44 protein-coding genes and 2 pseudogenes are annotated in these 57,442 nt (G+C 73.1%); 23 read left to right on the forward strand and 23 right to left on the reverse strand.

The window, feature by feature from the left end:
- Positions 1-466: 466 nt before the first annotated feature.
- Positions 467-916 carry a PTS glucose transporter subunit IIA gene (locus ACFYPN_RS13625; protein WP_389298233.1) on the forward strand — a complete coding sequence of 150 codons (450 nt, stop codon included), beginning with the start codon at positions 467-469 and terminating at the stop codon, positions 914-916.
- Positions 917-1,009: 93 nt separating this feature from the next.
- Positions 1,010-2,680 carry a phosphoenolpyruvate--protein phosphotransferase gene (gene ptsP / locus ACFYPN_RS13630; protein WP_389298234.1) on the forward strand — a complete coding sequence of 557 codons (1,671 nt, stop codon included), beginning with the start codon at positions 1,010-1,012 and terminating at the stop codon, positions 2,678-2,680.
- A 139-nt stretch (positions 2,681-2,819) separates the two neighbouring features.
- Here ptsP and ACFYPN_RS13635 read toward each other — a convergent pair whose 3' ends face one another.
- Positions 2,820-3,782 carry a hypothetical protein gene (locus tag ACFYPN_RS13635; protein ID WP_389298236.1) on the reverse strand — a complete coding sequence of 321 codons (963 nt, stop codon included), beginning with the start codon at positions 3,780-3,782 and terminating at the stop codon, positions 2,820-2,822.
- Between the two features lie 124 nt (positions 3,783-3,906).
- On the reverse strand, positions 3,907-5,883 hold the full coding sequence (locus ACFYPN_RS13640) for an acetoacetate--CoA ligase (RefSeq protein WP_389298238.1): 1,977 nt from the start codon (positions 5,881-5,883) through the stop codon (positions 3,907-3,909).
- 375 nt (positions 5,884-6,258) lie between these two features.
- On the opposite strand from ACFYPN_RS13640, the gene ACFYPN_RS13645 reads away from it, so the two are divergent.
- Positions 6,259-8,343 (forward strand): TIM-barrel domain-containing protein, encoded by a 2,085-nt coding sequence (locus ACFYPN_RS13645; protein ID WP_389298240.1) that lies wholly within the window; start codon positions 6,259-6,261, stop codon positions 8,341-8,343.
- Positions 8,344-8,404: 61 nt separating this feature from the next.
- Here the strand turns inward: ACFYPN_RS13645 and ACFYPN_RS13650 are convergent, their stop codons facing one another.
- A complete protein-coding gene (locus ACFYPN_RS13650; protein ID WP_389298241.1) occupies positions 8,405-9,004 on the reverse strand; it encodes an NUDIX domain-containing protein in 600 nt (199 codons plus the stop codon).
- A gap of 7 nt (positions 9,005-9,011) precedes the next feature.
- On the opposite strand from ACFYPN_RS13650, the gene ACFYPN_RS13655 reads away from it, so the two are divergent.
- Both ACFYPN_RS13655 and ACFYPN_RS13660 read left to right on the forward strand, forming a co-directional pair.
- Entirely contained in the window at positions 9,012-9,818 is an 807-nt protein-coding gene (locus ACFYPN_RS13655) for a M15 family metallopeptidase (RefSeq protein ID WP_358765702.1), read from the forward strand.
- A gap of 82 nt (positions 9,819-9,900) precedes the next feature.
- Positions 9,901-10,275, forward strand: a complete 375-nt coding sequence (locus ACFYPN_RS13660) for a DUF962 domain-containing protein (protein ID WP_358765687.1) — start codon at positions 9,901-9,903, stop codon at positions 10,273-10,275.
- 80 nt (positions 10,276-10,355) lie between these two features.
- Here the strand turns inward: ACFYPN_RS13660 and ACFYPN_RS13665 are convergent, their stop codons facing one another.
- From ACFYPN_RS13665 to ACFYPN_RS13680, 4 genes are read right to left on the reverse strand one after another with little or no spacing between them, the layout of a single operon-like run.
- Positions 10,356-10,961, reverse strand: coding sequence for an ATP/GTP-binding protein (locus tag ACFYPN_RS13665; protein ID WP_358765685.1), 606 nt, complete (start codon positions 10,959-10,961; stop codon positions 10,356-10,358).
- Positions 10,942-11,379: a DUF742 domain-containing protein gene (locus tag ACFYPN_RS13670; protein ID WP_358765683.1), complete on the reverse strand. Its 438-nt coding sequence runs from the start codon at positions 11,377-11,379 to the stop codon at positions 10,942-10,944. The genes ACFYPN_RS13665 and ACFYPN_RS13670 overlap by 20 nt, the downstream gene beginning before the upstream one ends.
- A gap of 9 nt (positions 11,380-11,388) precedes the next feature.
- Positions 11,389-11,832: a roadblock/LC7 domain-containing protein gene (locus tag ACFYPN_RS13675; RefSeq protein WP_358765681.1), complete on the reverse strand. Its 444-nt coding sequence runs from the start codon at positions 11,830-11,832 to the stop codon at positions 11,389-11,391.
- The gene (locus ACFYPN_RS13680; RefSeq protein ID WP_358765680.1) at positions 11,829-14,657 is read right to left on the reverse strand and encodes a nitrate- and nitrite sensing domain-containing protein; all 2,829 of its coding nucleotides are present in this window, start codon (positions 14,655-14,657) and stop codon (positions 11,829-11,831) included. The genes ACFYPN_RS13675 and ACFYPN_RS13680 overlap by 4 nt, the downstream gene beginning before the upstream one ends.
- Positions 14,658-15,154: 497 nt before the next feature.
- Between ACFYPN_RS13680 and ACFYPN_RS13685 the strand changes: the two genes are divergently transcribed.
- Positions 15,155-15,580, forward strand: coding sequence for a hypothetical protein (locus ACFYPN_RS13685; RefSeq protein WP_358765700.1), 426 nt, complete (start codon positions 15,155-15,157; stop codon positions 15,578-15,580).
- 89 nt (positions 15,581-15,669) lie between these two features.
- On the opposite strand, the gene ACFYPN_RS13690 is transcribed toward ACFYPN_RS13685, so the two are convergent.
- The 6 genes and pseudogenes from ACFYPN_RS13690 to ACFYPN_RS13715 all read right to left on the reverse strand — a co-directional run bounded on the left by ACFYPN_RS13690 (position 15,670) and on the right by ACFYPN_RS13715 (position 26,171).
- Positions 15,670-20,394: a hypothetical protein gene (locus ACFYPN_RS13690; protein WP_389298244.1), complete on the reverse strand. Its 4,725-nt coding sequence runs from the start codon at positions 20,392-20,394 to the stop codon at positions 15,670-15,672.
- Between the two features lie 74 nt (positions 20,395-20,468).
- Positions 20,469-21,380, reverse strand: a complete 912-nt coding sequence (locus ACFYPN_RS13695; RefSeq protein ID WP_358760892.1) for a hypothetical protein — start codon at positions 21,378-21,380, stop codon at positions 20,469-20,471.
- Positions 21,381-21,462: 82 nt separating this feature from the next.
- Positions 21,463-22,992, reverse strand: a complete 1,530-nt coding sequence (locus ACFYPN_RS13700; RefSeq protein WP_358760893.1) for a hypothetical protein — start codon at positions 22,990-22,992, stop codon at positions 21,463-21,465.
- A 310-nt stretch (positions 22,993-23,302) separates the two neighbouring features.
- Positions 23,303-23,787, reverse strand: a pseudogene (locus ACFYPN_RS13705) (glycosyltransferase); the annotation flags it as partial.
- A 136-nt stretch (positions 23,788-23,923) separates the two neighbouring features.
- On the reverse strand, positions 23,924-25,342 hold the full coding sequence (locus ACFYPN_RS13710) for a HEAT repeat domain-containing protein (protein WP_358760894.1): 1,419 nt from the start codon (positions 25,340-25,342) through the stop codon (positions 23,924-23,926).
- Positions 25,343-25,778: 436 nt separating this feature from the next.
- A complete protein-coding gene (locus ACFYPN_RS13715) occupies positions 25,779-26,171 on the reverse strand; it encodes an ankyrin repeat domain-containing protein (protein WP_358760895.1) in 393 nt (130 codons plus the stop codon).
- A 401-nt stretch (positions 26,172-26,572) separates the two neighbouring features.
- Here ACFYPN_RS13715 and ACFYPN_RS13720 point away from each other — a divergent pair, with 401 nt between their 5' ends.
- Together ACFYPN_RS13720 and ACFYPN_RS13725 are read left to right on the forward strand one after the other, a co-directional pair.
- Positions 26,573-26,767 (forward strand): hypothetical protein, encoded by a 195-nt coding sequence (locus tag ACFYPN_RS13720; RefSeq protein WP_275495276.1) that lies wholly within the window; start codon positions 26,573-26,575, stop codon positions 26,765-26,767.
- Positions 26,768-26,809: 42 nt separating this feature from the next.
- The gene (locus tag ACFYPN_RS13725; protein ID WP_358760896.1) at positions 26,810-28,438 is read left to right on the forward strand and encodes a hypothetical protein; all 1,629 of its coding nucleotides are present in this window, start codon (positions 26,810-26,812) and stop codon (positions 28,436-28,438) included.
- 100 nt (positions 28,439-28,538) lie between these two features.
- Here the strand turns inward: ACFYPN_RS13725 and ACFYPN_RS13730 are convergent, their stop codons facing one another.
- On the reverse strand, positions 28,539-30,038 hold the full coding sequence (locus ACFYPN_RS13730) for a PLP-dependent aminotransferase family protein (RefSeq protein WP_358760897.1): 1,500 nt from the start codon (positions 30,036-30,038) through the stop codon (positions 28,539-28,541).
- A gap of 101 nt (positions 30,039-30,139) precedes the next feature.
- Between ACFYPN_RS13730 and ACFYPN_RS13735 the strand changes: the two genes are divergently transcribed.
- From ACFYPN_RS13735 to ACFYPN_RS13750, 4 genes are all read left to right on the forward strand, one after another.
- Positions 30,140-30,808, forward strand: coding sequence for a hypothetical protein (locus ACFYPN_RS13735; protein ID WP_358760898.1), 669 nt, complete (start codon positions 30,140-30,142; stop codon positions 30,806-30,808).
- Positions 30,805-31,569 (forward strand): glycerophosphodiester phosphodiesterase family protein, encoded by a 765-nt coding sequence (locus ACFYPN_RS13740; protein WP_358760899.1) that lies wholly within the window; start codon positions 30,805-30,807, stop codon positions 31,567-31,569. The genes ACFYPN_RS13735 and ACFYPN_RS13740 overlap by 4 nt, the downstream gene beginning before the upstream one ends.
- A gap of 58 nt (positions 31,570-31,627) precedes the next feature.
- Positions 31,628-33,001: an MFS transporter gene (locus ACFYPN_RS13745; protein WP_358760900.1), complete on the forward strand. Its 1,374-nt coding sequence runs from the start codon at positions 31,628-31,630 to the stop codon at positions 32,999-33,001.
- 265 nt (positions 33,002-33,266) lie between these two features.
- Entirely contained in the window at positions 33,267-33,641 is a 375-nt protein-coding gene (locus tag ACFYPN_RS13750; RefSeq protein ID WP_007262928.1) for an RNA polymerase-binding protein RbpA, read from the forward strand.
- Between the two features lie 147 nt (positions 33,642-33,788).
- Here ACFYPN_RS13750 and fxsA read toward each other — a convergent pair whose 3' ends face one another.
- From fxsA to ACFYPN_RS13770, 4 genes and pseudogenes are all read right to left on the reverse strand, one after another.
- Positions 33,789-34,388: an FxsA family membrane protein gene (fxsA, locus tag ACFYPN_RS13755; protein ID WP_358760901.1), complete on the reverse strand. Its 600-nt coding sequence runs from the start codon at positions 34,386-34,388 to the stop codon at positions 33,789-33,791.
- A gap of 291 nt (positions 34,389-34,679) precedes the next feature.
- Positions 34,680-35,450: pseudogene (locus ACFYPN_RS13760) on the reverse strand (polyprenol monophosphomannose synthase); the annotation flags it as partial.
- 604 nt (positions 35,451-36,054) lie between these two features.
- A complete protein-coding gene (locus ACFYPN_RS13765; RefSeq protein WP_358760902.1) occupies positions 36,055-37,701 on the reverse strand; it encodes an amidohydrolase in 1,647 nt (548 codons plus the stop codon).
- A gap of 94 nt (positions 37,702-37,795) precedes the next feature.
- Complete coding sequence (locus ACFYPN_RS13770; protein WP_014044761.1) at positions 37,796-38,236, reverse strand: Lrp/AsnC family transcriptional regulator; 441 nt, start codon at positions 38,234-38,236, stop codon at positions 37,796-37,798.
- 378 nt (positions 38,237-38,614) lie between these two features.
- Here ACFYPN_RS13770 and ACFYPN_RS13775 point away from each other — a divergent pair, with 378 nt between their 5' ends.
- Positions 38,615-39,010: a hypothetical protein gene (locus ACFYPN_RS13775; RefSeq protein ID WP_358760903.1), complete on the forward strand. Its 396-nt coding sequence runs from the start codon at positions 38,615-38,617 to the stop codon at positions 39,008-39,010.
- Between the two features lie 486 nt (positions 39,011-39,496).
- Here the strand turns inward: ACFYPN_RS13775 and ACFYPN_RS13780 are convergent, their stop codons facing one another.
- The 4 genes from ACFYPN_RS13780 to ACFYPN_RS13795 all read right to left on the reverse strand — a co-directional run bounded on the left by ACFYPN_RS13780 (position 39,497) and on the right by ACFYPN_RS13795 (position 44,205).
- Positions 39,497-40,669 (reverse strand): acyl-CoA dehydrogenase family protein, encoded by a 1,173-nt coding sequence (locus ACFYPN_RS13780; RefSeq protein ID WP_389298250.1) that lies wholly within the window; start codon positions 40,667-40,669, stop codon positions 39,497-39,499.
- Between the two features lie 248 nt (positions 40,670-40,917).
- Positions 40,918-41,085: an SCO1431 family membrane protein gene (locus ACFYPN_RS13785; protein WP_358760905.1), complete on the reverse strand. Its 168-nt coding sequence runs from the start codon at positions 41,083-41,085 to the stop codon at positions 40,918-40,920.
- Between the two features lie 227 nt (positions 41,086-41,312).
- A complete protein-coding gene (locus ACFYPN_RS13790; protein ID WP_389298502.1) occupies positions 41,313-41,990 on the reverse strand; it encodes a TetR/AcrR family transcriptional regulator in 678 nt (225 codons plus the stop codon).
- Between the two features lie 187 nt (positions 41,991-42,177).
- On the reverse strand, positions 42,178-44,205 hold the full coding sequence (locus ACFYPN_RS13795; protein ID WP_389298252.1) for an NAD-binding lipoprotein: 2,028 nt from the start codon (positions 44,203-44,205) through the stop codon (positions 42,178-42,180).
- A 747-nt stretch (positions 44,206-44,952) separates the two neighbouring features.
- On the opposite strand from ACFYPN_RS13795, the gene ACFYPN_RS13800 reads away from it, so the two are divergent.
- The gene (locus tag ACFYPN_RS13800) at positions 44,953-46,755 is read left to right on the forward strand and encodes a glycoside hydrolase family 35 protein (RefSeq protein WP_389298504.1); all 1,803 of its coding nucleotides are present in this window, start codon (positions 44,953-44,955) and stop codon (positions 46,753-46,755) included.
- A 176-nt stretch (positions 46,756-46,931) separates the two neighbouring features.
- On the opposite strand, the gene ACFYPN_RS13805 is transcribed toward ACFYPN_RS13800, so the two are convergent.
- Positions 46,932-48,152, reverse strand: coding sequence for a damage-control phosphatase ARMT1 family protein (locus ACFYPN_RS13805; RefSeq protein ID WP_389298253.1), 1,221 nt, complete (start codon positions 48,150-48,152; stop codon positions 46,932-46,934).
- 708 nt (positions 48,153-48,860) lie between these two features.
- Here ACFYPN_RS13805 and ACFYPN_RS13810 point away from each other — a divergent pair.
- The 9 genes from ACFYPN_RS13810 to ACFYPN_RS13850 are packed head-to-tail and all read left to right on the forward strand — an operon-like array spanning position 48,861 to position 57,441.
- A complete protein-coding gene (locus ACFYPN_RS13810; RefSeq protein ID WP_358760908.1) occupies positions 48,861-50,168 on the forward strand; it encodes a nitroreductase family protein in 1,308 nt (435 codons plus the stop codon).
- Between the two features lie 4 nt (positions 50,169-50,172).
- Positions 50,173-51,615 carry a class I adenylate-forming enzyme family protein gene (locus tag ACFYPN_RS13815; protein ID WP_358760909.1) on the forward strand — a complete coding sequence of 481 codons (1,443 nt, stop codon included), beginning with the start codon at positions 50,173-50,175 and terminating at the stop codon, positions 51,613-51,615.
- A 58-nt stretch (positions 51,616-51,673) separates the two neighbouring features.
- Positions 51,674-51,937, forward strand: a complete 264-nt coding sequence (locus ACFYPN_RS13820; protein WP_358760910.1) for a hypothetical protein — start codon at positions 51,674-51,676, stop codon at positions 51,935-51,937.
- Positions 51,927-52,637: a dihydrodipicolinate reductase C-terminal domain-containing protein gene (locus ACFYPN_RS13825; RefSeq protein ID WP_389298256.1), complete on the forward strand. Its 711-nt coding sequence runs from the start codon at positions 51,927-51,929 to the stop codon at positions 52,635-52,637. Before ACFYPN_RS13820 ends, ACFYPN_RS13825 begins: the two co-directional genes overlap by 11 nt.
- Positions 52,634-53,386, forward strand: a complete 753-nt coding sequence (locus ACFYPN_RS13830) for a class II aldolase/adducin family protein (RefSeq protein WP_358760912.1) — start codon at positions 52,634-52,636, stop codon at positions 53,384-53,386. The genes ACFYPN_RS13825 and ACFYPN_RS13830 overlap by 4 nt, the downstream gene beginning before the upstream one ends.
- Positions 53,353-54,087, forward strand: coding sequence for a 4'-phosphopantetheinyl transferase superfamily protein (locus tag ACFYPN_RS13835; RefSeq protein ID WP_358760913.1), 735 nt, complete (start codon positions 53,353-53,355; stop codon positions 54,085-54,087). Before ACFYPN_RS13830 ends, ACFYPN_RS13835 begins: the two co-directional genes overlap by 34 nt.
- The gene (locus tag ACFYPN_RS13840) at positions 54,084-55,508 is read left to right on the forward strand and encodes a condensation domain-containing protein (RefSeq protein WP_358760914.1); all 1,425 of its coding nucleotides are present in this window, start codon (positions 54,084-54,086) and stop codon (positions 55,506-55,508) included. The genes ACFYPN_RS13835 and ACFYPN_RS13840 overlap by 4 nt, the downstream gene beginning before the upstream one ends.
- Entirely contained in the window at positions 55,505-56,302 is a 798-nt protein-coding gene (locus ACFYPN_RS13845) for an HAD family hydrolase (protein WP_358760915.1), read from the forward strand. Before ACFYPN_RS13840 ends, ACFYPN_RS13845 begins: the two co-directional genes overlap by 4 nt.
- Positions 56,299-57,441 carry an acyl-CoA dehydrogenase family protein gene (locus tag ACFYPN_RS13850; protein ID WP_358760916.1) on the forward strand — a complete coding sequence of 381 codons (1,143 nt, stop codon included), beginning with the start codon at positions 56,299-56,301 and terminating at the stop codon, positions 57,439-57,441. Before ACFYPN_RS13845 ends, ACFYPN_RS13850 begins: the two co-directional genes overlap by 4 nt.
- The last annotated feature ends 1 nt before the right edge of the window (position 57,442 follow it).

The raw sequence follows: 57,442 nt of genomic DNA on the forward strand, positions 1-57,442 counted from the left end.
TCTCACCGGGGCCCTCCGGGCGCTTCCCTTCGTTCTTGCGTTTCCGACTCTATCAGACACTTTCATGTCCGATTCCCGGTCGAAGCGGGTCAAGCAGTTTTCGCTTTCCAGTTCTTCGCTTTCGCGTTTCCCTTTCCGGCGAACCCGACTCTATCAGGGAATTCCTTTCCCTCTGACCCGGCCCCCGCAGGCATGCGGAAGCCCGATCCGGGCAGGTGCTGATGGAGAGTCTCCGCCGACCCCGGGACTCGAAGTCGCGGTGGGGCCAGGCAGATCTACGACAGTACAGCCTCGCCGGGAGACGAGGCAAATCGCTCCCGCGCGCTACTACGTCAGCCAAACGGGATATCTCGGGCGGAACTATGACATGACATGACTTACTCTGCTGAGGAGCACGCCGTCCCGCGACAGTACCCCGGGGTGGCGATCGAGCCGGTACGCCCCAGCTCCACCTCCCGGAGGCACCATGACCTGCGTTTCGTCCCCCCTCAGCGGACAGGCCATCGGACTGGCCGCGGTCCCCGACCCGGTCTTCTCCGGCGAGATGGTGGGGCCCGGCACTGCCATCGACCCCGTCAGAGAGCCCGGCGAGGCGGTCTCGCCGGTCGACGGCGTCGTGGTCTCCCTGCATCCGCACGCGTTCGTGGTGGTGGACCGCGAGGGGCACGGCGTACTGACGCACCTGGGCATCGACACCGTCCAGCTCAACGGGGAGGGGTTCGAGCTCCTCATCAACAAGGGGGACACCGTCACACGGGGGCAAGCTGTCGTGCGGTGGAACCCGGTCGACGTCGAAGCGGCGGGGAAGTCCCCTATCTGCCCCGTGGTGGCCCTGGAGGCCACGGCCGATTCTCTCTCGGACGTCCGGAAGTCCGGCGGGGTGGAAGCGGGCGGCACCCTCTTCGACTGGCAGTAACCCTGCTTGTCCTCGACGGGGCTGACGAGCATGACGTGCCAGTCGGACGTACACCGCGGGGGTTCCACCGCCGCACAACCGGAGACGGGTGACATGGAGACAACGCTGAGAGGTGTCGGCGTGAGCCACGGGGTGGCCATCGGCGAAGTCCGGCACATGGGGACGGCGGTCCTGGAACCGCCGGTCAGGCAGGTCCCTCCGGAGGAGGCGGAACGGGAGAAGGGGCGCGCCCGCCAGGCCGTGGACGCCGTCGCGGCGGACCTGATCGCGCGCGGCAATCTCGCCGGCGGCGAGGCGCAGGGGGTGCTGGAAGCCCAGGCCATGATGGCGCAGGACCCGGAACTGATGGCCGACGTGGAGCGGCGCATCGCCGAGGGGAGTACGGCGGAGCGTGGCCTCTACGACGCCTTCGCCGCCTACCGCGCACTGCTGGCCAACGCCGGGGAGTACCTCGCGGGGCGGGTCGCCGACCTCGACGACGTACGCAACCGGATCGTGGCGCGGTTGCTCGGGGTGCCGATGCCCGGGGTGCCGGACAGCGACCATCCGTACGTGCTCATCGCGCGCGATCTGGCTCCGGCCGACACCGCGCTGCTCGACCCGGCACTGGTGCTCGGCTTCGTCACCGAGGAGGGCGGCCCGACCAGCCACAGCGCGATCCTGGCGCGGGCGCTCGGCGTGCCGGCCGTGGTCGCGTTGCCCGGGGCGGGCGAGCTGGCCGAGGGCGTGACGGTGGCGGTCGACGGCGGCACCGGCGAGGTCTTCGTCGAACCCGGCGCGGAGAAGCAGGCCGCCCTGGAGAGAGCGGAGGCGGAGCGCCGGGCGGCGCTGGCCGCCTCCAGCGGGCCGGGCGCCACGTCGGACGGGCACAGGGTGCCGCTGCTGGCCAACATCGGCGGTCCGGGCGACGTGCCGGCGGCCGTGGAGGCGGGCGCGGAGGGCATCGGGCTCTTCCGCACGGAGTTCCTCTTCCTGGACGACAGTGAGCGGGCGCCGTCCGAGGAGAAGCAGATCGCGGCGTACCGCGCCGTGCTGGAGGCTTTCCCGGAGGGCCGGGTCGTCGTCCGGGTGCTCGATGCCGGAGCGGACAAGCCACTGGAGTTCCTCACTCCCGCCGACGAGCCGAACCCGGCCCTCGGCGTGCGGGGGCTGCGCACCCTGCTGGACCATCCCGACGTCCTGCGCACCCAGCTGACGGCGCTGTCCAAGGCATCCGAGGGGCAGTCGGCCCAGCTGGAGGTCATGGCGCCGATGGTCGCCGACCGCATCGACGCGAAGCACTTCGCCGACGCCTGCCGCGAGGCGGGGCTGCGGGCGAAGGTCGGGGCGATGGTGGAGATCCCGTCCGCCGCGCTGCGGGCCCGCTCGGTGCTCCAGGAGGTGGAGTTCCTCTCGCTGGGCACCAACGACCTGGCGCAGTACACCTTCGCCGCCGACCGGCAGGTGGGCGCAGTGTCGCGGTTGCAGGACCCGTGGCAGCCGGCGCTCCTGGACCTGGTGGCCCTGTCGGCGGAGGGGGCGCGCGCCGAAGGAAGGAGCTGCGGGGTCTGCGGTGAGGCTGCTGCCGATCCGCTGCTCGCGTGTGTGCTGACCGGACTCGGTGTCACTTCGCTGTCGATGGGAGCGGCGTCGCTCCCTTACGTACGGGCGACGCTCGCGCGGTACACGCTGGCGCAGTGCGAGCGTGCCGCCGCCGCGGCGCGGGCCGCGGACTCCGCGGAGGACGCGCGGAGCGCGGTCCGGGCGGTGCTGGAGGGCGCGTAAGTGTGCTCGCGGGCGGGTGTGGGGCAGGGACACGCGACGGCGCGAGGGGCTTCCCGCCGCGGTGGCGGGGAGCCCCTGCGCGTGGGGCCCGTCAGTGGCGGGGCCCGTCAGTGGCGGGGCCCGTCAGTGGCGGGGCCCGTCAGTGGTGGGGTCGGGGCTCCTCCGCTCCGATGTCGAATCCCGCGCGGTAGTCCACGCCCGGTTCGGGGCCGACCGGTTCGCCGGTCCCCGCGTCGGTGCAGTAGGCGGAGAAAACCTCACCGGCCGTCAGCGGGAGGAGGCTGCCGCGGTCGAGCCGCCAGCCGTGGACGCGGTCGGGCGCTTCGGGGGTGGTGGTGCGCAGAACGACTCCCCCGGGTGCCTCCAGTGCGATCCCCACCGCGAGCACGGTCGCCAGCTCGGTCCCTTCGGCGGGTGAGAGGACGGGCGGCCGCCGGCCGTCCTGCCGGGTGTGGAGGACGGCGAGGAGCCGGTCGTCGGTGGAGCGGATGGAACAGACGAGATGGTGGGTGCCCGCTCCGGCGGCTTCCAGCAGCCGGAGCAACAGGTGCGAGGCCCGGTCGAACGCGGCCCCGCCGATGTCCTGGCCGCACTCCGCGCACGCGCCGAGCTCCGCCAGGAGCACGGTGGCGTACTCCCAGGTCGCGCGACGCACGACGCGCGAGACGAGGAGCGGGAGAAGCCGGTCGAGCGGCTGCCCCGTGTAGGGGACGGTGGCGCCGGCGGCCGCGATCTCGGCCGTGAAGCGGGTGCGGGCGTCGGCGCTGTCGGGATCGAGCCGGTGTTCCGCGCAGAACGCGCCGAACTCCGCCGGGTCGAAGAGCGCGAGGCTGGTGTGGAGCCCCTCGGCCTCGAACCCTTTGAGGAGGCCTTCCACCTCGCGGAGGTAGGAGGCGTGGTCGTCGAACGGAAAGGTGCGGTAGGTGCGCATCGCGGCGAAGTCCTGCGGGTCGACCAGGACGCCGACCGTGCCGGGTACTTCGCGGCGCAGGGCGCGGCGGCCGGCCCGGGGCCGCCGGTTCGCCGGGTCTCCGGTGCGCCGGGTGCGGCGGGTGCTGTCGGTCGGGCGGTCCTCGCGGTCGCTACGTCCGGTGCGGTTCATGAGTGCTGCTCCCCCTGGGTACGGTCGAACTCTGCTCACTCAGCGTAACCAGGGGGTCTGACAACGGGCGGTCCGGTGACGCCCCGTATCGGCGGCGGGCGTCCGCGGGGCAGGTCGGCTCGTGTCAGGGGCGGCTGCGGGCCAGGTCGGCGTAGAAGCGGAGGAGGCCGATGTCGTCCACGGAGCCGGCGTTGACCGCCTTGTCCAGGGGGGTTCCCTGGAGGAGCCGCTTGACGGGGACCTCGATGCGCTTGCCGGTGAGGGTGTGCGGGATGCCGGGCACCTCGATGACCTCGTCGGGTACGTGGCGCGGGGAGAGGTTCTCGCGGAGCGTGTGCGCGATCGCGGTGCGCAGGTCCTCGTCGAGTACGGCGCCGTCGGCGAGGTGGACGAAGAGCGGCATCCAGTAGCCGCCGTCGGGTTGCTCGATGCCCACGACGAGGGATTCGCGGATCTGAGGCAGCCGCTCGACGGCCTCGTAGATGTCGGCGGAGCCCATCCGTACGCCTTGGCGGTTGAGGGTGGAGTCGGAGCGGCCGTGGATGATCACGGAGCCGCGCCCGGTGATCGTGATCCAGTCGCCGTGGCGCCAGACGCCGGGGTACGTGTCGAAGTAGCTGTCGTGGTAGCGGCTGCCGTCCGGGTCGTTCCAGAAGCGCAGCGGCATGGAGGGCATGGGGGCGGTGACGACGAGTTCGCCGACCTCCCCCAGGTGTGGCGCGCCGTCGGCGTCCCAGGACTGGAGGTCGGTACCGAGGCAGGGCGCCTGGAGTTCGCCGGTGTGGACGGGGAGGGTGGCGACGGCGCCCGCGAAGCAGCTGCAGATGTCGGTGCCGCCGCTGACGGAGGCGATCCACAGGTCTTCGGTGATCTCGTCGTGCAGCCAGCGGAACCCGTCGGGGGGCAGGGGCGAGCCGGTGGTGGCCACGCACTGCACGCGACTGAGGTCCAGGTCGAGCCCGGGGTGGGCACCGGCTTTGCGGCAGGCCATCACGTAGGCGGCGGAGGTGCCGAAGAAGGTCGCGCCGGTCAGTTCGGCGACGCGCCACTGGGCGTTGATGTCGGGGTGCCCCGGGCTGCCGTCGTACAGGACGACGGTGGTGCCGGTGAGAAGGCCGGAGACGAGGAAGTTCCACATCATCCAGCCGGTGGAGGTGTACCAGAAGAAGCGGTCCTCGGGGCCGAGGTCGCAGTGGAGTCCGAGCTGCTTGTAGTGCTCCAGCAGGATGCCGCCCTGGGACTGCACGATCGCCTTGGGCAGTCCCGTGGTGCCGGAGGAGTAGAGGACCCAGAGCGGATGGGCGAAGGGGACCTGTTCGAAGCGGGGTTCCGTGTCACCGCCGGTGAGGTCGGCCCACGCGAGGGTGCCTTCCGGGGCGGGGGTGCCGAGCAGCGGTACGTGGACGACGGCGCGCAGGGTGGGGAGTTCGCGGCGGAGCTCGGTGACGACGGCGGTCCGGTCGTGTTCCTTGCCGCCGTAGCGGTACCCGTCGACGGTGAACAGGACGACCGGTTCGACCTGCTGGAAGCGGTCGAGGACGCTGCGGGCGCCGAAGTCCGGGGCGCAGGAGGTCCAGACCCCGCCCACCGCGGCGGTGGCGAGGAAGGCGACGACCGCCTGCGGGATGTTCGGCAGGTAGCCGCTGACGCGGTCGCCGGGGGTGACGCCGAGAGTGCGCAGTTCCGCGGCGAGGGAGCCGACCTGGCGGCGGAGTTCGGACCAGCTCATCACTGCCTGGGCCTGTGTCTCGTCGACGTGGAAGAGGGCGGGGGCGTCGGCGCGCAGGGGGTCCTCGGCGGTGCGCAGGGCGTGTTCGGCGTAGTTGAGGGTGGCGCCGGGGAACCAGTCGGCGCCGGGCATGGAGCGGTTGGCGAGGACGGTCTCGTACGGGGTGGAGAACCGGATGTCGAACCATTCGGCGACGGCCGCCCAGAAGGTGTCGAGTTCCTCGACGGACCAGCGGTGCAGTGCCGGGTAGCCCCCTTCGGCGGGGGCTCCGTGGTGTTCGGCCGCCCAGTTCTGGAAGCGTGTGACGGCCGCGGCGGCGACGCGTCCGGGATCGGGCTGCCAGAGGGGTGTCTCGTCGGCTGCTGCGGTCATCGGGCGGCTCCTGGCTGACGGGTGCGCGGGGTGGGCGTCCGACGCTCACGGGCAGGGGGTGGTGCGCGTGAGCGGCCGCCCTTGAGGACGATGCCATGTGATCGTCCCCGGCACCAGGGTGGTGTCCGGCGGATCAAGGCCGGGAGTGGCGCGGCGTCCCGCGCGGTGCGTCGCAGGGCGCCGTGCCGGGCGTCGGGACCCCGGCCATGACCCGCCGGACACCACCTGGGGCTCGCTTTGGGTCGGCTCGCGGCGTCGCGGGACGGGCACGCGCGATCCTCCGGGCCGGGGCGTGTGTGTACTCCCGCCGGGGCCCGGGTGAACGGAAGTTGAACGAGACGCTCGCCCGATTCGACTGATGGCAAGGTGAGCGCCATGGACGGTCATGACCTGGTGCGCTCGGTGAAGTTGATGGGTTCGGTCGGTGGCCTGCGGACGGCCTGGAGGTCGTGGCGCGGGGACTCCTCGGCGCCGGGGCAGCGGGGTCCGGAACTGGCCAGGGTCCCCGGACCGCTGCTGGGCGCAGACCCCGGGCCGGGGGGCGGTGTGGTGCGGTTCGCCCGTTCGGAGCTGAGCATCCGGGTGGCGGCGGGCGGAGCGGTGTTCTGGGCCTGGGACGGGGCCGGGAGGCTTCCTTCCCATGGTCTGCCGGGTACGGAGCCGGCGCCCGATCCGCGGGCGCGGCTGGAGCCCGGCACGGACGGGGGCTGGCAGGTGGTGTCGGAGCGCCTGACGGTGTCGGTGTCGCGCGACGGGGCCGTGGAGCTGCGGACGCCGGGTGGAGTGCCGCTGCGGCGGGAGCTGCCGCCGCGCTGGTGGGAGGCCGCGGACGGTGGCCCCGTGCGGTGGGTGCAGCGGGCGGAGCTCCCCGCGGACGCACGGTTCTTCGGGCTCGGTGGTCCGCCGTCGGGCCCTCGGCTGCGGAGCGGTACGTACCCGCTGGGCGGGGCGGGTACGGGCGGTGCGGAGCGGCCCGGCCGGGGGCACGGGGCGGCCGGGAACCCGTCGGCACCGGTGATGCCGGTGCAGTTCGTGGTCTCGGACGCGGGGACGCACCTGGTGTTCTACGACAGCTCGGGGGCGGGTCGGATGACCATCCGTGAGGGTGAGGAGGGCGCGGGTTCGGGGCACGACCGGCCGGGCGGGAGCGAGGTCCGGGTGGACGGCGGGCCGTTGCGGTGCTGGGCGGTGGCGGGGACACCGGCCCGGGTGCTGCGTGGCTGGACGGCTCTCACGGGTGCGCCGGCGCTGCCGCCGCCCTGGGCGTTGGGGCCGCAGCTCGCCGTGGACGAGGGGGTGGGCGAGCGGGGGGTGCGGCGGATCGTGGCCGGGCACCGCGATCGGGGGCTGCCGCTGACCGCCCTTCATCTGGTGGGCGGTGAGGGGGTCGGCTCTTCGGAGCCGGCCGGTCTCGCCCGGCTCGCGGCGGAGTTGCGGGCCGATGGGGTGCGGCTGGTCGCGGCCGGGCCCCCGCGGCAGGAGCCGGCGGAGACCGCCGCTCGCGAGGAGCGGGCGGACGTGAGCGGCGTCGGAGATGCGCGGCGGGCCGTGGTCTGGCGTGATCCGGAGGAGTCGCCCTCGGTCCCTCGCCCACGGGAGCGGCCCTTCCAGCTCTCCTCGTCGCCGGTCCGGGCGGGTGCGCAGCGGTACGGCGGCGCGGTCGCCGGTGGTGCGGCGGACGGCTGGCCGGGACTGCGTGCGGTGCTGGCCACGGTGGTCGGGCTCGGTCTGTGCGGGGTGCCGTACGCGGGCCCGGACATGGGCGCTCTCGGGGACTCCGGCTCGTCCGAGCTGTATCTGCGAGGGCTCCAGCTGGGTGCGCGGCTGCCGCTGTTCCGCGTCCGGGCCGGGTCGGGCGCGGGCGGTGGTGGCGAGGGACGAGAGCCCGGCGAGGAGGTGCTGGGGCACGTCCGGGCGGCGTTGCTGGAGCGGGAGCGGCTGGGTCCGTACTTCGTGACGCTGGCGTACGTGGCGCGGCTGACCGGCGCGCCGTACGTACGGCCGGTCTGGTGGGACGCTCCCCGCGACCGGGGGCTGCGGGAGTGCGAGGACGCCTTCCTGCTGGGTGACGGGCTGCTGGTGGCGCCCGTGCTGGAGCCGGGCACGGTCCGGCGGACGGTACGGCTGCCGCACGGCCGCTGGTACGACACGGTGACGGGCCGCACGTACGAGGGGCCCGGACGGGTGGCGGTGGAGGCGCCGCTGTCGCGGATTCCGGTGCTGGCGCGGGCGGGGGTGGTGATTCCGGTGCGGGGCGAGGACGGCGGGACGGAACTGGAGGTCTGGGCGCCGCGCCCGGGGCGCCGTGGTGGCGGTGTGCTGGTGCGGAGCGCCGGCACGGGGCGGGGAAAGCCCGTGGTGGAACGTTTCCGTGCCCGGTGGGAGGACGGCCGGGTGGTGGTGGAGCGGGAAGGCCACCCCGGAGCGGTGCCGTACCCGGTCCGGGTGCGGGGCGTGTGACCGCAGGACATGGGACCGGTCGGCCGGCCTGCTGTGATGTCGGGCGGCCGGTGTCGGCGGCTCAGCGGTACCGGCCCGCGAACCAGGCGTGGGCGACCTCGGTGTGCAGGGGGAACGCCAGCTCCCCGGGCGTGCGCAGCACGTCGTATCCGGCGGTCTCGTCGGTCGGTACGGACGGCGGGAGCCGGCGGAGCGGACGGGCGGGGAGGAGGCCGAAGAGGAGCAGATGGCCGTCCGGGGAGCTGAGCGCGTCGGCGAGGCGTACCTGGCCCGCGGCGGCTTCCACACCGGTCTCCTCGCGGAGTTCGCGGACCACGGCGTGCCGCCAGTCCTCCCCGCGGTCGATGAAGCCGCCGGGGAGGGCGAGGCGGCCGGGGTGCGGCGGGATGGTCCGGGTGATGACGACCAGGCCCCCGCCCGCCTCGTCGGTGACGGGGAGCAGGGCGACCGCGACGGGGAGCGGGTTGCGGTAGGCGGTCGTACCGCAGGCGGCGCAGGAGCGGGGCCAGGCGTCGGCGTGGAGTACGGATGCGGCGTACGGGGCTCCGCAGGCGGCGCAGTGGGAGTCGGGTACGGGCGGCACGGTGGGCTCGGACACGGGCCGGACTGTATCGGACGGCGCTTCCCCCGGGGGGCCGGAACCTGATACCGATGTGCCCATGACAACCATGACCGCGTTCGGCACCGCACTCCGCGCCCTCTCCGTCGCCGCCTGCGCGCTGCTCGCCGCGACCGTGTCCACCCCGGCGGCGCAGGCACGGCCCGAACCGAAGGCGCCGGACGGGTTCGTCGCGCTGCGCTCCGTCGACCCGACCATCATCGAGGAGATCCGCTACGCCACCCCGCACACCTTCATGGGTGTCCCGGTGGACGGGTACCGGCAGCCGGTCTGCGTCCTGACCCGCCCCGCCGCCGAAGCCCTGCACCGGGCGCAGACCGCGCTGCTGCGTGAGGGCTACTCCCTGAAGGTGTACGACTGCTACCGCCCGCAGCGGGCGGTGGACCACTTCGTGCGCTGGGCCGAGGACCTCGACGACCAGGCGATGAAGGGCGAGTTCTACCCCCGGGTGGACAAGTCGCGGCTCTTCGAGGACGGCTACATCGCGGAGAAGTCAGGGCACAGCCGGGGCAGCACGGTCGATCTGACGCTGGTGAGACTGCCCGCGGCACCCACGAGGACATACCGGCCGGGCGAGCCGCTCTCCCCCTGCTACGGCCCCCGGGACGCGCGGTTCCCCGACGACTCGGTGGACATGGGAACGGGTTACGACTGCTTCGACACGCTGTCGCACACCGACGATCCGCGCGTCCAGGGCATCCAGCGGGCCAACCGGCAATTCCTCAAGACCACGCTCACCGGTCTGGGGTTCGTCAACCTGGCCGAGGAGTGGTGGCACTACACCTTCACCCCGGAACTCTTCCCGGCCACGTATTTCGATTTTCCGGTGGACCGGCGCTCGGTGGCGGGCCACTGAAAGCCGGGTTCGCCTCTCCGCCGGTCCGGCCTTTTCCCCCGGGGCCGTTTCCCGGCGCCGCGGGAGCCGTTACCTTGCCCCTATGACGCAGCAGACGTTCGATTCGTACGAGGAGTTCTGGCCCTACTACGTCGCGATGCACTCCAGGGCCGCGACCCGCTGGGTCCATCTGACCGGGACCCTGACCGGGCTGGCGATCACCGCGTACGGGCTGGCGCGCGGCCGGAAACGGTACGCGGCGGCGCTGCCGTTGATCGGTTACGGGACGGCCTGGCCGGCGCACTTCCTGATCGAGGGGAACAACCCGGCCACCTTCGGCCACCCCGCCTGGTCGCTGCGCGGGGACGCACAGATGATCCTGACGATGCTCGCCGGGCGGGACGCCGAGCTGGCGGAGACCGCGGCGAAGTGGTCCTCGGCGGATCGAGGTCGGGAAGGGCGGAGCGTGCGGCCATGATCCGCCGGACACCCCCTGGGTGTCTGGCGGAGAACGCGGAGCGCCCCGCCGCCGGGTGAGCGGCACGCGGGAGGGGCGCCTCAGGTGCCGGCCGGTTCCCGGAGCCGCCCGGTCCGGGCCAGCGCGTGTTCGACGAGTTCGACGAGGACGTCCCGGACCGAGGACCGGTCGCGGGCGTCGCAGAGCAGGACCGGGGTCTCGGGCCCGAGATCGAGGGCGGCCCGCACGATGCCGGTCGGGAAGGTCTCGGCGCCCTCGAAGCAGTTGACGGCCACGGCGAACGGGATCGCCCGGCGTTCGAAGTAATCCACGGCGGCGAAGCACTCCTCCAGACGGCGGGTGTCGGCGAGGACGACCGCGCCCAGGGAGCCCTGGGCCAGTTCGTCCCAGAGGAACCAGAAACGTTCCTGCCCGGGAGTGCCGAAGAGGTAGAGCACCAGCTCCTCGCGGAGGGTGATGCGCCCGAAGTCCATCGCCACGGTGGTGGTCCGCTTGGTCTCCACCCCTGACACGTCGTCGACGGGCCGCCCGGCCTCGGTGAGGTGCTCCTCGGTGCGCAGCGGTCTGATCTCGCTGACCGCGCTCACCAGCGTCGTCTTGCCCACGCCGAACCCGCCCGCCACCAGGATCTTCAGGGTGACGGGCGCGACGGCCCGCTTGCGGCGGCTAGAGCGCCCGAAGGCCATTGATCACCTCGCGCAGAAGGTTCACGTCCGGCAGCTCGGCCGGCGGAACGGGTCGGGTCACCTGCACCAGCTCCTCCTCGACGAGATCGGCCACCAACACCCGTACCACTCCCACGGGAAGGTCCAGGCCGGCGGCGAGTTCGGCGATCGACTGGGGCACGGCGCAGCAGAGTTCGACGATCTCCACGTGTTCCGGGGAGAGGGCGGCGTCCCTGTCCGGGTCGTCGGCGGCGGGTTCGGGGACGACGACCGCTATCAGGTCGAGCCGGAGGCGGACGGCGCCGCCGGTGCGTCCGCGGGTCATCGCGTACGGGCGCACGGCCGGCTCCGCGTCCGCGTCGAACCAGGGCAGGGGCCGGACGCCGGAGGCGGCGGCCGGCGATCCGGGGTCGGCGTCCCGGGCCGGGTCTGCGCTCATGCCATCCCCTCACCCTCCGGCGGAGGTACCGGACGTACGGGGTGCGTTGACCAGGTGGGCCCCCACGCGCTTGACCATGAGCGTCATCTCGTACGCCACCTGGCCGACGTCGGAGTCCGAATCGGCCAGCACGGCGAGACAGCTTCCGTCTCCGGCCGCGGTGACGAAGAGGAACGCCTCGTCGAGCTCCACGACCGTCTGGCGCACCTGGCCGGCGTCGAAGTGCCGGCCCACGCCCTTGGCCAGGCTGTGGAAGCCGGAGGCGACGGCGGCGAGGTGTTCGCCGTCCTCCCGGCTGAGGTCCCGGGAGGTGCCGGTGGCCAGCCCGTCCCGGGACAGGACCAGGGCCTGCCGGATGCTGGACACGCGGTCCACGAGTTCGTCGAGCAGCCAGTTGAGTTCGCCGGACCCCCTGCGTTCGGAGTCGTGTGCGGCAGCGTGCGGTGCGGTCATCGACCGTCCCCTCCCGGTGGTTTTCCTGGGTCCGAGTCGCCCGTGTCGGTCGGCTCGCCTGCGTTCTGCCGGCGCCCGCGCTGCCAGCCCCGCTGGAGCGAGGCCATGCGGTCGCGGACGTGTTCGGCCTCGCGCTGGATGTCGTCGCCTCCGGCCGCGGGGGCCTCCTGCTCCTGCTCGGTGCGGCCCTCCGCCTCCTCACGGAGCTGGGGTACGAGGCTCGCCTGGCGGATGCGCCTGGGCAGGCCGCCGACGGTGTCGATGACCCGCACGGTCACGGGCTCGGCGTCCTGCTGCGGGGGCGCGGCGGGCGGAGTCTGTGCCGTGCCCGGAGCCGGTGTCTGCGCCGGAATCGGAGCCCGGGGCGGGATCGGGGCTTGCGCCGGAATCGGGGCCCTGGGCGGAACGGGTGCCTGAGCGGGCACCGGGGCCGCGTCGGACGTCCGGGGGACCGAGCGGGTCGGGCCGCCGGACCGGGGGGCGCCGATGCGGCGGCCGTGCTCGGTGACGAGTGCCGGTGGCGTGCGGCGCGGCAGCGGCGCCGGTCCGTCGAAGCGCATCGGGCGTACCGGCGGCACCGGTCCCCCGTGCTCGTCCCCCGCCTGCTGGTGCTGCTCCTGTTCTTCACCCCGCCGCGCCGCACGGGCGCGGAAGAGGCCGCCGCGTTCGCTGTCGCTGTCCTCGAGATCGCCGAGACCGCCGAGGACGGGCGCGAGGGCCGGGTCGAGCGCCCGGTCGCGGTCGCGCTCGAAGGCGGCGCGCTCGCGCGGCCCCATCGGGGCCTCCAGTTCCACGGGACCGTCGATCGGGATGCCGCCGCCCGGTCCGGCCGGGAGCGGGGGCGCGGCGGCCGCCTTCTGCTCGGAGCGGGACCCCGGCAGGGCGCGCTCGGTCCTGCGGTCGAGCCGGAACCCGGTGCCCTGCGTCTCCGGCGCCTCGGTGAGCAGGTTGGCGGGGATGAAGACGACCGCGGTGGTGCCGCCGTATGGAGACTTCTGCAGCGAGACCCGCACCTTCTGGCGCTGGGCCAGCCGGCTGACGACGAAGAGGCCGAGCCGGTCGGTGTCGGAGAGTTCGAAGTCGGGGGTCTCGGCGAGCCGCAGGTTCGCGTCGAGCAGGATCTCGGGTGTCATACCGAGTCCGCGGTCGTGGATTTCGAGGGTGAAGCCGTTGGAGACGCGGTCCCCGTGCACCTGTACGCCGGTGTGGGGCGGGGAGAACGCGGTGGCGTTCTCCAGGAGTTCGGCGATCAGGTGGGTCAGGTCGGCGACCGCGGGTCCGCCGACGCCGATGCGCGGGAGTCTGCGGACCTCGATCCGCTCGTAGTCCTCGACCTCGGCGACGGCGGCGCGCACCACGTCCATCAGCTGGACCGGTTTGCGCCACTGGCGGGACGGTGCGGCACCGGAGAGGATCACCAGTCCCTCCGCGTGCCGGCGCATGCGGGTGGTGAGGTGGTCGAGGCGGAAGAGGTCGGCGAGTTCCTCGTCGCTCTCGGTACGCCGCTCCATCGCGTCCAGCAGGGTCAACTGGCGGTGCAGCAGCACCTGGTTGCGGCGGGCGAGGTTGACGAAGACCTCGGAGACACCGCGCCGCATGTCCGCCTGTTTGACGGCGGCTTCGACGGCGGCCCGCTGGAGGGTGTTGAGCGCCTGGCCGACCTGCCCGATCTCGTCGGGTTCGTAACTCAGGTGCGGGGCCTCGGTCTCCACGTCGATCTGCTCCCCCGCGGCGAGCCTGCGCATGACGCCGGGCAGGCGTACGCCCGACGCCTCGTGGGCCTCTTTGCGGAGCCGGGAGAGGTCACGGACCAGCTCGCGGCCGATCCGTACCGAGACGAATACCGAGACGAGCAGGGCCAGGAAGCCGAGGACCCCCGCGACGCCCGCGAGCACGAGCACCCGGTAGCCGGCGGGTTCGGCGCGGTCCTGGAAGCGGTTGGTCATTTCGGTGTAGTCGTTGGCCAGCCGGTCCAGCACGGGCGGCGCGGCCCGTTGCCAGCGGGCCGTGTCGATCCCGGCGCGGTCGCGTGCCTCGCCACCGGTGATGAGGGCTTTCTCGGCGGTGCGCAGGGGTTCGGTCTCGGGACTGGCCCAGAACCTCTCGACGCGCAGGCGTTCGTCGCCGGGGAGCATGTCCAGGTTGACCTGGTAGAGCAGTTCACGCTGGGCGACGAGGGCGGCCACCTGGCGCAGATCGGCATCGGTGAGACGGGAGGTGAGGAGTCCGGAGGCGACCAACGCGTCTTCGCGGGAGAGGAGTTCGCGGGCCCGGGAGATGCCGACGAGCGCGCGGACCTGCTTGTCCAGGGAGACGTGCTCCATGGTGCGCAGGCCGTTGAGGAAGCGGTAGGCGGGATCCACGAGGCGGTCGTAGAAGTCCATCGCGCGCAACCTGGTGATACCGCGGTTCTCCACGGACTGGCGGAGCGCGGGGAGGCCGTCGGCCGCGCTGACCACCGCGTCGAGACGGCCCTGGGCGTCACTGCCGAGTTCGCCGCGGATGTCGTCGCGGGCCGCGCCGTCCCTGATCTCGGCCACCGTACGGTCGGTGATGGCCTGCTGGCGGCGGAGCAGTGGCAGCGCGTCGGAGGCCCGGGGGTCGGCGAGGAAGACGAGTGTCTGACGGCGTTCGTCCTGGAGGGAGCGGACCGCCTGCTCCAGCGGATGACCGACTTTTTCGACGAGGGAGCCGGCGTCCATCATCTGGCTCGCCTGGCGCCCGGTCACATAGGTGGCGAACGCCCACAGCGCGGTGAGGGAGACGAGGGGCACGAGGAGCAGTGCCGCGATCTTCCTGCGGATGGACTTACCGCGAAAGCGCATGGCCTCCCCCAGCTCGACCCCCCGCACACGGAGGTGTGTCCGTCGGTTCCGCGTCTGCAAACGGCGCGAGCCTACTACCGACACTCTGACAACTCGAAGGATCGTCCGGGCGGTTTTCGGCCTTCCCGCACGGAGTTGACGCGAATCGCTCCCGCTTTTCCGGACACGGAACTCGGTATGCGGGAGAAACACACACGTCGGAGACCCGGAAATCAGCTACCGGACACTTGGCCGGAAACGTGTTTCGTGACCCCCGGCCGGGCGACTCGTTGCCAACTCGCGGGAATATCCCTACCCACGTATTCGTCCATGCGTACGGGGCAGGAGTCACGCCGGAGGCTGGTGCGGCAGGACCGCAGGGTTTGCCGTGCGGACGGCCCGGCCGATCCGCGTAGAGCGGCGGCAGGCCGGGCAGTCACCCTCAAGTCGGTCAGCGGTGGGGAGTTGAAGGTCCTTTGAGCACTAGGGAAGGCCGGGACGTCGGGTCGGTCGACGCCATGCCGGCAGGGGACGTGCGCGTGCCTCGGCAGTTGTGGGTGGAGGAGCCTGCGGATCGCAGGCGGATGCCCGATCCTGTGCGCACGGCGGCGGTGCGCGCCGTGATGATCGTGTCGCTGACGCTGATCCAGGCGATGGTGGCGTTCCTGTGCACGCTGGCGGGATCCTGGCTCGCCTTCCCGATGGCGCTCGGCGCGGTGGCCGGCACGGTCGGGGCGACCTGGTCGGTGCTGGACGTCTGGGTGACCCGCCAGGTGTGGAACCAGCGGCACGGTGTGGTGTCGGTGCCGAGCAGCACCGCGCGGCAGGTGCGACGCGAACGCCGACGGGCCCGCCGCGCGGAACGCCGGTCCCCGGGCGAGGGCGGCGCCGGCATAGAACGGCACGGGCACCGCGCGAGGGGGAGCAGGCTCACCTCGGTGTGAGGCCGGGACCGTCCGGTGCGACCGCCGGCGTAAGGACGTGCCGCGGGACCGGGCCGGGTCCCCTGCGGAGGACCGGCCCGGTCGCGCGGTCAGCCGCCGGCCTGCTCGGTGCTCCGCTTGAACATCCGGGTGGCCGTGATCTCCCCGTGCACGGTCTCCTCCTCGGGGTCCTGCTGGGGCAGTCCGGGGCGCAGGTGCTCCTCGACGCTGATGTACTTCAGCCCGGCGCGCAGGTCCGCGTCGTTGCGTAGCCTGATCACCAGGGGGAACTCGGCGAGTGCCGTCGTGTCGAACAGCCCGGTGGTGTAGAGGAGTTGGACGCCGAGCGCGTCCGACACCGCGCGCTGGAGCTCCAGCAGGTACGTGGCGTTGGCGCGACCGATGGGGTTGTCCAGGAAGAGGGTTCCGGCGTGCCGGTGCCGGTCGCGGCCCCGGTCGTTGCTCCGGAGCGCGGCCATGGTGCAGTACAGCGCGATGGCCGCGGTGAGCAGCTGGCCCCCGGAGAAGACGTCCCCCATCTGTCCCACGGGTACGCGTTCGGCACGGAGCACCGCGTCGGGCTTGAGGATCTCCACGGCGATGCCCTTGGGCCGGAGCGCCGCCTCGACCCCGCGCAGCAGCAGGGACATGCCGTCGCGGCGCAGGTCGGCGTTCTTCTTGAGGGCCGAGTGGGTCGCCTCGTCGATGACCTCTCCGAGACGCTCGCTCAGCGTGGCCTGGTCGGGTTCCTCGAAGCGGATGCGGAGGAACTCCTGCCCGGACCACTCCCCCAGTCCTTCGGGCAGCCGGGACAGCCGCTGTGCGGAACGCAGGGTGGCGAGGGACGACTCCACCAGGCCGCGCAGCCGGTCGACGATGGAGTCCCGGTTGCGTTCCAGCTGGGCGAGTTCGTCGGTGAGGACGCGGAGCCGGGGGGCGAAGGCGTCCGCCCACTTCTGGGCGTGCTCGGGCAGGGCGGAGGCCGGCAGTTCGCGGATCTGCTGGCGGGCGGGGGTGCGTACCTGCTCGTAGCGGGTGGAGTTGGCGTGCCGTACGAGGATGTCGCTCGCCTCCCTGACCGCGCTCTCCGCGGCGGAGAGGTCGGCGGCACAGCCGCGCAGGGAGCGGCGGGCCTCGGCGGCGGAGGTCCGGGCCTCGTCGAGGGTGCCGGAGTGGGGCTCGGGGGCCTCGCCGTCGTCCTCGGTGCCGTGGTCGCGCAGGAGGTCGCGCAGCAGGGCGGCGGTCTCCTCGAAGCCGCCCGCGGAGTCCTCGGCGGTCCGGTGGGCGTGCAGCAGCTCCGCGTGCGCGGCTCGTGCGGTGTCCAGGGCCGCGGTGGCGGCGGAGAGTTCGCCGGTCGCGGTGCGGAGCAGGGTCCGGGCCTCTTCGGCGTCGGCCGGGACGAGTTCCCCGGCCAGTTCGGTGTGGTGCGGTGACTCGTTCTCGGGAGCGAGGCGTTCGGCCTCGCCGCGCAGCCTGCCCAGCTGCTCGCTGGCGGTGGAGGCGCGGGTCTCCAGGAGCTGGACGAGCGATTCGGCGCGGGCCGCCGCCGCCTGCCGGGAGGGGCCGTCGGCGCCGTCGGTGCCTTCGAGGAGCTGTGCGGCGCGGGTGCGCACCTTGTTGCTGAGACGGTCGAGCTCGGAGAGCGCGGCGCTCTCGTCGCTCTCGGCCCGTGCCTGTTCGGCGCGGAGGTCGGCGCCGACGCCGACCTTCTCGTACAGCTGGGAGGCGGCTCGGTAGGCCTCGCGGAGGGTGGGCAGCGCCTGGCGGGCGGTGCGCTCGTCCGGCTCGGGCAGAATCTCCGGAGCGCCCGCGATCTCGGCGCGTTCGGCGCGCAGCGTACGGGCGGTGCGGCGGGCGTCGTCGGCGGCGCGCTGGGCGGCCCTGCGGTCCTCGTCGGCGGCGCGGGCGCGCTCCAGCAGGGTCTGGGCGCGGGCCTCCGATTCGGCTGCCTCCTCGACGAGTTCGCGGAGCCGGATCTGCCAGCCGGCGCGTTCGCGGAGCCGGTGGGCGAGGCCGGCCAGGGCGTCGGCGACGCGGCGGGCACGCTGGGCGGCCTCCTGGCGCTCCTCGCGGACCCGGGCGGTGTCGGCCGCCGCCTCGTCGGCCTCGGCCCGGACGGTACGGGCCTCGGCGAGAGCCTCCTCGGCGGTCTCGGCGGCCGTCCGCGCGGTGGCGGCGGCGGTGGCGAGTTCGGCGAGCATGCCGGGCGGGCAGTCGGCACGCCAGGCGCCGACGCGGGCGGCGAGGGCCCGGTCGGCCGCCAGCCGGGCGGCGAGGACGCGGATGTCCTCGTCCCGGTCGGCGGCCCGGGCGCGCAGAGCCCGGCGCTCCTCGTCGGCGGCGAGTTCGTCGTGCATGGCCGGGTTCGGCGGGACGAGGAACACGTCGTCACCGCCGGTACCACTGCCCGCGTCGGGGACGGGCGCGAGCAGGGCCGCGGCGGTGCCGACCGCGACGGTGGAACGGGGCAGCAGGGCCGCGCCGCCGAGGACCTCGCGGGCGCGGCTGTGGGCGCCGGGGTCGGTGATGACGACGCCGTCGACGAGTTCGGGGCGGGCGGCGAGGACGGCGGCATGGTCGGCGGGGTCGACGGCCTGGGCGAGGTAGCGCCAGCCGGGCAGGGCGGGAATGCCGTGCTCGCCGAGGTATTCGACGGTGGCCAGTACATCGGGGCCGGGCGGCAGCAGTCCGCCGTCGCCGAGTGCGCCGAGGATGCGGGAGTCGTCGGCGGCGGCCGTACGCAGGTCGAAGAGGCGGCGTTCGGCGGTCGCGACGCTCTGGTCGAGCAGCTCGCGCAGTTCGTCGGCGCTGCGGTCGAACTCCTCGGTCGTCAGGGAGCGGGTGGTGGTGCGGCGGTCGGCGAGGGCGACTTGACGGTCCGTGCCGCTCCCGGCGGACCCGCCGTCGGCGGAGGTGACGGCGCTGTCCGGCGCGGTGGCATGGGGTCCGTCGGGGCCGGTACCGCTGCGGGGCTGGGGCACGCCGGCGCCGGAGGGCAGGCCGAGGAGGTCGGCGAGACGGCCTTCGGAGGCGAGGGCGTCGGCGGCGGCGCGCTCGTCCTCGTAGGTCTGTTCGGCGGCCTTGGCGGCGTCGGCGGCGCGGGCGGCGGCGAGTTCGGCGCGGCTCTCGGCCGCGGCGGCTTCCCGGGCGTGGTCGGCCGTGGAGCGGGCGGCTTCGCGGGCGGTGTCCCAGGCGGCGACCGCGGCCTGTTCGGCGTCGCTCGCTGCGAGGGCGGCACGGGCCGGGTCGGCGTCGGGGGCCGTGTCGTCGAGCCAGCCCGCCCGGACGGCCTCGGCGGTCTCCTGTTCGACCTCGGCGAGGCGCTGACGCAGGTGGCCGGCCTCGCTGCGGGCGCGCTGGGCCTCGGTGGCAGCGGTGGTGGCGTCGCGGTGGGCGCGCTCGCCCTCGGCCTGGAGGGTGTCGGAGCGCTCCTCCTCCTCGTTGGCGACCCGTTCGCCGTCCTCGGCGGCCGTGTGCAGGGCGCGCACCAGGTCGGCGGCGGCGGTGGCGCGGGCGGCGAGCGCGGGCGCCGCGTCGCGTTCGGCCTCGCGGATGGCGACGGCGACGCGCGCCGAGCGGTCGGCGGCGGCGCGGTGGCGCAGCACGGCCTCGGCGGCCTGCCAGGCGGAGTGCAGGGTGCGGGCGTCGCCCAGTTCGCGGCGCTGGGCGGCGGCGGACTTCTCGGCGGCGGCCAGCGCGAGGGAGGCGTTGCGGTAGGCGAGTTCGGCCGCGACGAGGGCGCGGTGGCCCCGGGTGCGTTCGGCCTCGGTGACGGTGTGGGCCGCGGCGGTGACGTGCTGGGCCAGTTCGGCGGTACGGCCGCGTTCCTCGGCGGCGCGGGCGGAGAGGCGGCGCGCGAGGGTGCGGGTACGGCGCTCCGCGCCGGCGTGGACGTCCCGGCTGCGGGAGCGGGCGGCGGTGGCCTCGACGATCCGGCCGAGGAGGTCGGCGGAGCCGGCGGTGAAGTCGCGTTCGGCGGTGAGTTCGGCACGGCGGCCGAGCTTGTTCCCGAAGCCGCTGACGAGGTCGGCGAGGCCGTCGGTGTCACGGGTGTCGGTGACGGCCCGCAGCAGCAGGTCGGTGAAGTCGGAGTCCTTCTTGACCGCGAAGAGTCCTGCGGCCTCGCCCTCGTCGGCGTTCATCTCTCGCTGGTAGCGGAAGAGTTCGGGGTCGAGTCCGAGGTCGCCGAGGTGTTCGTTCCACCGGTCGTGGATCTCTTCCCAGTGGACGTCGAGGTGCTGGTAGAACTTCCCGGCGTCCGTCAGTGCGTCGCGGAAACCCTTCATGGTGCGGCGCCGCCCCCGGGCGCCGGAGGCGCCTTCGGCGGGGCGGCCGACGGCGGTGGCCTCGGCCACGGGGAGGTTGTCGAGGCTGAGCCCCGGTCCGGGGCGGAAGGAGTACCACGCCTCGGCGAACCGGCGCGGGTCGTTGGAGACCTGGTGGCCGCGCCATTCACTGACCTTGCCGACGACGACGCACTCGCCGGTGAGGGTGTGCTGCCACTCCAGGGCGACGTGCCCGCAGTCGTCGGCGAGCAGGAACTTGCGGAGCACACCGGAGCTGGCACCGCCGAGGGTGTTGCGGTGGCCGGGCAGCATCACCGAGAAGATCAGCTTCAGCAGGACGGACTTGCCGCCGCCGTTCTCCAGGAAGAGGACACCGGCGGGTGCGGGCCGGCGCGGTGGTCCGACCGGTTCGTCCTCGAAGAACTCGGCCTGCGCCGGAGCGGGTTCGGGTACGGGCGCTCCGACGCCGCGCAGATCGAGAACGGTGTCGGCGTAGCGCGCACCGGCCGGTCCGATGGAGTAGAGGCGGACCCGGGACAACTCGTACATGGCGGCGGACTCTCGTCGTTCGTGAAGCGGAACGGGCAGAACAGGCGGAACGGGCGGAACGCGGTGGTGGGGCGTCAGCCGTGGAAGGGCAGGCCGGCGTCGGCCGCGAGATCCAGGTCGTCGGTGTCGCGCGGGGGCAGCAGGGTCGCGCTGCCGTCGCTGACGGGGACGACCCCGAGCTCCAGCAGTTCGGCCATGGCGGCGCTGCCCGCCATGTCGCGTACCTGGAGCTGGTAGCGCGCGGTGGTGCGGTAGGCGCCGCCCGCATCGTCGCCGGTGCGCTGGAGGAAGCCGGAGTCGGTGAGGAAGGCGACAGCCTTGCCGATGATGCCGGTGGTCGATCCGGCGAGGCGGCGGGCGTCCTTGGTGGCGCCGGTCGCGCTGCGGCGGGCGTAGACCCGCCAGCCGGCTTCAAGTCCCGGGGCGTCGCTCGTGGGGTCGGTGTTCTCGCCCTGCTCGGCGGCCCGCTCCTCCAGCCGCAGGCACGCCTGGCGGACGAACGCGTCGACGCCGTTGACGGTGATGCGGCCGATGTACGCGTCGTCGGCGAGGTCCTCGGGCCGGGGGAACGCCATGGTGGCGACGGCGAGGTGGGCGAGGCCATGCAGGAACCGGTCGGCCGCGTCGGAGGAGGCGCGGCGGGCGTAGTCGCCCATCCGTACGGCGAAGACCGAGTCCTCGTCGGCGGTGACGGCCATGCCGGCGCGGGTGGAGACCTCCAGGACGACCAGGCCGAGGCCGGTGGCGACGGCGTCCGCGAGCCGTCCGAACGCGGGCTCCTCGCGGTAGCGGCGCAGCAGGTCGGCGTACTCGGCGTCCCGCGCGGGCACCAGTTTGGGCTGGAGTCCGAAGGAGACCAGGCGTGCGGCGTCGGCGGCGTCGGCCGGGGTGACGGACGCCGGTCCCGTGGCGGGAGCGGGCTCCACGGCGGGGGTGACGGCGGGTTCGTCCCACGCGTCGGTGTGCTCGGCGCGGTGGTCGCTCACTGCTGGGGCTCCTCGGTGCGGAATTGCGCGAGTACGGCCACGGCCACGGGGGTGCGGGCCGGGCGGCGGGGCGTCGGGGCGCTCATGACGCCTCCTTGCGGTCGGCGGCCATGCCGGCCGCGTCGAGCAGGGCGGTGCCGACGACCAGGTCGGCGCCGCCGAACTCGGGGTCCTTCAGCTCGGTGCCGTCGTCCACGGCGAACAGCAGGCGCCGCTCCCCCTGGCGGTAGGCGGTGCCGACCGGCGGGCTCGCCGCGTGCACCGCCAGCAGGGCCACCAGGTACGGCAGTTCCAGGTCCCCGGTGGCCCGGGCCTCCGCCAGCAGTCCGGAGAGCCGGCGGGGGGCGTCGTACTCCAGGTCGAGCAGCGACATCGCGGCGGCGAGCTGGTCCTCGCTGAACCGGCTGTCGTCGGGGGTGGCGATCAGATCCGGCTCGGGCATCTCGACGCCCAGGTGTTCGCGCTCCACGGGCGGGGCGAGCAGCAGGTCCACCAGGTCGCCGACCCGTACGGAGGTGGGGGTGCGCAGTCCGGTGCCCCGGGCGAAGAACGCGTCGGTGGCCCGGATGGACTCTTCCACGGGGAGCGGCAGGAGCGGGGCGAGGAGCTGCCCGTAGAGGTCGAGCCCGGTGCGCGGGGCCGGGGCGGCGAAGGCCTGCCGGTCCTGTTCGGCGCGGAAGAGGGGGCCGGCTTCGAGGAGCCGGGACTGCAGCTGGGTGTGGCGGCGGATGCAGTCCTTGACGATGTCGACGAGTTCGGCGGCGCGGCGCTTGTTCTCGGGCTCCTCGGCCTCGTCACGCGCCTTGCGGATGTTGGTGAGGATCGCGTTCTCGTGGCGGTAGCGGTCGGCGACGTGGTCGAGGGCCTCGGCGATCATGTCGGGGACGGCGTTGAGCCAGTCGACGGCACGGACGTTGCGGCGGGTCGCCTCCAGCGTGCGGCGGAGCGTCTCGGCGTACTGCACGGTGCGGTAGCGGGCCTGTTCGGCGGCGAGCTGCGCGTCGGCGAGGCGGCCCCGGCTGACCAGCACCTCCAGCTTGACCTCGGCGGCGATCTGCGCGCTGGTGACGTCGGTGTCCAGCGCGCCCACGAGGACGTTGACGGCCTCGTCGGTCGCCCGGAGGAAGACGGTGCCGCCGGGGCCGGGGACCTCCTCGACGAGCTTGAAGTCGTAGTCCCTGCGGACGTACACGCCGTCGGGTCCGAAGGTGCCGTAGACCGCGCGGAAACCACGGTCGACGCTGCCGACGTTGATGAGGTTCTCCAGCACCCAGCGGGCGACCCGCTCGTGCTCGGCGGCGGGACGGTGGGGGGCCTGGGCGTGGACCCGGGACAGCAGCCTGGTCACTATCTGTTCGTGGTCGGCGCCGGTGTCGAAGTCCATGTGGAGGGTGACCGCGTCGATCGCGGCGAGGGCGACCTCGGCCATGGAGTAGACGGTGTACTCACCGGCGAGGTTCGCCTTGCGCGCGTCGAGATCGTGCAGCGGCGCGGTGCAGGCGAGCGCGCGGAGCCGCCGGGCGAGCCCCTCGTCGGCGGCCGGGCCCGGTGCGGGCCGCGGGCCCGCGCTGAGCTGGGGCGCGGCGTTGTCCGTATCGGCAGGCGAAGTCACGCAGGACAGATTAGGTCCTCACCCCGACAACGGTCGAAACGGCGCAGATCCGACCGCCCCGCCCGGGGGCTGTCAGGGCTCGGACGAGGGCGTCACCGGGCATCCGCCGACGAGGGCCGGCGGTCGGCTCCCGGCTGCCGTCGACGGCCCGGCAGGTGTCTCCGGGCGGCGACGGGAGCTGGTCGCGCGGGGCGTCCGCGGCCCGGCTCATCACCCACGCACGGTGAGCACGCGAGCGCCGGGCGCCGGGCGCCGGGCGCCGGGTCGCCCGCGCTACCGGTCGGCCGGGTCTGCCGGATCCTGAGCCCGTTCACGCCGCCACCGCCGTGCGGTCGCGCAGCACCTCGTCGTAGTGGTGCAGCAGCAGGTCGCCGACGGCTTCCCGGGTACGGCCCCGCACCGCGGCGTGCCCGGCCCGGCCGTACGCGGCGGCGCGGCCGGGGTCGGCGGTCAGCGCCCGGACCGCGTCGCGGACGGCCGCGGCGTCGTGCGGGGGGACCTGCAGTCCGGTGCGGCCGCGGTCGACCAGGTCGAGCGGTCCCCCGCCGCGGGTGCGACGACCGGCAGCCCGGACGCCATCGCCTCCTGGACGGTCTGGCAGAAGGTCTCGTACGGGCCGGTGTGGACGAACAGGTCCAACGAGGCATGGATGCGGGCGAGTTCGTCGCCGGTGCGGCGGCCGAGGAAGACGGCTCCGGGGAGGGCTCCGCGCAGCGAGGCGCCGCTGGGGCCGTCGCCGTCGACGACCTTGACGCCGGGGATGCCGCAGGCTCCGGCGAGGAGTTCGACGTCCCGTGGCCGTTGTCACACGTGTACGGGGCACCTGGTGCCCCCGCCCCGCACGCGCACCGCGCGGCGGCCCGGCCCGCCGCGCACCCCGGGGTGTCGCCGTCCCCGGGGCGTCAGGGCGATGTTCTCGCCGGGGCGCCGGTCAGACTCCGGTCGCCTCGGGCTCGATGCGGCTGCGCACGGCGGTCTGCACCTCGGCCTCCTCGGCGGGGTCGGCGGCGAGCCGACGCAGCCGCTCGGCGACGCGGACGTCCCCGGTCGCCGCGTGCCGCGCGGCGATCTCGCGGGTGGTCTCCTCGCAGTCCCACAGGCATTCGACGGCGAATCCGGTCGCGAAGGACGGATCGGTGGCGGCGAGCGCGCGGGCGGCGCGGCCCCGCAGGTGCGAGGAGGGGGTCTCCCGGTAGACGTGGCGCAGGACGGGGGCGGCGCAGGCGATGCCGAGGCGGCCCGCTCCGTCGACCAGCGGCCCCAGCCGCAGGGGGTCGGGCCGGCCCGCGCGCACGGCCTCGCGCAGGGCGCCGAGGACGAGGGGGGCGTCGGCCGGTCCGCCCCGGCGGGCGAGGGTTCCTGCGGCCGAGACCCCGAGGGCGTCGGGCCGGTGCGCCCAGCGGCGGGCCCGGACGACGGCGGCTTCGCCGGGCATCCGCTCGAAGGCGGCGACGGCGGCCGCGGCGACCGTGCGCGAGGGATCGGCGGCCGCGGCGTCGATCAGGTCGAGCACTGCGGGGTCCTCGGCTTCGGCGAGGTAGTGCAGGGCGGCGCAGCGGGCGCCCTCGGGTCCGCTGCGGGCCGCTTCCACGATCTCGGGGCGGTCCTCGGTGCCGGCGACGGCGGCGAGGCAGCGGGCGGCGGGCACGTGCAGTGCCTTGCCGCGCTCCAGGGCCTGCTGGGCCCAGTCCAGGACGGCCTGGACGCTCCATCCGGGGCGGGGGCCGCCGGGTGACATCTGGCGTTGCCAGCGGTCGAAGGAGCCGCGCTCGGTGGCGGTCCGGATGCGGGCGCCGACGGCGGCACGCGGGTCGTCGGCCCACAGCCGCCACGGGCGCGGTTCGAAGGCGTCGCGTACGGCGGCGGCGAGCTCGGCGGCGCCCTCCGGGGTGTCGGCGAACCGGGCGAGGACGGGCAGCGCGAGGGAGCGCAGCCCGGCGTCGTCGTCGCGCAGGGCCAGCTCGTCGAGCGCCCACGCCCAGTTGGCGCCGGTGGCGGCGTACCGCCGCAGCAGTGGGAGGGCGTCGCCGCGTCCGTACGAGGCGAGGTGACCGAGGACGGCGAGGGCAAGGCCCGTGCGCGAGTCGTCGGTGTCGAGGTGGTCCTCGGGATCGGCGAGGTGACGCTCGATCTCCTCCAGACCGCCGTCGAGGTCGATGTAGAGCCGGGCGTAGTAGAGGGAGCGGTTCTCGACCTGCCAGTCGTGGCGGGGGTCGCCCAGAACACAGTGGTTGAGTGCCGCGAGCGCCTCGGTACGGGGTGCGGCGAGCGCGTGGAGCGTGCCGTCGCCGCGGCCCCTCTGCAGCAGGCCGAGCAGGGTGCCGCTCGGCGCTATGAATGGATCGAACATGGAGAAAGCCTCACATCAAGCTGTCGACGCAACCGGGACTGTGCAGTACTGGGCCTCACGTGCGGATCGTGCGGGACTCGCACGATCCGAACGGGAGGCCCCCAGGGCCCGTATACGGGTTGGCCCGCGGCGTCGCGGGGCAACCCGGTACAGGCCCTGGGCGGCGTCCGGCGGATCCTGGCCGGGGTCGCGGCGTTCGCCGCGCTCTTCCCCGGCTTGATCCGCCGGACGCCACCTAGTGCCGGAGCACTATGCCGCGCAGCGACATGATCGGCCGACCGCCGTCTTCTGCCTGGTGCCGAGCATCTTCCTCTGCCTCTCGTCGGTGGTCCGGAGCGGACCCGCGACGTCATGATGACCCAGCCATTTCGCCACCGCGACCACATTTCCGACGGACCGGTCGTCGTGGGCCGCGCCGCCCGGGCGGGCGGCGGTGTCAGCGCGCACCGAACAGTTCCAGCAGGTCGGCCTTGCCGAACATGCGCGCGGTCTCCACCGCGGAGGGCGTCCCTCCGGCCGGATCGGCGCCGGCGGCGAGCAGCGCGCCGATGACGTCGGACTCGCCCTTGAAGACGGCTCCGGCGAGCGGGGTCTGGCCCCGGTCGTTGGCGCGGTCGGGGTCGGCGCCCCGGGCCACGAGGGCGGTGACGGCGGGCGCGTGGCCGTGGTAGGCGGCGAGCATCAGCAGGGAGTCGCCCCGGTCGTTGGTGAGGTTGGCGGGCACTCCCGCGTCGACGTGGGCGGCGAGGGCGTCCGTCTCGCCGCGGCGGGCCAGGTCGAAGACCTTCGTGGCCAGTTCGACCACCTCGGGGTCGGGGGTTTCGCTCATCGGACGGACCGCCTTCCTTGACCGCTGTCGTTGCCGTAGTCGTCGCCGCCGCCCTCCCGGGGCGTCCGGCGCCGGGGGCCGTGCGGGTAAACCGACAGGGTACTGCCCCGCAACGGCCGGGGTCGGGGACGTCTGGAGGGACCGGTCCGGGGTGCGGGCAGCGGCCGCGGCCCGGCCCGGCCAGGACGCCCAGCCGCGGTTCCGGTGCGGTTTTCCTCACATTCCTCGCAGCGCGGACGCGGTTTCGGCGCACCCGGCATACGGCCGCGTGGCCACCTTTCCTGGACTGGTCGGGTGAAAACATCACCTTTTCACTCCAATGCACCTTTTATCGTATAGATACACCGGGTGAGCCTGGAAGGACTCATGGTGACCGTCCCTCTCAACCAGGAGAACCGCTCATGATCCTTTCCATCTCCGGCGTGGTCCTGCTCGGCATCATCGCCTTCCTGTTCTTCAAGAAGGACGGGATGAAGGCGTCCCACGGCCTGATCTGCGCCCTGTTCGGCTTCTACCTGGCCGGCACCGCCATCGCGCCCAGCATCACGGCGGGCGGGGCGAGCCTCGCCGGTCTGCTGGGCGGGATCAAGTTCTGATCCCTCCGCACCCGAACCCCACACCCCCTCCAGGAGACAGACGTGGCCCGGCGACCACTTCCCCGCATTCTGAGCAGCGGCGGCGCATCGATCACTCGCGGTCGCGAGCTCGCGCGCACGGCCGCCGACAGCGCCACCGACGTCCTCCACCCGCTGATCACGATCACCCGTGGTCTGCGGCTGCTGGCCGTCGCAGGACGGCAGAAATGGGCCGCGACGCCCAAGGACCGGCGCGGCTCCAAGCTGTTCCTCGTCGCGGCCTGCCTGACCGCGGTGGCGCTCGTCCCGCACGGGCCGGTCCTGGCCGTGATCGCGGTGATGGGCGCCGCCGCGTGGAGGGGCCGCGACCGGACCCCGGCGAGGACCGGCCCGGACGAGGCCGGGGAAACCCGGCTGCGCACCCTCTACGAGGCGCTCGTCCCGTACTTCTCCGTCGCGGACGACCCCGCCCCCCTCTTCGCCCACGGCGGCGACTGGGATCAGTCCTTCGACGACTACGCCTTCGACGGCGACGGCCGGCTCGTCCGGCTCCGGGTGACCTACCCGGCCTGGTTCACCGACGGCGAGAGCGAGGCGCGGACCCGGATCGAGCAGGTGGTGCACGCCAAGTCCGGCCGGGGCCGCGAGTACCACTTCGCTTGGGACGAGGAGGCGAACCAGCTCGCCATGACCGTGCTCGCCCCGCTCCCCGCGACGATCGCCGCCCAGCGTTTCGTCACCGCCCCCGGCGAGACCGTCCTCGGCTTCACCGACCCGGGGTCGGTCGGGCGCACCGTACCGGTCCAGGACGGTGACGCGCACCACGACGCCTCCCCCGTAGTCTGGCGGACCGGCCCCCGCTCGTCGGAACCCCATCTGCTCGCCGTCGGGATGCCCGGCAGCGGTACGACCACCCTGCTGCGCTCCGTCGCGCTGCAGGCCCTGCGGGACGGTGACGTGCTGGTGGTCGACGGCGGAGGCAGCGGCGAATACGGCTTCCTGGCCGGGTGCGAGGGCGTCCTCGCCGTCGAGTGCGGGGTCGCGGGCGCGTTGGCGGCGCTCGAATGGGCGGCGCACGAGACGGAGCGGCGACTCCTCGACGCCAACCGCGAACGCCAGGCCGGACGCCCCGTCGCCGAGAGCACCGGGCGCCCGCTCTGGATCCTGCTGGACCGCCCGTCCGTCCTCGGGCACCTGGCAGCGGCGGACGGCCGGCCCGACCCGCAGGATCTCCTCCAGGTTCCGCTCCGGCACGGCCGGGCGGCCGGGGTCACGGTGGTGCTCGCCGAGCAGTTCGACGCCGTGGACGGCCTCTCGGACGCGGTGCTGGCCCACACCAGGGCCCGCGCCGTTCTCGGCGCCGCCTCGCGCGAGCAGGTGGCGGCCGTCCTCGGCGCCGAGCCGCACACCACACCGGTGCCCGGTGTGCCCGCCGGACGCGGGTACGCCCGGCTGGGCGCGGGCGAGGTGCTGCGGCTCCAGGTCCCGGCCACTCCGGACCCGTACGACGAGGCCGCCGGCGAGGCGGACCGCCGGGCCGTGCGCGCCCTGCTCCCGGAACGTACGGCCGGGGAGGCCGTCCCCGAGCCGTTCGAGGCGTCCGGGACGCCCGGGGCGGCTTCGGAGGACGGGGACGCCTCCGCGAAGCGGGACGTGTACCGCGCACCGCAGCCGGCGGTCGCGGAGGGCTGACCGGTACGCGGGGCCCGGCGGGCGGGCCCGGACCGGGGTGCCCGCGCCCGCCCACCAGGCGTTCCCCCGGCGTGCGTCCCGCCCGTCCGGTGCGAGGCCCTCAGGCCACGAAGGTCCTCGGCGCGTCGGCGCCCGCCCCCGCGCCGGCCCGGACCAGGGCCGCCGCCGCGGCCAGCCGCGTCGCCGCCTCGTCCGCCACCGGCCCGCCGACCGTGAACGGCAGCCGGACGTACCCCTCGAACGCCCCGTCCACGCCGAAACGAGGCCCGGAGGGAACTCTGACGCCCACCCGCTCCCCGGCCACCGCCAGGCGCGACCCGGAGAGCCCGCCCGTACGGGCCCAGAGGGTGAGGCCCCCGCGCGGCACCTCGAACTCCCAGTCGGGCAGTTCCCGGCGCACCGCCGCGACCAGGGCGTCACGGTTGCTCCGGGCCTGCTCGCGCCGGAGCGCGACCGCGTCGGCCCAGCCGCCGGTGCGCAGCAGCCAGTTGATCGCGAGCTGCTCCAGCACGGGCGTTCCCATGTCGGCGTAGGCGCGTGCCGAGACAAGACTGCGGATGGTGTCGGGCGCGGCCCGGACCCAGCCGATCCGCATCCCGGCCCAGAACGCCTTGCTGGCCGATCCGACGGTGATCACCGTGCTGCCGGCAGGGTCGAAGGCGCAGACCCGGCGGGGCATCTCCACGTCCTCGTCGAGGGCCAGTTCGTGCATCGTCTCGTCGACGACCAGGACCGTACCGGCCGAGCGTGCCGCCTCCACCAGCCCGCGTCGTTGCTGCTCGTCGGCGAGCGCGCCGGTGGGGTTGTGGAAGTCGGCGACGACGTAGGCGAGCCGGGGGGCGGCATCGCGCAGGACCTGCCGCCAGTGGTTCAGGTCCCAGCCGCCGAGCCCGTCCCGCATGGCTACGGGCACCAGCCTGGCGCCGGTCTCCCGCATCAGCTGGAGGATGTTGGCATAGCTCGGCGACTCGACGGCGATGCGTTCGCCGCGCCCGGCGAAGAGGTGGCAGATGGCGTCGATGGCTCCCATCGCCCCGGTGGTCACCATGATCTGCTCGGGCATGGTGGCGACGCCGTGCTCGGTGTAGCGGTCCGCGATCATCCGGCGCAGGGCGGGCAGGCCGGCCGGATAGTCGCCGTGCGTGTGGGCGTAGGGCGGGAGTTCCTCCAGGGCGCCCTGGACGGCCCGGGTCAGCCAGGGTTCGGGGGCGGGCAGCGAGGCGCAGCCCAGGTCGATCATCGAGCCGAGCGCTTCGGGCGGCAGCGGTTCCAGGCCCCGGGCCGGCAGCGGGTTGCCCGCGGGGACCGCGGTCCAGCTGCCCGCGCCGCGCCGGGACTCCAGGAAACCCTCGGTGCGCAGCGCCTCGTAGGCCGCGGCGACGGTCGTACGGCTGACCGCGAGGGCGAGGGCGAGTTCGCGTTCGGCGGGGAGTCGCGCGGCGACCGGTACCCGGCCTTCGAGCACCAGCAGCCGGACCCCGTCCGCGAGGGCGCGGTAGGCGGGAGGCTTACGGGCGCCGGGGAGCATGGGGCGGGAGAGTGGAGCCTGGAGCTGGCGCGCGAGCTGGGCGGCCCCGACCGTCGAAGTCCACTGAGCCATGAAATCAGTCCACCTTCCTCGGATTGGCCATGGTTGGCAGCCAATCCTCCGCCACAGAGTGGCACGAGCCGGTCCACCACCATCACAGCAGGGGGTACCCCATGTCCGCCACCGTCGTCCCGCACCGCACCCGTCTCGTCCGCCGGCTGGTGCGGTTGTACGCCGGTCTCACGCTGTACGGCATGAGTTCGGCGCTGCTGGTCGTCGCCGGGCTGGGGCTGGAGCCCTGGGGCGTGCTCCATCAGGGGATCTCGAGGCTCACCGGCGTCGCCCTCGGGACCGTGTCCATCGGGGTCGGGGCGCTCGTGCTGCTGCTGTGGATCCCGCTGCGGCAGCGCCCGGGGCTGGGCACCGTCTCCAACGTCCTCGTGGTGGGCCTGGCGATCGACGGCACCCTGGCGCTCGTGCCCCCGGCCCACGGGTGGGCGGCCCGGATCGCGGTGCTCGTTCTGGGGGTCGTCCTGAACGGGGCGGCGACCGGGCTCTACATCACGGCCAGGTTCGGCCCCGGGCCGCGCGACGGTCTGATGACCGGTCTGCACCGGGTGACCGGCCGGTCGGTGCGGCTGGCGCGGACGGTGGTCGAGGTCACGGTCGTGGCGGCCGGGTTCGCGCTGGGCGGCTCGCTCGGGATCGGAACGGTCGTGTACGCGCTGGCCATCGGACCGCTCGCCCAGTTCTTCCTGCGCCTGTTCGACGCCCCCCGGCCGCCGGGAGCGACCGGGGCCGTCGCCGGTCCGTCACCGGAGAGCGCCATACTGCGGCGGTGACCTCAGCACGCCACCCGTACCTGGACCACCCGTCGACGATCCCGTTCGCCCACCGCGGCGGTGCGGCGGGTGGGCTGGAGAACACCGCGGCCGCCTTCCGCCGGGCTGCGGCGGAGGGATACCGCTACTTCGAGACCGATGTGCACACCACGGCGGACGGCCGGCTGGTCGCGTTCCACGACCCGACCCTGGACCGGGCCACGGACGCCGGGGGCCGGATAGCGGACCTGCCGTGGAGCGAGGTCCGGCGTGCCCGGGTGGACGGCCGGGAGCCCCTGCCCCTCTTCGAGGACCTGCTGGCCGAGTTCCCCGAGGCCCGCTGGAACGTCGACGTGAAGGCCGAGTCCTCGTTGGAACCCCTCCTCGCGCTGATCCGCCGGACGGACGCCTGGGACCGGGTGTGCGTCGGCTCGTTCTCGGAGGCCCGGGTGGCCCGCGCGCAGCGGCTCGGCGGCCCCCGGCTCGCCACCTCGTACGGGGTGCGGGGCGTCACGGCCCTGCGGCTGCGCTCGTTCGGGATTCCGGCGCCGCTGCGCCGGGGCGCGGTGTGCGCGCAGGTGCCGGTGAGTCAGAACGGCGTCCGGGTCGTCGACCGTCGCTTCGTCCGTACGGCGCACGCCCTGGGCCTCCAGGTCCATGTCTGGACGATCGACGAGGCTGCGGAGATGACCGCCCTGCTCGACCTCGGCGTGGATGGCATCATGACCGATCACATCGGGACGCTGCGTACGGTGCTGAGCGAGCGCGGGACCTGGTCCTGACGCCCCTCCGGCGCCAGGACCGGGTGTGAACGGGACGGACCGAGCAGGGGGCAGGGGTTTGAGTACCGGAACCACAGGAACGGCGACACCGGAACGCCCGGCGGACGCGGCGGGGGCCGCCGCGGCGCGCAAGCGGGAACAACGGGGCTGGTACTTCTACGACTTCGCCTGCTCGGTCTACTCCACCAGTGTGCTCACCGTCTTCCTCGGGCCCTATCTGACCTCGGTGGCGAAGGCGGCCTCCGACTCCGAGGGGTACGTGCACCCCCTCGGCATACCCGTGCGGGCCGGGTCGCTCTTCGCGTACGCGGTCTCCGCGTCGGTGGTCCTCGCGGTCGTGCTCATGCCGCTCGTGGGCGCGGCGGCGGACCGTTCCGGCCGCAAGAAACCGCTGCTCGCGGCAGCCGCCTACACGGGCGCCGCGGCCACCACCGGGATGTTCTTCCTGGACGGCCACCGCTATCTGCTCGGGGCCTTCCTGCTGATCGTGGCCAACGCGGCGATCTCGGTGTCGATGGTGCTGTACAACTCCTATCTGCCGCAGATCGCGGAACCGGACGAGCGGGACGCGGTCTCCTCACGGGGCTGGGCGTTCGGCTACACCTCGGGCGCGCTCGTCCTCGTCCTCGACCTCATCCTCTACACCGGTCACGACTCCTTCGGTCTGACCGAGTCGGATGCGGTACGCATCTGTCTGGCCTCCGCCGGGCTGTGGTGGGGCGCCTTCACCGTGGTGCCGCTGCGCCGGCTGCGCGACCGCCGGGTGGCGCGGGACGGCGAGGGCGCCGTCGGCTCGGGCTGGCGGCAGCTGATCGCCACCCTGCGCGACATGCGGCGCCATCCGCTGACGCTGTCGTTCCTGCTGGCGTACCTCATCTACAACGACGGGGTGCAGACCGTCATCTCCCAGGCCTCCCTGTACGGCTCCGAGGAACTCGGTCTCGACCAGACGACGCTGATCACCGCGGTCCTGCTGGTGCAGATCCTGGCGGTGGCCGGGGCGCTCGGGATGGGGCGACTCGCCCGGGTGTACGGCGCGCAGCGCACGATCCTGGCGTCGCTGGTGGTCTGGACGCTGATCCTGGCGGCCGCCTACCTCCTGCCGGCCGACGCGCCCGTCTTCTTCTACGTCCTGGCGGCGGCGATCGGTCTCGTCCTCGGAGGCAGTCAGGCGCTCTCCCGCTCCCTTTTCTCGCATCTGGTCCCGCGCGGCAAGGAAGCGGAGTATTTTTCCGCGTACGAGATGAGCGACCGCGGACTCAGCTGGCTGGGGCCCCTGGTCTTCGGCCTGGCGTACCAGCTGACCGGCAGTTATCGGCAGGCGATCGTCTCCTTGGTGGTGTTCTTCGTCATCGGTTCCGTGCTGCTCGCGAGGGTGCCCGTGCGGGCCGCGGTGGCCGCCGCGGGCAATCCCGTACCGCAGCGGATTTAGACGTTGAAGTAAAAGGCCGGTAGTGTACGTCTTTGGCCTGCCCGGAAAGACCGTTACTGCGAGTGGACGACGTCAAACTGATGGGTGACAGATCCATTCAAAGGTGACAAACCGGGTGGCGATGGGGAATCACCCCCGATACAGCAGCGACACGACAGGCGGCGCGTGGCCGGCAACGGGAATCTTTACCGCCGAGCGGACGTTGACCGGATGACGACGACAGCGACACCTGTCCTGTGGGCGACAAGCCCGGGAGGCACGATTCATGAGTGAGCGAGCTCTCCGCGGCACGCGACTCGTGGTTACCAGCTACGAGACGGACCGCGGCATCGATCTGGCCCCGCGCCAGGCGGTGGAGTACGCATGCCAGAACGGGCATCGATTTGAGATGCCCTTCTCGGTAGAGGCGGAAATTCCGCCGGAGTGGGAGTGCAAGGCGTGCGGCGCCATGGCACTCCTGGTGGACGGGGATGGCCCCGAGGAGAAGAAGGGCAAGCCTGCGCGTACGCACTGGGACATGCTCATGGAGCGGCGCACCCGCGAGGAGCTGGAGGAAGTGCTGGCCGAGAGGCTGGCGGTCCTTCGCTCCGGAGCCATGAACATTGCCGTGCACCCGCGGGACAGCAGGAAGTCCGCCTGATCCGCGCAAGCACCGAACGGACGGCCGCACCGCATGCGGCCATGAGAGCCGCGGGCCGTGACACAGATTCTGTGTCACGGCCCGCGGCTTTGTGCGGGGGCCGGGCTTCCGGTGCCATACACCGGCCCTGCCACGCACCGGCCCCTGTCAGGGGGTCAGCGGCGGCCGGGGGCCTTGCGGTCCCCCGTCGCCGCGCGGGGGCGGGGGAGTGCCGTCCTCGCGGATGACCTCACCCTGGACGACCTTCCCGTCCGGGTGGTGCATGCGCGCCTGCTGGAAGGTGCCCGCGAGGCTCCCCGGTGAGACCGCGCTCATCCTCCGCTCCAGCGCCCGCTCGGTGAGTCCGCTGAGCGCCGCGCGGACGGGCGGCACCAGGAGCAGGAGGCCGGCCATGTCGGAGAGCATGCCGGGAATCATGAGCAGGATCCCGCCGAGCATCAGGAAGCCGTTGCCAGGGGCCGCAGGCTGCGGCTCCGGCCGCTCCCCCGCCGCACCGGGCTGCCCCGGCGCCTGCCGGAGGGTCTCGGTGAGGTTGGCGAAGGCGCGGCGCCCGGCCTTCTTCACCACCGCCCCACCGAAGACGACGCCCGCCACCAGAAGCAGCAGAACGGTGAATCCGCCGGCCGCGTCGGCCACCAGGATCAGCAGCCAGATCTCCAGCGCCAGCCAGGCGACGAGGCCGAGCGGCAGGAATCTGCGGACGCGCGAGCGCCGGGGACGGTTCGGAGGTGGTGTGCCGGTCGTCATGCCCCCAGTGTGCCTGTACGGCGGTACGAACGGCACGGGTGGGGTGCCCCGCCCCCGGAGCCTTCCGGGGCGGACGCGTCAGGACGGGTCGGCGTGCGGCGGGGTGTCGGCGGAGGGGACGGGCGCCTGGTCGGTCCCGGCGTCCGGGATGGCGTCCGCCGGGGCGTCCGAAGCGTCCGGGGTGCCGACCGGCGGGCCATCCGGGGCGTCGTCCACCGGGGCGTCCGGGGTGGCGTCCGCCGTGAGGTGGCCCGGGGCGTCCGGAGCGGTGCGGTCGGCCGGGCGGGCGGGCTTGCGGCCCAGCACCTTGTCGGTGACCTTGTTCGTCCGGGCGGTGATGCCCCATCCGGTGACCCGGAAGAGCGCCTCGACGAGGATGTCGCGGCTCATCTTGGAGTCGCCGACCTCCCGGTCCACGAAGGTGATCGGCACCTCCACCACGTGGAATCCGGCCTCCACCGCGCGGCGGGCCAGATCGACCTGGAAGCAGTACCCCTGCGAGGCGACCTCCTCCAGACCGAGCCCCTGGAGGGTGTCGGTACGGAACGCCCGGTAGCCGCCGGTCACATCGCGGACGTCCAGGCCGAGCGCGAGCCGCGAGTAGAGGCTGCCGCCCCGGGAGATCACCTCCCGGCTCTTGGGCCAGTTCACCACCCGGCCGCCCGGTACCCAGCGGGAGCCGAGGACGAGATCGGCGCCCTTCAGGGCGGTGAGCAGGCGGGGCAGCTCCTCGGGCTGGTGCGAGCCGTCCGCGTCCATCTCGACGAGAACGCCGTAGCCGTGTTCCGCGCCCCAGCCGAAACCGGCCAGATAGGCGGCGCCCAGCCCTTCCTTGCCCTTGCGGTGCAGCACGTGCACCTGGGCGTCCTCGGCCGCGATCTCATCGACGATCTTGCCGGTTCCGTCGGGGCTGTTGTCGTCGGCGACCAGGATGTCGGCCTCCGGGACGGCAGAACGCACCCGGTCGACGATCGGCTTGATGTTCTCGGCCTCGTTGTAGGTCGGGATGATCACCAGGACTCTGCCGAGCGGGTCGTACCGCCGCTGACCGCCGTCGTTCACTAACTGCCCCTTAAAGATCCGTGCGCAGGTGCACACCATATCGACCGCGCGGCGCCCTCCGAGCGCCCCGGGCGCACGGAGCGGGACGGTCGGCCGGACAGAACCATGGAAGTGCGGACAGATCGTCGTCGGACGGGCGGCGGTTCGCCGGCGCATGGTCCGAGGATGCGTCCGGCGGGGTCCCCGACCACACCCCGCAGGTCTGCGGATCGGGGCCCGGCGCCCTTCGGGCCGACCTGGCGCCCGCTGGCTGCGGGTCGACCGAAAGCCGTTGTCTACTGAACGTCCGGGCCCCACCCGGTCGCACCCGCCGACCGGTGAAACCTTCCCTCGCCCCCGAGGCGCGGGCGCTGAACCTGGCTGTCAGTGGCGGTGGGCCGTACGGCTCACCACCCCGTGACCCAGCGGCGTTCGACGACTGCATGGAGGTTCGACCGGTGGACGTCCTGTGGTGGACCCGGCCGAACCTACCGGCCGGTGACCGCTTTCTGTCAACAACGGCCCGACCTGCGGAGTTGTCCCAAACTGCCTGGTCAGCGCCGAGGATCCGCAGGTCGCGTGCGACCACTCCCCCCATCGATCGGCGGTACGGAAAACCGCCTCGTCACTCGTTCGGGCGTACGTAGACAGTCTGTCCGCCCACGACGGTGCTCAGGCAGACCGGGAGATCGGCACCCGGAGAGAGATCGGGCAGGCCAGGGGTGCCGGAGCGGGGGTCGGTCGACCAGCGGGCGACCCGGTCGTCGGGCGCCTGGACGACCAGTCCGGAGGTACGCCAGATCGCGTAGTCGGCCGGCGCTCCCGGTACCAGGATTCCGGCGTCGTCGCGGCCCGCGGCGCGCCACCCGCCCCGGGTGTGGGCGGTGAACCCGGCGCGTACGGAGATCCGGTGCTCCGGGTTGCGGTGGAAGGCGGCGGCTCGCACGGTGCCCCACGGGTCGAGCGGGGTGACCGGGCTGTCGGAGCCGAAGGCGAGCGGCACGCCGGCGCGCAGCAGTGCCGCGTACGGGTTGAGCGTCGCGGCGCGCCCGGCACCCAGGCGCCGGGCGTACATGCCGTCGTCGCCGCCCCAGGCCGCGTCGAACGCGGGCTGGACGGAGGCGGTCAGGCCGAGTTCCGCGAAGGCGGCGATCGTCTCGGGGGTGAGCATCTCGGCGTGTTCGACGCGGTGGCGCGCGGCGCGGACGCGGGCCAGGCCGACCCGTTCGGCGGCGGCGCGGATGCCGTCCACGACGGAGGTGAGCGCCGCGTCGCCGATGGCGTGGAAACCGGCCTGCAGGCCCGCTTCGGTGCAGGCCGCGACGTGGGTGGCGATCCGCGCGGCGTCCAGGTGGGCGGAGCCGGTGTGCGGGGCGTCGGCGTAGGGCTCGTGCAGGCAGGCGGTGTGCGAGCCCAGCGAGCCGTCCGCGAAGAGGTCCCCGGCGGCACCGAGCGCGCCGAGTTCACGGATGCGCGCCGCGCCCTTCTCGTCTTCGACGTGCTCGGCCCAGAGGCCGATGACCCGGGGGCCGCGCTCCGCGCCGGCCAGGGCCAGCAGTGAGGTGAAGTCGTCCTCGTCGGAGATCTCGGGGCCGCCGCACTCGTGGACCGTACCGATGCCGAGCGAGGCGGCGTGGCGCAGGGCGGCGCGCTGGGCGTCCGCGCGCTGCCGCACGGTGACGGTGGCGTGCGCGGCGGCGCGTACCGCGTGGTGGGCGTCGCCGGTCAGCGGGGCGTCGGGGCGGTACCCGGCCATCGCCGTGACCCCCGGGACGCGGTCCAGGAGGGCCGTGGTGACGACCGCGGAGTGCACGTCGACGCGGGTCAGGTAGAGGGCCCTGCCGCCCGCCGCCTCGTCCAGCTCGCGGCGCGACGGGGGCTGCTGTCCGGGCCAGCGCGCGGCGTCCCAGCCGTGGCCGAGCAGGACAGCGTCGGCGGGCTTGCCGTCGGCGAAGGCGCGGACGAGGTCCAGTGCCCCGGCCAGGCTGCGGGCGCCCGAGAGGTCGAGTCCGGTGAGGGCGAGGCCGGTGGAGGTGGTGTGCACGTGGGCGTCGGTGAAGGCGGGGGTGACCAGGGCGCCTTCCAGGTCGACGATCTCGTCGGCCCCTCCCGCGAACGCGTCGGCGGCGCCTTCGGAGCCCACCCAGGCGACGTGTCCGCGTTCGACGACCATCGCGGTGGCGAAGGGGTCGGCGGGGGTGTGGACGTCTCCACCGCGCAGCAGCACGGTGCGGTGTTCGGGGGCGTTGTGGGGGGCGGTGCTCTGGCTCATGGGACCAGTCTCCCGCGTGCCCCGGCGACGCTGGCCCGCGCCCCTCCCGGAAGCGCGCGGCGGACCGGGCGCCCTGCACCCCCGGGCCACGTCGTCAGATGCGCGGGGGCCGCGCCTCGTACGGGGTGGAGAGGACCACGGTGGTGCGGGTGGAGACTCCGGCCAGCGACCGGATGCGGGTGAGCAGGTGCTCCAGCTCCAGCGGCGTGGCCACCCGCACCTTGAGGATGTAGTTCTCGTCGCCGGCGACGCTGTGGCATGCCTCCAGCTCGGGCACGCCGGCGAGCCGCTCGGCGATGTCGTCGGGCGCGCTGGGGTCGAACGGTTTCACCGAGATGAACGCGGTGAGGGGCAGGCCGACGGCCTCGGGGTCGACGACCGCGGCGTAGCCCCGGATCACCCCGCGCTGCTCCAGCCTGCGGACACGCTGATGAACTGCCGATGTGGACAGGCCCGTGGCCTTGCCCAGGTCGGTGTAGCTCATCCGCCCGTCCTTGACGAGCAACTCCACGATCTGACGGTCCAGCTCCTCCATGCGGTCAACCTATTGCCCCAGGTCCGGTCCGCAAAGTCCCGCGGCGTGCCCGGCGACCGTCGCACGCGTCACCCGGATCGGGGGACGGCGAGACGGACAAGCCGGTCCCGCACCGGACGGACCAGGACGATTGCGGTGAAGTGGCGCGCGTGGGTGGCGGGTTTCGCGGGCCGGGGACGGTTTCGCGGGTCCCGTCCGGAGCCCTCGGGGAGCGGCGCGGGAAGGCCGGAAAGGGCATGCTCGGGCCCCATGTGACCAAGGCCACATGTTTACCGCCTGTTGTCGGCGCGGGTGGCGGTTACAGCGGAGTCACTGCGGGAAGTGCTTGGTGTGGTCGGGGCCATCGCGCCTCACCGGCCCACTGAGGGGGGACTTCCCATGCAGAGCCTGAAGCTCACCGGTCACAGCGAACCGGAGCCCGTCGATACGGACGAGGACAGCCTGTCCGACGCGTACGACACCTTTGAGATGTACCGGGTTTTCTGCCCGGACTGCGAGCAGCCGATCGCTCTCCTGGCCGACGAGAACGTGTTCCCGGAGCACGCGCTCTGCCCCACCCCCTGGAACCCGTTCGTGCTCACCGTCTGCGCCGGCACCGGTCGTAACGCCGCCGAGGCCGAGCCCGCCGACGAGACGCTGGAGGTGCAGGAGCAGGAGACCGCGCTGCTGCTGACGCTCCCCCAGGGGCTCGACTGGCGGATGCAGCCGTTCTCGCACGCCGGAGGTCCCGGCTCGCGCCCGATGCGTGTGCCGCAGATGCGCCGCGCCGCCTGAGTCCACAGGGCCCGTACCCCGCGCACCGCGACGGCGTCGCCGACGTGGTGCGGGTACCGGCGAGCAGCCTCTCTCGAACACCCGCCCGCATCGCTCGTACGGTGACCCGGTGGCGCCCCGGGCGTTGGTCCGGTATGACCATCCCGGACACTGCGGCGGGCTCCGGTCGTCGCCGTCTCGTCGCCCCGCCCTCCGAAGAATCGGTTCCCCTGCCCACGGCAGAGCTCCGTCCAGAACCGGAACCCCGGGTGGCCGTCGTCGGCCCCGGTGCGGTTACTCCGACGGTGCGCACGGAGCGCGGGACGGAGAGCAGGGTCTTACCGCCCGCCGTTCTGCTCCCGCCCGCGACACCGCCTTCCGACTCCCCCATCTACGTCGCGCTGCTCCGCGACTGGGAGGGGTCCGGGCGCACCCTGCCGGGCCGTCACGACCAGGAGTGGACCCGGATCGTGACGGCGCCGGTGTGGTCGCTGCTGCCGCAGCGGATCAGTGCGATTCGGGGCCGGCGAGGTGGCGGGCGATGACCATCCGCTGGATCTGGTTGGTGCCCTCCACGATCTGGAGCACCTTGGCCTCCCGCATCAGGCGTTCGACCGGGAAGTCCTGGGTGTAGCCGTACCCGCCCAGCACCTGCACGGCGTCGGTGGTGACGCGCATGGCAGCGTCCGTGCAGAAGAGCTTCGCCATGGCGGCCTGGCGGGAGAAGGGCCGCCCGGCGTCGCGGAGCCGGGCCGCCTCCAGGTACAGCGCCCGGCCCGCCTCGATCTGGGTGGCCATGTCCGCGAGCAGGAAGCGCAGCCCCTGGAAGTCCGCGATCGGGCGCCCGAACTGCCGCCGGTCCGTGGCGTATCCGACGGCTTCGTCCAGGGCGGCCTGGGCGACGCCGATGGCGCAGGCCGCGATGCCCAGGCGGCCGGAGTCGAGAGCGGAGAGCGCGATGGCGAAGCCCTGCCCCTCCTCGCCGATCCGGCGGCTGTCCCCGACCCGTACACCGTCGAAGTTGAGCTGAGCGGTGGGCGATCCCTTCATGCCCATCTTCCGCTCGGGGGCCGCCGCGTTCAGCCCTTCGGCGTCGCCGGGGACCAGGAAGGCGGTGATGCCCCGGGGGCCATCGGCACCGGTACGGGCCAGCACGGTGCAGAAGTCGGCGATGCCGCCGTGGGTGATCCACGCCTTGGTGCCGGTGAGGACCCATTCGTCGCCGTCGCGTACCGCCCTGGTGTGCAGTGAGGCCGCGTCGGAGCCGGACGCGGGCTCGGAGAGGCAGTAGGCGCCCAGGAGGCCGCCGGAGAGCATCGTGGGCAGATGCGCCTTCTTCTGCTCCTCGGTGCCGAAGCCGGCGAGCGCGTGACAGGCGAGGGAGTGCACGCTGACACCCAGTCCCACGGTCAGCCGGGCGGCAGCCAGCTCTTCCAGGACCTGGAGGTAGACCTCGTACGGCTGGTCCCCGCCGCCGAAGCCGGAGTCGTACGCCAGGCCCAGCAGGCCCGATGCGGAGAGGAGGGTGAAGAGTTCGCGCGGGAAGTGGCCCGCCTCCTCCTCCTCGGCTGCCCGGGGCGCGATCTCGTTCGCGACGATGTCGCGGACCAGCGTGAGCAGTTGCCGGGATTCCTCGGTGGGCAGACGACGTTCCACCGGTTGCGGGGCTCGGTCGGGCATGACGGCGCTCTCCTCCCTGTCGGGCGTGACGGCGGACGGGCCCGGGGTGGGGAGCCGCGTCGCCGAGTGGTCCGGGCTGAGCCCGGCACAGGTGGTACGTGCCCAACCGATCCTGCCCTTCCGGATCGCGGAAGGCGCCGGTCAGCGGCTGTGGCGCGTCGAGTATGCCTGATCGGGGCGCCCCCGTCACCGGGTACGCGGGGGTGATCGTCCGCCGGGGCGGCCGCCGGAGCGCGCCGCCGTGCGGGTCACATGAGTCCGGCCCGGGTGACGAAGAGGGCGAGCACGACGACGAGGGTCCAGCCGAGGACGTGTTCGAGGATCTTCGGTCCCCTCTCCTCCGGGCCGCCGGTGCGGGCGCGGGGTGCGCGACGGGAGTGGTGGAGGCGTTCGGCTGCTGCGGTGGTCGCGGTCATGGCATCTCGCTCGGTCGTACGGCAGTGGAGGTCCCCCGGCCACACCACAGTGCCCGAGAGACGGTGCCCGGCGGAGGAGATCCTCGTCACGGGATCGGCCTCGCCCCGAATCGCTCGGGCTCGCGGCCGGTGGCCGGACCAGTGGGCGCAACGGACGGGGCGCGGAGCGACGGCCGGCGCGGGGCGGGCACTGTGCCCGACGCCACACGCGCCGGGAGAGGCCCGCGTCAGCCGGTGGGGGGAGCGCCGCCGGTGATGGAAGCACCGCCGGCGCCGGGGGGCGCGAGTGCGGCGGTCCCCCGGCTCAGCAGGGCGAAGGCGTGGTTCGCGTCCGCGACGGCTTCGGGACGGACGTCCTCGGCCGATCCGCCGTCCACGATGCGCTGCCAGTTCGTCGAGGCGAGGATGCGCTGGGTGGCGACCAGTTGACCTGCCAGCAGCCGGGACGTGACCTCCCGGGACTCCTCGCCGAGGGTGTCGGCGAGGGCGCGGGCCAGCTCTTCCTCGGCGCGGGCGAGGTACTGGGCGGAACGGGCCACCAGGCCGGGGGTGGAGTAGACCAGGCGGTGGAAGGCGAGGACTCCCTCGTGGTCGCTGAGCCCCGTGATGGGGTCGCCCGCTTCCAGCCCGTCCAGGAAATGCCGGTGAAGGGCGTCGAGCGGGCTCACCCCGGCCGGACGGTTGCGCACCACCTCGGCGCTCTCGTCCTGGTGGTCGGCGAAGCGCTGGACGACCAGGTCCTCCTTGGTGGGGAAGTACCGGAAGAGCGTCGGTTTGGAGACCTCGGCGGCGGCGGCGACGTCGGCGACGGAGACCTGGTCGAATCCGTGCTCCAGGAAGAGCGCGATCGCGGCCTCGGAAATGGTCTCCCGCGTCCGCTGTTTCTTGCGCTCTCGCAACCCCATCGACCGGTCCACCCGTCAAGTCTAGTGCCGCGACCGGCAGCGTCCGCCCCATGAGCAGCGGTGGTCGGCGCGTGCGGTCGCAAGGCGGCCCGCGGTCCTTGTAACGGAGCCACCAGGGCTTTCGGCCAACGCGGCGAGCGGGCGTGCCGACCACGGCGACGGGGCGGAGCTTGCGGGGACGCACTGCTCAAGGGCGCCCCTCACCGAGTGGACCGGTCGGCCCGGCCGCCGGACCGGCCCGGTACGCGTCCCTGCGCGGAGGCGCGCACGCGGCGGTGACGTCGCCCGCGGGCGTTCCCACCACGACCACCTGGTCCCCGGCGCTCCACACCCGTCGCTCGCCCTTGGGCGGGTTGAGCCGGACGCCGTGGTCCGTACCGGGGGCCGAACGGTCGTGGCAGCGGTAGCCGATCGCGCAGTCGCCCCGGTCGCGGGCGGCTGCGACGACGGTGGCGAAGGTGGCCTCGCCGCCCGGGCGGACGTACGTACCGGCGGGGCGCAGGAGGACGTTCGCGCCGTCGCCGGAGAACAACTCGTCGAAGACCGGGGCCAGGTGGCGGTTCTGCGTGATCTGGGCCATCAGCAGTCCGGTCAGCTTTCCGCTCACGATGACGTCGGAGCCGTGGTTGACGGGTGCCAGCGGCCGGTTGCGGTCGTCGACGAGTTCGGTGACGACGCGCAGTTCGCGTCCGGCGCGCTCCTCCAGCAGCCGCAGCGCCAGCAGGGTGACCAGCGTCCAGTCGTCGGGGCGGTCCGGGCCCTCACCCGGATCGGGTCCGAGGACGACCACCCCGTCGTACGGGGTGAGGTCGAGTCCGAGCAGGGCTTCGGGCCGCGACAGCGCGGCCGACCGGAACCGTACGGACGCGGCGGCGGGTGCCCCGTTCGTGGAACCGCGCGGTGGCGGCGTCCCGTCCTCCGGTTCCCTCGGCCCGGGGACGGTGCCGTCGGTGATCACGTCGAGGACCGAGCCCGGGCGGGCGGTGTCCCGCAACTGGCCGACGACGAGCGGGGCGCGGCGGTTCCAACCGAGCACCAGCAGGTGCGTCGGGTCGTCGGGCGGCGGGCCGTCCGGGGCGATCGCGGAGGGGTCGACCAGATCCCGGCAGTCCTCCACCCGGGTGCTCCCGTCGTCCAGGGCGAGCACGATCAGCCGGCCGCCCGGCTCGACCGGCGTGTCGGCGGGCGGGTTGAGCAGCGTACGGCCCTCGGGCGTGAGCAGGCCGACCACACAGGAGTTCGGGTGGCCCAGCAGGGCCGTACCGAAGGTGTCCCCGTGGAAGGCGGTGGCGTCGGCGAGGTGGAACTCGTCGCCCGCGAAGTCGAGGAGGTCCCGGAGAACCAGCGAGAGTCCCGGACGGCCGACGCACTGGGCGATCAGCCGGGCGGTGACGGTGTCGGTCTCCAGCACCGTGCCCCGCGGCCCCGCGGCGAGGCGCGCGGGGGCGCGGTACCGGTCGTCCCGCACCGCGGCGAGCACCGGCGGCCCGTCCGTGCCCTCGCCGAGCACCGCGCGCAGCGACAGTAGGGTCCGCAGCACCTCCGCATCCGCCGACGGCTCCCCCGAGGGCAGCACCAGGACGGTGCCGGCGGTGCGCGGGCTGACGAGGGCGAGCACCTCGGGGTCGCTCGCGGGGCCGCTGCGGCAGATGATCCGTGCGCGGGCGGCCGGCGGGAGGTGGGCGGAGAGCGCCCGTTCCATCTCCGCCTTGTCCCGGTCGGCGAGCAGGACGACGGCCCGCGGCCGGTGCGGTGCCTGGGCCGCCACCAGCTCGCTCACCACGGTGGTCGCCTGGTCCGACCAGCCGAGCACGACGACGTGACCGTGTTCCAGGACCCTGGACCGCCCCCGGCTCAGCTCCGTCATGCGGTCGGCGAGGCCGGTGGTGACCACCCCGACCAGGGTCGACACGCCGAGCAGGGCGACCAGCCCGAGCAGGGCCGACAGGGCCAGCCGGAGCGGGGCACCCGTGGCGGAGCCCAGCCGGAGCGTCTCCGCGCTGGTCCGCCACACCACGGTCAGCCGCTCCGACAGCGACCGGGGCGCACCGGGGTCGGTCCACACCAGTACCGCGCTCACCGGGACCACGACGGCCAGGCAGGTGATGACCAGCCAGCCCATCAGGGTGCCGGTCGAACGTGCCAGCGTGCGGTCGAACCGGTAGCGCGCCCGGTCCCGAAGCGGTGCCGGCGGCCTCCCCTTGACTGGTTCCACGGTCACTCCCCTCACGCCCGCTCCACCGCTTCCCGCGCCCCGCGCGGTGGACGGCACCACCCGCCCCACCCGCACCGTGGTGCCTGAAGGAGCGGGACACGCCGTATTCGGGGCCCGGTTCATCCTTTCGGGCGGGGCGGGGCGGGGCGGGCGGCGGACGGACGGAGGGGCGGTGGGGCCGCGGGCGGACCGAAGGCCGGGACGGGGGTCGGCTCCGGACGCCGTGCCGTGGAGCGGTCCGATGCACCCCGTGGGAGCACGAGCGGGCGCTTGCCTCGTGGGGTGCGGTCCACCCGCGCCGTGTGGAGCCGGGGACGGTGGCCGAGCTCGTCACCGGGGGGGCTGCGGCACCGATGCCATGTCATCCACGAGATGGCATCGATGACATAGGTGCCCATGTCATCGACTACGGCCGCGTCCCGACCAGCCAAGAGCCCTGGCCGCGCCATCGAGGCGGTGGCCGGCCTGTGCCACACGGCGAGCGGGCGCCGACTGGTGTCAGAGGTGACGTTCGGCGAACCGCGCAGCCGGCGCGCACCGTCTGCGCCGACGTGCCGGCGTTCCGGGCCACGTCAGCCGGGCTCGGTGGTCTGCACGTCGCCATGTCCTCGTTCGCGACGCTCCATCTCCGGGACCGGCTGCCGGCCTCGACCTGCCTTGTGATGCATGTCATCGATAACATACGCTCGCGCCGTGATCGAGCCGCCCACCGCACACCTCCCCCCGGCACGCCCCCTCGAAGCCGCGATGGCGGCCCCCGCCGCCGCGGCACTGTCCTGGCGCGAGGGCCGCATGTACCGCGACGGCGTTCCGCACCGCGTTCTCTCGGGAGCGCTGCACTACTTCCGGGTCCATCCCGATCTCTGGCGGGACCGCGTCCGCCGGATCGCCGACCTCGGGCTCAACACCGTCGACACCTACGTGGCGTGGAATTTCCACCAGCCCCGTGAGGGCCGGGCGCCGGACTTCGACGGCTGGCGGGACCTCGAACGGTTCATTCGTACAGTGCAGGAGGAAGGCCTCGACGTCATTGTCAGGCCCGGCCCCTACATCTGCGCGGAGTGGTCCAACGGCGGTCTGCCGGGCTGGATCACGGGGCGCGATCTCGCCCCGCGCAGCTCGGACCCGGCCTTCACCTCCGCCCTCGGCACGTGGTTCGACGAGCTGATCCCCCGTATCGCGGCGCTCCAGGCGTCCCGGGGCGGCCCGGTCGTCGCGGTGCAGGTGGAGAACGAGTTCGGCAGCTACGGCGACGACCACGCATACATGCGCTGGAGCCGCGACGCACTGACCGGGCGGGGCATCGACGAGCTGCTGTTCACGGCGGACGGCCCCACCGCACTCATGCTGGACGGCGGCTCCCTGCCGGGCACCCTGATGGCGGCCACCCTGGGCTCCAAGCCCGCCGCCGCCCGTCGGCTCCTCGCGAGCAGGCGCCCCGAAGAGCCCTTCCTGGTCGCCGAGTTCTGGAGCGGTTGGTTCGACCACTGGGGCAAGCGACACCACGTACGCGGAGCGGAGAGTGCGGTGAACACCCTGCGCTCCATCCTCGCGGAGGGTGGCAGCGTGAGCATCTACATGGCGCACGGCGGCACCAATTTCGGTCTCTGGGCCGGTGCCAACGAGACGGACGGCCGGCTGGAGCCCGTGGTGACCAGCTACGACTCCGACGCGCCGATCGCCGAGGACGGCACGCTCACGCCCAAGTTCTTCGCGATGCGCGAGGTACTCGGCGCCGAGGGCCCCCTCCGCTCGCCGGAGCGGATGCCGACGCTCCCGCCCGCCCGCGTCCCACTCACGCGCAGCGCCGGCCTTCTCCCCGGGCTGCGCGCCGTGCCGTCCACGCACACCGGCACCGCCCCACGCCCCGCCACCTTCGAGCAACTCGGCCTCGACGCGGGCATGGTCCTGTACACCGCACACCCGCGCATTCCGGCGGGCACGCACCGGTTGGCCCTCAGCGACGTACGCGACCGGGCCCTGGTCTTCGTCGACGGCGCCTTCCTCGGTATCGCCGACGCCGGGTCCCGGGAACTCGCGGTGGAGGGGAAGGGCGAGGTCGTGGCGGTGGAGGTACTGGTCGAGAACCTCGGCCGGATCAACTACGGACCGGCCCTCGGCGGGCACAAGGGCCTGCTCGGTCCGGTCCTGGTCGACCGCCGCACGGTACAGGGCTGGGAGAGTGCGCCGCTCGCGCTCCAGGAGTGGTCCGACGTGGAACTGTCCGAGGCGCTCGCCGCGGGCCCCGCGCCCGGCCCCGGCACACCGTCCGCCGGGTTCGCCGTCGCCCAGCTCCAGGTCGAGACCCCGGCGGACACCTTCCTCGCGCTGCCGGGTTCGCGCCGCGGCTTCGTCTGGGTCAACGGGTTCCTGCTCGGCCGCTACCGGGAGATCGGGCCCCAGGTCACCCTGTACTGCCCGGCACCGCTGCTGAGGTCCGGCGACAACACCATCACCGTCCTCGAACTGGAACACCTCGGCGGGGAGGTCGAGTTGCGGGACCGTGCCGAGCTCGGCCCGCCGGAGGAGTACGTCGAGGAGTTCGACTGAGCGGCCCCACGGCTGCGGTGGGGTGTCCGGCGGATCGTCGCCCGGACACCCCACCGGGGACACCTTTACCGGGGACGACGGACCGGCCGACGTGAGCGGGAACCGGCGCGGGCGGGGCCGAGTCCGCTCACGCCGGCGCCCCGGACCGGCCCCTGCCCCGCCCACCCCGTACGGATCTACCCTCGCGCCTGGATCAGCGCGTGCGTACCGCTCGTACGCCAAGCCGCCCCGGACCGTTCGAGGTTCTCCAGCACCCCTTGCTCCAGGCCCACGACGACATCGGACTTCAGCGTCCGGAGCGCCGCGACGGGCCCCGGGAAGTGCGCGGTGAGCCGGGCGAACGGCTCGGTCGCGTCCCACCGCCGGTCGCCCACGAGGCGGCGGTAGTTGAGGTCGCCCTTCAGGATGGTGAGCGCGGCGCCCGCGAACTCCTCCCGCAGGTCGTCGGGCATCTGCTCGTACGGGAACGGGGCGCAGAAGAACGGATGGGTGCGGATCTCGGCCGTTCCCGCCGCCATGGCCGTCCAGAGCCGGCTCCCGCTCCGGCCGGCTTCGCCGGGTGCCTCGGCGAGGCGGCGGAGGCAGTCGACCACGTCGGCGGTCATCGCGTCGGAGACGAAGTACGGGGAGGGCTTGACGTACAGCACGACCCGCTCGGCGTGTCCGTGCGCGAGGAGGTGATCGATGAGGACGAGGTCGGGAATCAGCTCACGTCCTGCGTTGTCGGCGACCACCGCCACGGTGGCCGTGGTTCCGGCGGGCAGGAGCCGCCACAGCGTGGCGCTGTCGTCGGCGACCAGCGCCGGGGCAACGGCGCCACTCTCCGCCGGTTCGCCCGCCGTCACCCGGAAGCCGAGGTCCGCGCGGTTGCCCCAGAGCGAGGCGTGCAGGAGCGCCGCGCCCCGCCGGCCGGCCGGTACGCCGGTGAGCGCGTCCAGGGCCCGCAGCTCCTCCTCGACCGCGTTGCCCCGCAGTTCGGCCCGCTTGAACGGCGCGAAAGGATCGACTCCGGACCACGGCCCCGTACCGAAGTACCCGACGGCGCCGAGGAGCCGCCGGTAGAAGTAGTTCTCCGCCCACAGGAACGGGGCGCCGTACCAGGAGCCCCCGAAGTGCTCCCGCCCCCAGACCGCCCACAGCTCGTGGTCGTGGTCCGCGTCGGGGAGCGGCCGGACGACGTCCTCGGCAATCTCGTCCAGCAGCGCGTCGAGCGCCTCGTGCTGCCTGCGGCCGTACGGGAAGGCGTCCCGTACCTGCCGGACGAGGGCGGGGTGGCGCTCGGCCAGTACGCCCCGGGCGAACGAGCCGGGTTCGTCGCTCCGGACGACCGGAGCACGGAGTGGGCCGGAGCCGCGAGCCGCCTGTTCACCCGTCGCGCGGTGGATCTTCTCTGTCATGGTGCCCCAACCCTTCGCGTGTCGCTCACGTGACCATGATCCCCAACGGGACATGCGCGGTCGGTCCAGCCCGCCGGTGACTGCGGGCGTCCGCCGCGGCGCGGGGCCGGAACCGGAGCCCGACGACCGACGAGTGGAACGCCTCCCCGCCTGCCGGGGCGGGGGGAACCGAAGGGCGGAGCGGCCCGTCCGGGCCATGGGCGCCGGCCTTCACGGGCGGGCCGATCGCTCCCGGATACCGCTCGAAGCGGAATGTTCCCTGAGCTCATTGAGTTCGGGCCCGTCACCCCCACATTTACGGAAAACGCCCCGCATCTGCCTAGACATCCGCAGTCACTGGCACCTGTCCTACAATTCGCGGACGCCGAAAATAGCCATGCATTCCCCCCTGCCGTCTCACCTGATGCACACGGGGTGGCCCAGCCGGAGTGGAGCGTGCTACGTTTTTTGGACCAGACCAATTAGCTTTCTCTACGCGGGAGTTCGGCGTGCTACCAGCGTCTTCGCTCCTGTGGATCTTTCGTTGCTATCAATTTTCTCGATCACTGAAAAACATGGGTGATTCTTTGCATTGTATTTCCTGTCGCCCCGCTGTTCATTGAACTGTGACGGATGTAGGAGCACGATTTGATGCACAAGCAGAAGGCTCTGGACCGCCCCGTAATTGGGCATTCTGGGCGGGAGAGCCTTTGGGGCAGAATGGCGTTGGTGTCGCCCGAAACCCGGCTCGACAACCGTGTGACGACATCGGCGGGGCTGGCGGCCGCACTGCAGGCCGTCGAAGCCTCGGCGGGAGTCGTCAGCGGGGGCGAGCGGGCCGTGCCCTCGGCCGGAGCGATCTACCCGTACGAGTTCTACGTCGTCCTCGCGGGCCACGGCACGGAGACGGGCCAGGTGCTGGGCGTCGATCCGGTACGCAGACGGTGCCGGCACGCCGGGGGCGGGGAGGCATCGGTGCGGGACCAGTGCCGGCGGGCCGGCATCGACCCGCCGGGACCCGGGGGCGCCCTTCTGGTCCTGGTGACCCGGCCCTGGCTGTCCATGCGCAAGTACGCGGACCGCGGCTACCTCTATACCCAGCTGGATGCCGCCCACATGGCGGTGAACGCGCTCGGGACGAGCCAGGGGCGCGGCACCGAACTCCTGCTGCGCTTCGACCGCCGCCCACTGGAAGCGCTCCTGGGGCTGGTGGACCGTTGCCGCGAGATCCACTCCGTGCTGCGTCTTGACGGCACCGGCGACGTGGCGCTCCCGGTCGGCTGGAGTGTCCACGCGGAGGGCCGCGTGACCGAGGACCCCTCCTGGATGGAACAGGTCTGCTGGGATTCGCTGCTGCCCGTGCTCTCGGGCGACGAGGCCCCTGCGCCCGTCCCGGGCTCGCGGCCTCTCACACACCCCGGCCCCTCGGCCAGGGAGCTTCCCGACCTGTCCGCTCCACGGTGGAGCGCGCTCTCCGGGCGACGCAGATCGAGCAAACGGTACGTGGCGTCCGCCGTCCCCGCCGACGTGCTGGAACGAACGCTGGCGGCTGCGGCGACGGCACTGCGCACAGATCTCCCCGCGAGCGGTGAGCTCGGTGTGACCGTGCTGGCCCGTTCGGTCGAGGGGGCGCCCTCCCGGGTGTTCCGGCTGTCGGGCGAGCCGGCGCCCCCGGTGGCGAAAGCCCCGGACGGAGACCTCGTCGTCCGGGCGTGCATGCAGCAGGAACACCTACGGCACGCGGCGGCATTCGTGCTGTTCCACGCGCCGCGGGCGGACCTGGTGACCAACCGGTCCACGTACATGCGGGAGTTACTGTTCCGGGCGGGGGGCACGGCCCACCTCCTCTACCTCGGCGCCACCGCCGCCGGGCTGGGCGTCACCGCGGTCGGCGGGTTCGACGCCGCACTGTGGCGCACCGCTTCCGGGCTGCCCGAGGACCACGACCCCGTCTACCTCCTCTCCCTGGGCGCCACGGGTCCTGGCGGAGTCAAGTGGGACCGCCTGCCCGTCGCCTACGCGCAGAGCGAGGGGTGAGACGATGCTGAGCGATCTCTTCGCCGAGGCGGCCCGGGACCATGCTTCCCGGCTCGCCGTCACCGATCCGGGCGTCCGACTCACCTACGGCGAGGTGCTCTCCCGGGCCACCGGGACCGCCGAGGCGTTCCGTCGCCTCCGGCGCGGAGGCGAACCGTCCCGGATCGGACTGGCCGCCTCCAACTCGGTGGAATACGTCGTGTGTTACATCGCGGTGTTGCTCGCCGGGGACGTCCCCTTCCTCATCGACTCCAGTTTCGGCCCCCGCGAACTCTCCCTGATCACCGACGAGTGCGGGCTCGACCTGCTGGTACGCGACGCACCGACGGACGGAGAATCACACTCCACAGGCGGCGGGTTGCTCACCCCCGGGACCGGTACGCTCCACGTCGGCCGACTGGTCGCGCCGCAGCTGCGTCCGAAGCTGTTGGACGACACGGAGGTGTGCCGGTTCACCTCCGGCACGACCGGCAAGCCGAACTGCATCGAGTTCTCCGGCAGCGCCGTCGCGGCCGCGGCGGCGAACTGGGCGGAGGGCACCGGCCTCGGCGCGGACGACCGGGTGGCGTGCTTCGCGGGGCTCTCGAACGGGCTCGCGTTCAATACCTCGTTGCTGTCGGTGTTCCTCACGGGTTCCTCGCTGCACCTCAGCCGGGGACTGCCCACCGGCGGCCGTACGGCCCGGCTGATCGGATCCGTCGGTGCGACCCGGCTGGTCGGCTTCCCTGCCCTGTACGAGTCGGTGCTGCGCCGCGGCCTGGCGGAGGACGTGGCCCGGCGGATCGAGGTGGCCATCTCCTCGGGCGCACCTCTGCGCCCGGAGACGAAGGAAGCCTTCGCGTCGCGTACCGGGGTCGTCATCCGCAACTACTACGGTGTGGCCGAGGCGGGGCCACTGACCTTCGCTCAGGACGGGCAGGACCTCGACGGGCTCGGCGCCGCGCTGCCTGGTGTCGAGCTGTGGGCCGGAACCTCCACGAGCCCGGGGCCGATCCACGTCGTCAGCCAGTCCATGGGCTCGCGCTACCTCAACGCTCCGGGGGTCTTCGAGTCCAGGCTGGACGCCCGGGGCCGCTACCGGACGGGCGACGAGGGCTTTCTCGACCGAGGTGTCCTGCACATCACCGGCCGCACCGGCCGGGCGATCAACGTCGGGGGCCGCAAGGTCGACCCGGTCGAAGTGGCCGAGGTGCTGCGCGGCGCCGTCGGCGTCCACGACGTCGTGGTGTTCGAGGACGTTGATCAGCACGGTGACGCACTCGTGGCCGCCGCGGTGACCGGAGAGGCATCGCTGGACGGCGCCGCCGTGCGGGCCCACTGCATGGAGCGACTGGCCGCCTTCAAGGTGCCGACACGCCTCCTGGTGCTCGACCGGCTTCCGGTCAACTCCATCGGCAAACCCTCCCGTGCGGCACTCCGCGAGCTCACCGCCCACCACCACCGGTGAACCCCTCACCGCTGCCGCACCCGGCCGCGGTTCCGCCAGAGACCCAAGGAGAACAGACATGAACGACGACGCTCTGCGTGCCCGGTTGGTCGCGCTCGTCATCGAATCGGGGGACGGCAACATCACCGAGGCGGACATCGCCGACGCCAACGGGGCGTTGCGCGGACTCAACTACTCGTCCCTTTCGTACATGCGGCTGATCGACGCGATCGAGAACGACCTCGGGGTGTACATAGACCCCGACGCCGGCACCGAGCCGTTCGAGAGCCTGGACACCCTGGTCCCCCTCGTGCGGAAGGGGATGGAGTCGGTTGAGGCGTGAGCCGGGTCCCTCGGTCGGCGTCATCGGCGGCGGGCGGCTCGGCAACGCCATCGCCGGGCACGCCCGTGCGGAGGGGCTGTCCGTCGTCCTCACCGGAACGCGGCACGGCCGGCGGCCGACGGGAACACCCGACGTCGTGATCGATGCCAGCGGGCCCGGTGCGCAGGAGGAGGTGCGCGAGTACTGCGAGCGCAACCGGACCCCGCTCATCGAGTGCGTGTCCAACCTCGACGACCGGCAGTGGGACGAGCTTCACGTCCTGGCCCGGACGGTGCCGGTCGTCCGGGCGGCGAATCTCACGCTCGGCCACTACCTCCAGACCCGGCTGCTCCGCGAGGTCGCGGCCCTGCCCGACGCGCTCAGGCCGCGGGCGAGCGTACGGGAACGCCACCCGGTGGCCAAAGCGCACCGGCCCAGCGCCACCGCGGTGGAGCTGGGACGCACCTGGTCGCGGCTGAGCGGCGGTGACCCCGACGACGTCAGCTCACTCCGTGGCGGCCTTCCGGTCAGCGACCACGAGGTGATGTGGACGTGGCGGGCCGAGACGCTGTCGCTGTGCCACTCCGTCGGATCGCTGGAGGCCGCGGCGGCCGGCGCGGTGGCGGCGGCCCGGTGGGTGCACGGGAGGAAGGCAGGAATGGAGTCCATGGACGCGGTCTACGAGGACCTGCTCCACCACCACGCAGCGGAGTGCCCATGACTGTGATCTCCGGGACGAATCCGGCTTCGACGACCCGTCAGCGGCTCCTCACCCAGATCGCCCTGGGCGCGCGCATGCTGTCGCTCGACGGACACGACGACTTCAACCAGGGGCAGATCTCCGCCCGCGCGCCGGGGTCGGACACCTTCTACATCAAGAACGCCCTGTGCGGCTTCGACGAGGCCACACCGGAACAGATCGTCCTGGCGCACGTGGACCACACCCGGCCCGCGCCGTCTCTCGCACCGCCCGAACTCCCCCTGCACCAGGCCATCTACCGGGCCCGGCCCGATGTGAACGCCATCGTCCACTCCCATGCGCCCCACACTCTGGTCTTCGGAGCCACCGACCTCGAACTGCGGCCGGTCTCCCACGAGGGAGCGTGGTTCGCGGGCCGGACCGGTCTGTTCACCACCACCAGCAACACGGTGCTGGACATCGGCACCGGGGACGCGATCGCCGAGGCTCTGGCGGATGGCAACGGGGTGTTCCTGCGCAACCACGGCGGTGTGGTGGTCGGCAAGAGCGTCCGGCACGCGGCGGTCTTCGCGACCGTGCTGGAGCGCGCCTGCCGCCTGCAGCTGCTCGCCGAGAGCAGCGGCGCGCGATACACCTCCTCCAGCCTCCAGGACGTCCGGCTGAAGCGGGACTTCATCTACGCGGACCTGTCCGTGCGCTCCTACTGGGACCACAGCGTGCGCCGGGTACGCCGCGCGTGCCCGGATGCCTCTTCCTGGCCGCGGGCGTGAGGGGGCCCGGCATCCAGGTCGCGCTCGCCCGGCGGGGCGCGTTCGCGGACACCCCGCTGAGCGACGTGGACCGAGAAGGCCTGCGCGACCGTCCCGCCGCGGCCAGGCAGGACTACCGCGAGGGACGGAGTCTGCTGCGCTGGTCGCTGAGCCGCCTGTTCGGTACGGAGTACGCCGCCGCTCCCGTACGGCCCGACTCCCGGGGGAAGCCGGTGCTGCTCACGGACGTCCCGATCGGGGTCAGCATCTCGCACAGCGGCAACCTGGTGGCGGTCGCGGTGGCCACCGGCCGGGACGTCGGGGTGGACGTGCAGACGCCGGTCCTGCCGTCCGCCGGTCTGATCGCCCGTTGCTGCCGCCCGCAGGACCGCGAGCGGATGGCGTCGCTCCCGGAGGGCCTGCGGTCGCGCGTCTTCACCGCCATGTGGACGGTGCAGGAGTCATGTCTGAAGGCGTGCGGAGAAGGGGTCGCCTTCCGTCCCGGGCGGGTGCCTGTCGTCCCGTTCCAACTGGCCGGCCGGTGGCGCGACCACAGGTGGCGGGTGTTGCCCCCGTTCGCCGGGGACCTCGTCGCCGTGGCCGTCTCCCATCCGCCCGGGCCACCGGGTGCGGTACACGTCCTGACCGTCGGCCCCGCCGTTCCCCCGCCTCCCCCAGCCGCTTCGGGTCTTCCGGAGCTCCCCGCCGAAAGGACACCGTGACCACCCCGCACGCATCACCGCTGCTGATCACCCCCACGGCACGCGAAGGGCGGCTTCCCGTCTCCTTCACCCAGGAGGAACGGCTCGAGACCGGTCGGCACGTGCAGTTGGTCAACAACAAGATTCCGGTGGGTCTGATCTTCGAAGGGCCCCTGGACGTCCCCCTGCTCGAACGCTGTCTGGAGATCCTCGGCCGCCGGCACGAGTCGCTCCGCCTGTGCTTCCCGGTCGATCCGGCCGGCCACACCCTGGTGGTGCTGCCCGACCTGGGAGAGCCCCTGCGCGTGGTGTCGGTCGAGGACACCGCGCCCGACCGGCGCATGGACCATGCTCTCGCCCTGCTGGCCGAGGATGCCTGCCGGCCGTTCGAACTCGCCACCGGACCGCTGTTCCGCCGGATGGTGGTCAGGGTGGACGAGAACACCCATGTGCTGTGCATGACCATGGACCACGTGAACATCGACGCTCTCTCGGTGCGCACCCTGATCAGCGAACTCTTCGCCCTCTACGCGTCGCTGGCCGCAGGACGGGAACCGCGGCTTCCCGAGCTCCCGGTGCAGTTCCCCGACTTCGCCGCATGGGAGCGCGACTACCTGCGCGGTCCGGTGCTCGAACGTCTGATGGGCTACTGGCGCAAGCAGTTCGACGGTATCGACCCCATCCCCTCGTCCGGACTGGTCGATCCGGCGGGCGGCGTCGAAGGACCCGCCAGGCTGGTGAAACTGTCGACCTTCATCGACGACGAACGCACCAAGTCCATCGACGCGTTCGCGGAGTCGCTCGGCACCAGCCTCATCTCCGTCGTGGGTGCCGCGGTGAAGGCCACGGTGTGGCGGCGGAGACTCGACACCGTGGGGGACGAGGCGGCGGGCACGGTCGCCCTGTTCGGCTCACTGGGCAACAGGACCCGGCCCGAGACGCAGCACCTCGTCGGCTATCTGGCGACCGTGGCCACCTTCCGCACCACGTTCGACGGGTCCACGCCCTTCTCGGAGCTGGTGGGCCTGGTGGGACGCACCCTCTGGGACGCCATGCGGCACCAGCGGATTCCGCACTCCCTGATCATGAAAGAACTCGGCCACCCGCAGTACGGCGCCCGCTACGGCGACCCGGCCGGCATGCCCCCGTACCTCAACTTCGACGTACTGGACTACGCGATGGACACCTTCACCCAGCCGCCGGGGCTCTCGGTGCGACGGGTCACGCTGCCCACGCCGGAGGTCCCCAGAGGTGGCCTGCGGGTCCTCGGCTTCCGCCGGCCCGACGGGATCTCCCTCGAGTTCCGGTACCGCAGCGACCGCTACGGCGAGGCGTGGGCGAAGGACTTCCTCGCGGAACTCGACAGGGTCCTGGCGCTCGGGACCGAGAGTCCGTCGACCCGGGTGCACGAGCTGTTCGACGTGCGGGCGGGGCGGTCATGAACGATTTCAAGATGGCCGCGGTGGACCTGGACGGCACCCTGCTGCGCTCGGACCGCTCGATCTCGGCGAGGACGCGTACCGCGGTGGCACGGGCGCGGGACGCGGGAGTGGAGATCGTCTTCGTCACCGCCCGACACTCCGCCGCCATCGAGGGATTCGTGTCCGATCTCTCGCTGACCGGCGAAGCGGTGTGCTGCATCGGAGCGGCAGTCCACACCCTGCCGTCCACAGCCCTGACGTGGAGCAGCACTCTGGCCCCCGCGGACTCGGTGGAGATCGCGCGGCGCGTCGCCGGGAGCTTCCCCCGCCTGCGCCTCGGCTGGGCCCTGCGGTCGGGACCGCTCGGCTACCAGCACGGATATTCCGGCAGGCTCCTGATCGGCCCCTCCTTCCACGCCGACCCGCTCCTCATCGACGAGCCGGTCCTGAAGATGTGGGCGATCGGTGACGACCTCGGCGAACACCGCCCCGACGCGATGGCACGCGTCGTGGACGGCCTCGCGGACGTCGCCCATCACGGCAGGGGTTTCGTCGACCTCGTCGCTCCCGGAGTCACGAAGGTCGGCACGTTGAAGCGGCTCTGCGAGGCCCGGGGGATCGACGCTTCGCAGGTCGTCGCGTTCGGCGATGCGGAGGCGGATCTGCCGATGCTGGCGTGGGCCGGGCACGGCGTGATGATGGCCAACGGCCGGCCCGAACTCCATCCGCTGGCCGACGAGGTGGCGCCCGGGTGCGACGACGACGGAGTGGCGTTCGTTCTGGAACGGATCGTGGGAAAGGCAGTGGCGCTGTGACGGCGAAAGTGCAGAGGATCCTGCCCTCGCAGGACGCGGCGGACCTGATCGGGTTGGCGACCGACATCGCCGACCGCGAACTCGCTCCACGCGCCGACGAGTTCGAGGCCCGCTCGGAGTTCCCCCGGGAGGTGCTGCGCACGCTCGGGCGTTCCGGGTTCCTGGGACTCCCCTATCCCGTCGAATACGGCGGCGGAGGGGTCCCCTACGAGGTGTACGTACAGGTCCTGGAGGTGCTCGCACAGCGGTGGCTCTGTGTGGCCGAATCGGTGTACGTACACACGCTGTCCTGCTACGGGATGGTGCACCACGGGTCGCCGGAGCAGCGCGAGCGGTACCTGCCGGACATGCTCGGCGGTGAACTCATCGGCGCGACCTGCCTGTCGGAGCCGCAGGCGGGCTCGGACGCCGCTTCGGTGACGACCAGGGCGGCCCGTGAGGACGACGTCTACGTGGTGGACGGTACGAAGTCCTGGACCACGCACGGCGGGGTCGCCGACTTCTACACCGTCTACTGCCGCACCGGCGGTCCCGGCGCCCGCGGCCTGTCGTGCCTGTCGGTCGACGCCGCCACCCCGGGTGTGCTGCCGCAGCGACGCGAGAACAAGATGGGGGTCTCCTCGTCCCCGACCGCCCAGATGGTCTTCGAAGGGGCGCGGGTTCCCGCCGACCGGCTGATCGGCCGGGAGGGCAAGGGTTTCCTTCTCGCGATGAACGCCTTCGATGTCGGGCGCCTCTCCAACGCGGCCTGTGCGGTGGGACTGGCCCAGGCGGCGCTGGACTACGCCGCGCGGTACGCGAGGTCCCGTGAGCAGTTCGGCCAGCCCATCATCTCCTTCCAGGGAGTGGGCTTCATGCTCGCCGACATGGCCACCCAGATCTCGGCGGCACGGGCGCTGGTGGTGTCCGCGGCCCGGCTCCGGGACCACGGGAGACCCCACTCCGTCGACGCGGCCAAGGCGAAGCTGTTCGCCACCGACACGGCGATGCGCGTGACCACCGACGCGGTCCAGGTACTCGGCGGCTACGGCTACGTGAAGGACCATCCGGTCGAACGCTGGATGAGGGAAGCGAAGTTGCTCCAGATAGTCGAAGGCACCAATCAGATCCAGCGCGTCGTCATCTCGGGCGCACTGTGAG

Origin of the sequence: Streptomyces sp. NPDC005576, from assembly GCF_042871745.1 — a bacterium.
In the GTDB taxonomy this organism is placed as follows: domain Bacteria; phylum Actinomycetota; class Actinomycetes; order Streptomycetales; family Streptomycetaceae; genus Streptomyces.

Coding starts and splice junctions, on each gene's coding strand:
- ACFYPN_RS13690 (WP_389298244.1), bottom strand. CDS start 20,394: ATGTACGAGTTGTCCCGGGTCCGCCTCTACTCCATCGGACCGGCCGGT.
- ACFYPN_RS13715 (WP_358760895.1), bottom strand. CDS start 26,171: ATGAGCGAAACCCCCGACCCCGAGGTGGTCGAACTGGCCACGAAGGTC.
- ACFYPN_RS13660 (WP_358765687.1), top strand. CDS start 9,901: ATGACGCAGCAGACGTTCGATTCGTACGAGGAGTTCTGGCCCTACTAC.
- ACFYPN_RS13765 (WP_358760902.1), bottom strand. CDS start 37,701: ATGAGCCAGAGCACCGCCCCCCACAACGCCCCCGAACACCGCACCGTG.
- ACFYPN_RS13640 (WP_389298238.1), bottom strand. CDS start 5,883: ATGACCGCAGCAGCCGACGAGACACCCCTCTGGCAGCCCGATCCCGGA.
- ACFYPN_RS13790 (WP_389298502.1), bottom strand. CDS start 41,990: ATGGGGTTGCGAGAGCGCAAGAAACAGCGGACGCGGGAGACCATTTCC.
- ACFYPN_RS13805 (WP_389298253.1), bottom strand. CDS start 48,152: ATGACAGAGAAGATCCACCGCGCGACGGGTGAACAGGCGGCTCGCGGC.
- ACFYPN_RS13685 (WP_358765700.1), top strand. CDS start 15,155: ATGCCGGCAGGGGACGTGCGCGTGCCTCGGCAGTTGTGGGTGGAGGAG.
- ACFYPN_RS13820 (WP_358760910.1), top strand. CDS start 51,674: ATGAACGACGACGCTCTGCGTGCCCGGTTGGTCGCGCTCGTCATCGAA.
- ACFYPN_RS13735 (WP_358760898.1), top strand. CDS start 30,140: ATGTCCGCCACCGTCGTCCCGCACCGCACCCGTCTCGTCCGCCGGCTG.
- ACFYPN_RS13750 (WP_007262928.1), top strand. CDS start 33,267: ATGAGTGAGCGAGCTCTCCGCGGCACGCGACTCGTGGTTACCAGCTAC.
- ACFYPN_RS13665 (WP_358765685.1), bottom strand. CDS start 10,961: ATGGCCTTCGGGCGCTCTAGCCGCCGCAAGCGGGCCGTCGCGCCCGTC.
- ACFYPN_RS13720 (WP_275495276.1), top strand. CDS start 26,573: ATGATCCTTTCCATCTCCGGCGTGGTCCTGCTCGGCATCATCGCCTTC.
- ACFYPN_RS13635 (WP_389298236.1), bottom strand. CDS start 3,782: ATGAACCGCACCGGACGTAGCGACCGCGAGGACCGCCCGACCGACAGC.
- ACFYPN_RS13680 (WP_358765680.1), bottom strand. CDS start 14,657: ATGCGCTTTCGCGGTAAGTCCATCCGCAGGAAGATCGCGGCACTGCTC.
- ptsP (WP_389298234.1), top strand. CDS start 1,010: ATGGAGACAACGCTGAGAGGTGTCGGCGTGAGCCACGGGGTGGCCATC.
- ACFYPN_RS13785 (WP_358760905.1), bottom strand. CDS start 41,085: ATGACCGCGACCACCGCAGCAGCCGAACGCCTCCACCACTCCCGTCGC.
- ACFYPN_RS13645 (WP_389298240.1), top strand. CDS start 6,259: ATGGACGGTCATGACCTGGTGCGCTCGGTGAAGTTGATGGGTTCGGTC.
- ACFYPN_RS13655 (WP_358765702.1), top strand. CDS start 9,012: ATGACCGCGTTCGGCACCGCACTCCGCGCCCTCTCCGTCGCCGCCTGC.
- ACFYPN_RS13670 (WP_358765683.1), bottom strand. CDS start 11,379: ATGAGCGCAGACCCGGCCCGGGACGCCGACCCCGGATCGCCGGCCGCC.
- ACFYPN_RS13710 (WP_358760894.1), bottom strand. CDS start 25,342: ATGTTCGATCCATTCATAGCGCCGAGCGGCACCCTGCTCGGCCTGCTG.
- ACFYPN_RS13730 (WP_358760897.1), bottom strand. CDS start 30,038: ATGGCTCAGTGGACTTCGACGGTCGGGGCCGCCCAGCTCGCGCGCCAG.
- ACFYPN_RS13845 (WP_358760915.1), top strand. CDS start 55,505: ATGAACGATTTCAAGATGGCCGCGGTGGACCTGGACGGCACCCTGCTG.
- ACFYPN_RS13830 (WP_358760912.1), top strand. CDS start 52,634: ATGACTGTGATCTCCGGGACGAATCCGGCTTCGACGACCCGTCAGCGG.
- ACFYPN_RS13780 (WP_389298250.1), bottom strand. CDS start 40,669: ATGCCCGACCGAGCCCCGCAACCGGTGGAACGTCGTCTGCCCACCGAG.
- ACFYPN_RS13775 (WP_358760903.1), top strand. CDS start 38,615: ATGCAGAGCCTGAAGCTCACCGGTCACAGCGAACCGGAGCCCGTCGAT.
- ACFYPN_RS13800 (WP_389298504.1), top strand. CDS start 44,953: ATGGCGGCCCCCGCCGCCGCGGCACTGTCCTGGCGCGAGGGCCGCATG.
- ACFYPN_RS13625 (WP_389298233.1), top strand. CDS start 467: ATGACCTGCGTTTCGTCCCCCCTCAGCGGACAGGCCATCGGACTGGCC.
- ACFYPN_RS13650 (WP_389298241.1), bottom strand. CDS start 9,004: ATGGGCACATCGGTATCAGGTTCCGGCCCCCCGGGGGAAGCGCCGTCC.
- ACFYPN_RS13675 (WP_358765681.1), bottom strand. CDS start 11,832: ATGACCGCACCGCACGCTGCCGCACACGACTCCGAACGCAGGGGGTCC.
- ACFYPN_RS13815 (WP_358760909.1), top strand. CDS start 50,173: ATGCTGAGCGATCTCTTCGCCGAGGCGGCCCGGGACCATGCTTCCCGG.
- ACFYPN_RS13770 (WP_014044761.1), bottom strand. CDS start 38,236: ATGGAGGAGCTGGACCGTCAGATCGTGGAGTTGCTCGTCAAGGACGGG.
- fxsA (WP_358760901.1), bottom strand. CDS start 34,388: ATGACGACCGGCACACCACCTCCGAACCGTCCCCGGCGCTCGCGCGTC.